This window comes from Bacillus sp. Root920 (genome assembly GCF_001429445.1).
Classification (GTDB): domain Bacteria; phylum Bacillota; class Bacilli; order Bacillales; family Bacillaceae; genus Bacillus; species Bacillus safensis.
The window spans coordinates 1-57,311 of record NZ_LMJV01000008.1; the positions used below are offsets into that span (position 1 = coordinate 1).

The 57,311-nt window shown below is 40.1% G+C and carries 62 protein-coding genes, 3 tRNA genes, 1 rRNA gene, 1 pseudogene, 2 riboswitches and 1 other annotated feature (1 of these 70 running past the window's edge); of the genes and pseudogenes, 44 read left to right on the forward strand and 23 right to left on the reverse strand.

What is annotated here, in order from left to right:
* The 9 genes from rrf to tsaD form a co-directional block, all read left to right on the forward strand.
* A 5S ribosomal RNA gene (gene rrf / locus ASE42_RS13810) occupies positions 1-103 on the forward strand; the annotation flags it as partial.
* 18 nt (positions 104-121) lie between these two features.
* Positions 122-198 (forward strand) — tRNA-Met (locus ASE42_RS13815).
* Between the two features lie 4 nt (positions 199-202).
* Positions 203-279, forward strand: a tRNA-Asp gene (locus tag ASE42_RS13820).
* A gap of 33 nt (positions 280-312) precedes the next feature.
* Positions 313-389 (forward strand) — tRNA-Asp (locus tag ASE42_RS13825).
* A gap of 272 nt (positions 390-661) precedes the next feature.
* The gene (gene thiL, locus ASE42_RS13830; RefSeq protein ID WP_056767473.1) at positions 662-1,639 is read left to right on the forward strand and encodes a thiamine-phosphate kinase; all 978 of its coding nucleotides are present in this window, start codon (positions 662-664) and stop codon (positions 1,637-1,639) included.
* 13 nt (positions 1,640-1,652) lie between these two features.
* Positions 1,653-2,129, forward strand: a complete 477-nt coding sequence (gene tsaE, locus ASE42_RS13835) for a tRNA (adenosine(37)-N6)-threonylcarbamoyltransferase complex ATPase subunit type 1 TsaE (RefSeq protein WP_025092762.1) — start codon at positions 1,653-1,655, stop codon at positions 2,127-2,129.
* A complete protein-coding gene (gene tsaB / locus ASE42_RS13840) occupies positions 2,110-2,799 on the forward strand; it encodes a tRNA (adenosine(37)-N6)-threonylcarbamoyltransferase complex dimerization subunit type 1 TsaB (RefSeq protein ID WP_025092761.1) in 690 nt (229 codons plus the stop codon). Before tsaE ends, tsaB begins: the two co-directional genes overlap by 20 nt.
* Before the next feature lie 25 nt (positions 2,800-2,824).
* Positions 2,825-3,253: a ribosomal protein S18-alanine N-acetyltransferase gene (gene rimI / locus ASE42_RS13845; RefSeq protein ID WP_024424460.1), complete on the forward strand. Its 429-nt coding sequence runs from the start codon at positions 2,825-2,827 to the stop codon at positions 3,251-3,253.
* Positions 3,246-4,274 carry a tRNA (adenosine(37)-N6)-threonylcarbamoyltransferase complex transferase subunit TsaD gene (gene tsaD / locus ASE42_RS13850; protein WP_024426735.1) on the forward strand — a complete coding sequence of 343 codons (1,029 nt, stop codon included), beginning with the start codon at positions 3,246-3,248 and terminating at the stop codon, positions 4,272-4,274. Before rimI ends, tsaD begins: the two co-directional genes overlap by 8 nt.
* Before the next feature lie 269 nt (positions 4,275-4,543).
* Here tsaD and ASE42_RS13855 read toward each other — a convergent pair whose 3' ends face one another.
* The gene (locus ASE42_RS13855) at positions 4,544-6,466 is read right to left on the reverse strand and encodes an ABC-F family ATP-binding cassette domain-containing protein (RefSeq protein ID WP_056767476.1); all 1,923 of its coding nucleotides are present in this window, start codon (positions 6,464-6,466) and stop codon (positions 4,544-4,546) included.
* Positions 6,467-6,604: 138 nt separating this feature from the next.
* Here ASE42_RS13855 and moaC point away from each other — a divergent pair, with 138 nt between their 5' ends.
* The 4 genes from moaC to tatC are packed head-to-tail and all read left to right on the forward strand — an operon-like array spanning position 6,605 to position 8,737.
* On the forward strand, positions 6,605-7,096 hold the full coding sequence (gene moaC / locus ASE42_RS13860) for a cyclic pyranopterin monophosphate synthase MoaC (RefSeq protein ID WP_024424463.1): 492 nt from the start codon (positions 6,605-6,607) through the stop codon (positions 7,094-7,096).
* Positions 7,097-7,111: 15 nt separating this feature from the next.
* A complete protein-coding gene (locus tag ASE42_RS13865; protein WP_008355687.1) occupies positions 7,112-7,765 on the forward strand; it encodes a redox-sensing transcriptional repressor Rex in 654 nt (217 codons plus the stop codon).
* Positions 7,766-7,792: 27 nt separating this feature from the next.
* A complete protein-coding gene (locus tag ASE42_RS13870) occupies positions 7,793-7,972 on the forward strand; it encodes a twin-arginine translocase TatA/TatE family subunit (RefSeq protein ID WP_008355689.1) in 180 nt (59 codons plus the stop codon).
* Positions 7,973-7,978: 6 nt separating this feature from the next.
* Positions 7,979-8,737 (forward strand): twin-arginine translocase subunit TatC, encoded by a 759-nt coding sequence (tatC, locus tag ASE42_RS13875; RefSeq protein ID WP_073204051.1) that lies wholly within the window; start codon positions 7,979-7,981, stop codon positions 8,735-8,737.
* A gap of 38 nt (positions 8,738-8,775) precedes the next feature.
* On the opposite strand, the gene ASE42_RS13880 is transcribed toward tatC, so the two are convergent.
* From ASE42_RS13880 to ASE42_RS13890, 3 genes are read right to left on the reverse strand one after another with little or no spacing between them, the layout of a single operon-like run.
* Complete coding sequence (locus ASE42_RS13880) at positions 8,776-9,402, reverse strand: NUDIX hydrolase (protein ID WP_056767479.1); 627 nt, start codon at positions 9,400-9,402, stop codon at positions 8,776-8,778.
* Positions 9,403-9,458: 56 nt separating this feature from the next.
* On the reverse strand, positions 9,459-9,653 hold the full coding sequence (locus tag ASE42_RS13885; RefSeq protein ID WP_003213897.1) for a YdiK family protein: 195 nt from the start codon (positions 9,651-9,653) through the stop codon (positions 9,459-9,461).
* On the reverse strand, positions 9,650-10,384 hold the full coding sequence (locus tag ASE42_RS13890; RefSeq protein WP_024424466.1) for a CPBP family intramembrane glutamic endopeptidase: 735 nt from the start codon (positions 10,382-10,384) through the stop codon (positions 9,650-9,652). The genes ASE42_RS13885 and ASE42_RS13890 overlap by 4 nt, the downstream gene beginning before the upstream one ends.
* 230 nt (positions 10,385-10,614) lie before the next feature.
* Between ASE42_RS13890 and groES the strand changes: the two genes are divergently transcribed.
* Positions 10,615-10,899 carry a co-chaperone GroES gene (gene groES / locus ASE42_RS13895; RefSeq protein WP_024426730.1) on the forward strand — a complete coding sequence of 95 codons (285 nt, stop codon included), beginning with the start codon at positions 10,615-10,617 and terminating at the stop codon, positions 10,897-10,899.
* A 55-nt stretch (positions 10,900-10,954) separates the two neighbouring features.
* Entirely contained in the window at positions 10,955-12,589 is a 1,635-nt protein-coding gene (groL, locus tag ASE42_RS13900) for a chaperonin GroEL (protein WP_024424467.1), read from the forward strand.
* Positions 12,590-13,071: 482 nt separating this feature from the next.
* Here groL and ASE42_RS13905 read toward each other — a convergent pair whose 3' ends face one another.
* The gene (locus tag ASE42_RS13905) at positions 13,072-13,584 is read right to left on the reverse strand and encodes a DUF3231 family protein (RefSeq protein ID WP_025092756.1); all 513 of its coding nucleotides are present in this window, start codon (positions 13,582-13,584) and stop codon (positions 13,072-13,074) included.
* A 408-nt stretch (positions 13,585-13,992) separates the two neighbouring features.
* Between ASE42_RS13905 and ASE42_RS13910 the strand changes: the two genes are divergently transcribed.
* The 3 genes from ASE42_RS13910 to ASE42_RS13920 are packed head-to-tail and all read left to right on the forward strand — an operon-like array spanning position 13,993 to position 15,611.
* Entirely contained in the window at positions 13,993-14,445 is a 453-nt protein-coding gene (locus ASE42_RS13910; protein ID WP_025092755.1) for a MarR family winged helix-turn-helix transcriptional regulator, read from the forward strand.
* 21 nt (positions 14,446-14,466) lie between these two features.
* Complete coding sequence (locus tag ASE42_RS13915; protein ID WP_056767482.1) at positions 14,467-14,985, forward strand: GNAT family N-acetyltransferase; 519 nt, start codon at positions 14,467-14,469, stop codon at positions 14,983-14,985.
* 20 nt (positions 14,986-15,005) lie between these two features.
* On the forward strand, positions 15,006-15,611 hold the full coding sequence (locus ASE42_RS13920) for an FMN-binding negative transcriptional regulator (RefSeq protein ID WP_034622183.1): 606 nt from the start codon (positions 15,006-15,008) through the stop codon (positions 15,609-15,611).
* Between the two features lie 130 nt (positions 15,612-15,741).
* Here the strand turns inward: ASE42_RS13920 and ASE42_RS13925 are convergent, their stop codons facing one another.
* Positions 15,742-16,278 (reverse strand): lipoprotein, encoded by a 537-nt coding sequence (locus ASE42_RS13925; protein ID WP_024426726.1) that lies wholly within the window; start codon positions 16,276-16,278, stop codon positions 15,742-15,744.
* Positions 16,279-16,523: 245 nt separating this feature from the next.
* On the opposite strand from ASE42_RS13925, the gene ASE42_RS13930 reads away from it, so the two are divergent.
* Complete coding sequence (locus tag ASE42_RS13930) at positions 16,524-16,958, forward strand: hypothetical protein (protein WP_034622185.1); 435 nt, start codon at positions 16,524-16,526, stop codon at positions 16,956-16,958.
* 30 nt (positions 16,959-16,988) lie between these two features.
* On the opposite strand, the gene ASE42_RS13935 is transcribed toward ASE42_RS13930, so the two are convergent.
* The 3 genes from ASE42_RS13935 to ASE42_RS13945 all read right to left on the reverse strand — a co-directional run bounded on the left by ASE42_RS13935 (position 16,989) and on the right by ASE42_RS13945 (position 18,743).
* A complete protein-coding gene (locus tag ASE42_RS13935) occupies positions 16,989-17,339 on the reverse strand; it encodes a DUF4064 domain-containing protein (protein ID WP_024424475.1) in 351 nt (116 codons plus the stop codon).
* Between the two features lie 138 nt (positions 17,340-17,477).
* On the reverse strand, positions 17,478-17,945 hold the full coding sequence (locus tag ASE42_RS13940) for a hypothetical protein (protein WP_034622188.1): 468 nt from the start codon (positions 17,943-17,945) through the stop codon (positions 17,478-17,480).
* 123 nt (positions 17,946-18,068) lie between these two features.
* Entirely contained in the window at positions 18,069-18,743 is a 675-nt protein-coding gene (locus ASE42_RS13945) for a hypothetical protein (protein ID WP_034622189.1), read from the reverse strand.
* A gap of 209 nt (positions 18,744-18,952) precedes the next feature.
* Between ASE42_RS13945 and ASE42_RS13950 the strand changes: the two genes are divergently transcribed.
* A complete protein-coding gene (locus tag ASE42_RS13950) occupies positions 18,953-19,321 on the forward strand; it encodes an RlpA-like double-psi beta-barrel domain-containing protein (RefSeq protein ID WP_024424478.1) in 369 nt (122 codons plus the stop codon).
* Between the two features lie 73 nt (positions 19,322-19,394).
* Positions 19,395-20,444: a hypothetical protein gene (locus tag ASE42_RS13955; RefSeq protein WP_034622191.1), complete on the forward strand. Its 1,050-nt coding sequence runs from the start codon at positions 19,395-19,397 to the stop codon at positions 20,442-20,444.
* A gap of 213 nt (positions 20,445-20,657) precedes the next feature.
* Here ASE42_RS13955 and ASE42_RS13960 read toward each other — a convergent pair whose 3' ends face one another.
* The 3 genes from ASE42_RS13960 to gabP form a co-directional block, all read right to left on the reverse strand.
* On the reverse strand, positions 20,658-21,029 hold the full coding sequence (locus tag ASE42_RS13960; protein ID WP_056767484.1) for a carboxymuconolactone decarboxylase family protein: 372 nt from the start codon (positions 21,027-21,029) through the stop codon (positions 20,658-20,660).
* Between the two features lie 274 nt (positions 21,030-21,303).
* Positions 21,304-22,836: a multicopper oxidase family protein gene (locus ASE42_RS13965; RefSeq protein ID WP_024426720.1), complete on the reverse strand. Its 1,533-nt coding sequence runs from the start codon at positions 22,834-22,836 to the stop codon at positions 21,304-21,306.
* A gap of 97 nt (positions 22,837-22,933) precedes the next feature.
* Positions 22,934-24,322 carry a GABA permease gene (gabP, locus tag ASE42_RS13970; RefSeq protein WP_024424482.1) on the reverse strand — a complete coding sequence of 463 codons (1,389 nt, stop codon included), beginning with the start codon at positions 24,320-24,322 and terminating at the stop codon, positions 22,934-22,936.
* Between the two features lie 483 nt (positions 24,323-24,805).
* Here gabP and ASE42_RS13975 point away from each other — a divergent pair, with 483 nt between their 5' ends.
* The 5 genes from ASE42_RS13975 (at position 24,806) to guaA (ending at position 31,899) form a co-directional block, all read left to right on the forward strand.
* A complete protein-coding gene (locus ASE42_RS13975; protein ID WP_024426719.1) occupies positions 24,806-25,705 on the forward strand; it encodes a cation diffusion facilitator family transporter in 900 nt (299 codons plus the stop codon).
* A 102-nt stretch (positions 25,706-25,807) separates the two neighbouring features.
* Positions 25,808-26,770, forward strand: a complete 963-nt coding sequence (locus ASE42_RS13980) for an AAA family ATPase (protein WP_024424484.1) — start codon at positions 25,808-25,810, stop codon at positions 26,768-26,770.
* A 101-nt stretch (positions 26,771-26,871) separates the two neighbouring features.
* Positions 26,872-27,957: a DUF58 domain-containing protein gene (locus ASE42_RS13985; protein WP_235566801.1), complete on the forward strand. Its 1,086-nt coding sequence runs from the start codon at positions 26,872-26,874 to the stop codon at positions 27,955-27,957.
* A 9-nt stretch (positions 27,958-27,966) separates the two neighbouring features.
* Positions 27,967-30,171, forward strand: coding sequence for a DUF4129 domain-containing transglutaminase family protein (locus ASE42_RS13990; RefSeq protein WP_056767490.1), 2,205 nt, complete (start codon positions 27,967-27,969; stop codon positions 30,169-30,171).
* Between the two features lie 186 nt (positions 30,172-30,357).
* Positions 30,358-31,899 (forward strand): glutamine-hydrolyzing GMP synthase, encoded by a 1,542-nt coding sequence (guaA, locus tag ASE42_RS13995; RefSeq protein WP_024424487.1) that lies wholly within the window; start codon positions 30,358-30,360, stop codon positions 31,897-31,899.
* A 79-nt stretch (positions 31,900-31,978) separates the two neighbouring features.
* Here the strand turns inward: guaA and ASE42_RS14000 are convergent, their stop codons facing one another.
* The 4 genes from ASE42_RS14000 to ASE42_RS14015 all read right to left on the reverse strand — a co-directional run bounded on the left by ASE42_RS14000 (position 31,979) and on the right by ASE42_RS14015 (position 36,479).
* The gene (locus tag ASE42_RS14000; protein ID WP_056767494.1) at positions 31,979-32,314 is read right to left on the reverse strand and encodes a YbaK/EbsC family protein; all 336 of its coding nucleotides are present in this window, start codon (positions 32,312-32,314) and stop codon (positions 31,979-31,981) included.
* A gap of 18 nt (positions 32,315-32,332) precedes the next feature.
* Positions 32,333-33,388, reverse strand: a complete 1,056-nt coding sequence (locus ASE42_RS14005; protein ID WP_056767497.1) for a helix-turn-helix domain-containing protein — start codon at positions 33,386-33,388, stop codon at positions 32,333-32,335.
* Positions 33,389-35,050: a 2-isopropylmalate synthase gene (locus ASE42_RS14010; RefSeq protein WP_056767500.1), complete on the reverse strand. Its 1,662-nt coding sequence runs from the start codon at positions 35,048-35,050 to the stop codon at positions 33,389-33,391. It abuts the gene before it with no gap.
* Between the two features lie 57 nt (positions 35,051-35,107).
* Positions 35,108-35,372: a binding site (T-box leader), on the reverse strand.
* A 219-nt stretch (positions 35,373-35,591) separates the two neighbouring features.
* Positions 35,592-36,479, reverse strand: coding sequence for a helix-turn-helix domain-containing protein (locus tag ASE42_RS14015; protein ID WP_056767503.1), 888 nt, complete (start codon positions 36,477-36,479; stop codon positions 35,592-35,594).
* A gap of 104 nt (positions 36,480-36,583) precedes the next feature.
* On the opposite strand from ASE42_RS14015, the pseudogene ASE42_RS19265 reads away from it, so the two are divergent.
* A pseudogene (locus ASE42_RS19265) lies at positions 36,584-36,775 on the forward strand (GMP synthase (glutamine-hydrolyzing)); the annotation flags it as partial.
* Between the two features lie 809 nt (positions 36,776-37,584).
* On the opposite strand, the gene ASE42_RS14020 reads toward ASE42_RS19265, so the two are convergent.
* The 5 genes from ASE42_RS14020 to ASE42_RS14040 all read right to left on the reverse strand — a co-directional run bounded on the left by ASE42_RS14020 (position 37,585) and on the right by ASE42_RS14040 (position 41,408).
* Positions 37,585-37,794 carry a hypothetical protein gene (locus tag ASE42_RS14020; RefSeq protein WP_024424492.1) on the reverse strand — a complete coding sequence of 70 codons (210 nt, stop codon included), beginning with the start codon at positions 37,792-37,794 and terminating at the stop codon, positions 37,585-37,587.
* Positions 37,795-37,866: 72 nt separating this feature from the next.
* Positions 37,867-38,337, reverse strand: coding sequence for a hypothetical protein (locus ASE42_RS14025; protein ID WP_024424493.1), 471 nt, complete (start codon positions 38,335-38,337; stop codon positions 37,867-37,869).
* Positions 38,313-39,161 (reverse strand): SAR2788 family putative toxin, encoded by an 849-nt coding sequence (locus ASE42_RS14030; protein ID WP_024424494.1) that lies wholly within the window; start codon positions 39,159-39,161, stop codon positions 38,313-38,315. Before ASE42_RS14030 ends, ASE42_RS14025 begins: the two co-directional genes overlap by 25 nt.
* Before the next feature lies 1 nt (position 39,162).
* On the reverse strand, positions 39,163-40,092 hold the full coding sequence (locus tag ASE42_RS14035) for a S8 family peptidase (protein ID WP_024424495.1): 930 nt from the start codon (positions 40,090-40,092) through the stop codon (positions 39,163-39,165).
* Between the two features lie 749 nt (positions 40,093-40,841).
* Entirely contained in the window at positions 40,842-41,408 is a 567-nt protein-coding gene (locus tag ASE42_RS14040) for a GNAT family N-acetyltransferase (protein ID WP_029707591.1), read from the reverse strand.
* 141 nt (positions 41,409-41,549) lie between these two features.
* Between ASE42_RS14040 and ASE42_RS14045 the strand changes: the two genes are divergently transcribed.
* A complete protein-coding gene (locus ASE42_RS14045) occupies positions 41,550-42,119 on the forward strand; it encodes a hypothetical protein (protein WP_024426710.1) in 570 nt (189 codons plus the stop codon).
* 45 nt (positions 42,120-42,164) lie between these two features.
* Here ASE42_RS14045 and ASE42_RS19270 read toward each other — a convergent pair whose 3' ends face one another.
* Positions 42,165-42,338, reverse strand: coding sequence for a hypothetical protein (locus tag ASE42_RS19270; protein WP_041116052.1), 174 nt, complete (start codon positions 42,336-42,338; stop codon positions 42,165-42,167).
* Between the two features lie 179 nt (positions 42,339-42,517).
* On the opposite strand from ASE42_RS19270, the gene ASE42_RS14055 reads away from it, so the two are divergent.
* Positions 42,518-43,063 carry a sigma-70 family RNA polymerase sigma factor gene (locus tag ASE42_RS14055; protein ID WP_056767506.1) on the forward strand — a complete coding sequence of 182 codons (546 nt, stop codon included), beginning with the start codon at positions 42,518-42,520 and terminating at the stop codon, positions 43,061-43,063.
* A complete protein-coding gene (locus tag ASE42_RS14060; RefSeq protein ID WP_056767509.1) occupies positions 43,032-44,480 on the forward strand; it encodes a DUF4179 domain-containing protein in 1,449 nt (482 codons plus the stop codon). Before ASE42_RS14055 ends, ASE42_RS14060 begins: the two co-directional genes overlap by 32 nt.
* A gap of 18 nt (positions 44,481-44,498) precedes the next feature.
* Here ASE42_RS14060 and ASE42_RS14065 read toward each other — a convergent pair whose 3' ends face one another.
* Positions 44,499-45,686, reverse strand: a complete 1,188-nt coding sequence (locus ASE42_RS14065) for an MFS transporter (RefSeq protein ID WP_056767512.1) — start codon at positions 45,684-45,686, stop codon at positions 44,499-44,501.
* A 100-nt stretch (positions 45,687-45,786) separates the two neighbouring features.
* Between ASE42_RS14065 and ASE42_RS14070 the strand changes: the two genes are divergently transcribed.
* The 14 genes from ASE42_RS14070 to purL form a co-directional block, all read left to right on the forward strand.
* On the forward strand, positions 45,787-46,659 hold the full coding sequence (locus tag ASE42_RS14070; protein WP_056767514.1) for a LysR family transcriptional regulator: 873 nt from the start codon (positions 45,787-45,789) through the stop codon (positions 46,657-46,659).
* 139 nt (positions 46,660-46,798) lie between these two features.
* Positions 46,799-46,900: riboswitch (purine riboswitch) on the forward strand.
* A 144-nt stretch (positions 46,901-47,044) separates the two neighbouring features.
* Positions 47,045-48,370 carry an NCS2 family permease gene (locus ASE42_RS14075; protein ID WP_056767517.1) on the forward strand — a complete coding sequence of 442 codons (1,326 nt, stop codon included), beginning with the start codon at positions 47,045-47,047 and terminating at the stop codon, positions 48,368-48,370.
* A gap of 208 nt (positions 48,371-48,578) precedes the next feature.
* A complete protein-coding gene (locus ASE42_RS19105) occupies positions 48,579-48,740 on the forward strand; it encodes a hypothetical protein (RefSeq protein ID WP_166644707.1) in 162 nt (53 codons plus the stop codon).
* A gap of 11 nt (positions 48,741-48,751) precedes the next feature.
* Complete coding sequence (locus ASE42_RS14080) at positions 48,752-48,931, forward strand: YezD family protein (protein WP_024424503.1); 180 nt, start codon at positions 48,752-48,754, stop codon at positions 48,929-48,931.
* 222 nt (positions 48,932-49,153) lie between these two features.
* Positions 49,154-49,945 carry a hypothetical protein gene (locus tag ASE42_RS14085; protein ID WP_056767520.1) on the forward strand — a complete coding sequence of 264 codons (792 nt, stop codon included), beginning with the start codon at positions 49,154-49,156 and terminating at the stop codon, positions 49,943-49,945.
* A gap of 204 nt (positions 49,946-50,149) precedes the next feature.
* Positions 50,150-50,704, forward strand: a complete 555-nt coding sequence (locus ASE42_RS14090) for a DUF2179 domain-containing protein (RefSeq protein ID WP_024424505.1) — start codon at positions 50,150-50,152, stop codon at positions 50,702-50,704.
* Positions 50,701-50,901 (forward strand): NETI motif-containing protein, encoded by a 201-nt coding sequence (locus tag ASE42_RS14095; RefSeq protein WP_012009137.1) that lies wholly within the window; start codon positions 50,701-50,703, stop codon positions 50,899-50,901. Before ASE42_RS14090 ends, ASE42_RS14095 begins: the two co-directional genes overlap by 4 nt.
* Positions 50,902-50,980: 79 nt before the next feature.
* Positions 50,981-51,082: riboswitch (purine riboswitch) on the forward strand.
* Between the two features lie 169 nt (positions 51,083-51,251).
* Positions 51,252-51,740 (forward strand): 5-(carboxyamino)imidazole ribonucleotide mutase, encoded by a 489-nt coding sequence (gene purE, locus ASE42_RS14100; RefSeq protein WP_024424506.1) that lies wholly within the window; start codon positions 51,252-51,254, stop codon positions 51,738-51,740.
* A complete protein-coding gene (purK, locus tag ASE42_RS14105; protein WP_056767523.1) occupies positions 51,733-52,875 on the forward strand; it encodes a 5-(carboxyamino)imidazole ribonucleotide synthase in 1,143 nt (380 codons plus the stop codon). Before purE ends, purK begins: the two co-directional genes overlap by 8 nt.
* Positions 52,872-54,167, forward strand: a complete 1,296-nt coding sequence (gene purB, locus ASE42_RS14110; protein ID WP_008355754.1) for an adenylosuccinate lyase — start codon at positions 52,872-52,874, stop codon at positions 54,165-54,167. The genes purK and purB overlap by 4 nt, the downstream gene beginning before the upstream one ends.
* Before the next feature lie 72 nt (positions 54,168-54,239).
* On the forward strand, positions 54,240-54,962 hold the full coding sequence (gene purC, locus ASE42_RS14115; RefSeq protein WP_056767528.1) for a phosphoribosylaminoimidazolesuccinocarboxamide synthase: 723 nt from the start codon (positions 54,240-54,242) through the stop codon (positions 54,960-54,962).
* Complete coding sequence (purS, locus tag ASE42_RS14120; RefSeq protein WP_003214349.1) at positions 54,955-55,209, forward strand: phosphoribosylformylglycinamidine synthase subunit PurS; 255 nt, start codon at positions 54,955-54,957, stop codon at positions 55,207-55,209. The genes purC and purS overlap by 8 nt, the downstream gene beginning before the upstream one ends.
* Positions 55,206-55,889: a phosphoribosylformylglycinamidine synthase subunit PurQ gene (purQ, locus tag ASE42_RS14125; protein WP_024424510.1), complete on the forward strand. Its 684-nt coding sequence runs from the start codon at positions 55,206-55,208 to the stop codon at positions 55,887-55,889. The genes purS and purQ overlap by 4 nt, the downstream gene beginning before the upstream one ends.
* On the forward strand, positions 55,873-57,311 hold the 5' portion of the coding sequence (gene purL / locus ASE42_RS14130) for a phosphoribosylformylglycinamidine synthase subunit PurL (RefSeq protein WP_025092621.1). The gene runs 793 nt beyond the window's last position; only the first 1,439 of its 2,232 coding nucleotides appear in the window; its start codon is at positions 55,873-55,875; its stop codon lies beyond the right edge, outside the window. Before purQ ends, purL begins: the two co-directional genes overlap by 17 nt.

Sequence of the window (57,311 nt, forward strand, 5' to 3'; positions counted from 1 at the left end):
GCGAAGAGGTCACACCCGTTCCCATACCGAACACGGAAGTTAAGCTCTTCAGCGCCGATGGTAGTTGGGGGTTTCCCCCTGTGAGAGTAGGACGCCGCCAAGCTTGTTATCTTTATATCATCGCGGGGTGGAGCAGTTCGGTAGCTCGTCGGGCTCATAACCCGAAGGTCGCAGGTTCAAATCCTGCCCCCGCAACCAAAATGGTCCGGTAGTTCAGTTGGTTAGAATGCCTGCCTGTCACGCAGGAGGTCGCGGGTTCGAGTCCCGTCCGGACCGCCATTTTTCAAAAGAATACNCCCCCGCAACCAAAATGGTCCGGTAGTTCAGTTGGTTAGAATGCCTGCCTGTCACGCAGGAGGTCGCGGGTTCGAGTCCCGTCCGGACCGCCATTTTTATGACTTGTAAACGAAAACGTATAGTTTCGTTTTTTTTATGTCTTTTTCTTTCTAGAAGTACCCAAGATGCAATGAAATGATGTGTGTTTGGCTACAATATAAGAAAGAAAAGATAGATTATTTCAACTCAGCCTGGTTTTTTCACACCAGGCTTTCTTTATATCATTTTTAGTTGGAACTGAGACTTATATTCGCTACACTAATACTAACTGTGTTTGACCTCATGTCTACTTAACCAATTGATTGCAAGAAGGGGCTGTCTTTTTATGGATGAATTTGATCTTATTCGCCGAATCACACCAAAAGATACATATCAGCGCTCTTTGATCATGGGCATCGGTGATGATGCAAGTGTTTATCAACCTCATTCACATTGTGAAGAGGTCGTTTGTGTTGATACAATGGTGGAGCATGTTCATTTTCGTTTTGACTTTTCAACACCATTTGAAGTTGGCTTTAAAGCACTGGCAGTCAATGTTAGTGACATCGCTGCAATGGGAGGGACCCCAAAATATTATCTTGTTTCAATTGCGATCCCGCCTCATGGTGATGAGACAATTGTTACGGAGCTTTACGAGGGAATGAAAGCGTTGGCTGACTCTTATCATATGGATTTGATTGGTGGAGATACAGTGGCCACCCGCAGTGACTTTGTCATTACCGTGACGGTCATTGGTGAGGTTTCAAAGGGAAAAGCTTGTTATCGTCACAGTGCTCAGACTGGAGACATTGTCTTTGTCACAGGTGAACTTGGTTCATCAGCTGCTGGGTTATCAATCTTAATGAACGAAGCAGCCCCTTCTAAGGCGGTCGATGCTGATTTTTTTCTTCAGCGTCATAAAATGCCTCAGCCTCATATTGCTGCTGGACACATTTGTTCAAGTTTCCCGCGTGTTACCTTGAATGATGTGAGTGATGGATTAGCGAGTGAGTTGAATGAGATAGCCGAAGCGAGCTGTGTGATGGTCGAGATAGAAGCTGATAAGCTTCCAATTCATCCAGATTTACAGGTGCTGCGCAAAGACTGGCTTGAATGGGTGTTGTTTGGGGGAGAAGATTTTGTTTTAACTGGTACGATACCAGAATGTGATTGGGAAAGCTTTGAATCGCAATGTCAAAAAGAAGGCATTCAGATCACACGTATTGGACAAGTCAAAGATGATCAAGCAGCCAGTGTTATGTTAAAAGACAATGATCAACAAACAATGTTAATGAAAAAAGGATATAATCATTTTAAGAAATGAGGTGACATCAACGGTGAAATTAACATGGACGACAAAAGGTGCGGATGAGACGAAACGAATTGCCGCTGCATTGGCCAAACTCGTGATACCAGGCGATGTATTGACATTAGAAGGAGATTTAGGTGCAGGTAAAACCACTTTTTCAAAAGGTTTTGCGGAAGGCTTAGGAATTACCCGTATCGTCAACAGCCCCACCTTTACAATTATTAAAGAATATACCGATGGCAGACTGCCACTTTATCATATGGACGTGTACCGCATGGAAGATGCAGAAGAAGAGATCGGCCTCGAAGAATATTTTGAGGGTGAAGGTGTATGCTTGGTTGAATGGGCACATCTTATTGAACCTCAATTGCCTTCTTCCTATTTAAAAATTGAAATGCTGAGAACAGAACGTGAAGAAGAACGGCATCTCACGTTTGATGCAAAAGGGGAGCGTTATGAGACCCTTTGTAAGGAGATGAAAAAATTTGACCATACTGGCCATTGATACATCAAACCATACACTAGGAATTGCTCTTGTAAGAGACTTCACTGTGATTGGGGAGAGCATTACGTATTTAAAAAAGAACCATTCCGTCCGAGCGATGCCTACTGTTGAAGCATTGATGAAAGAATGTGGTGTATCACCAAGCGAATTAAGCAAAATCGTTGTAGCAAAAGGACCTGGTTCTTACACTGGCGTCAGAATCGGTGTTACCATCGCAAAAACACTTGCGTGGACGCTGTCTATCCCGATATCAGCTGTTTCGAGTTTAGAAACACTTGCGGCAAATGGCCAATATTTTGATGGGTATATCTCACCTCTATTTGATGCGAGAAGAGGACAAGTTTATACCGGACTATATATGTTTGAAAAGGGTAAGATCAAAGAGGTAGAACCAGATCAAAATATCTTGCTCACGGATTGGCTTCATGAACTGAAGCAGACAGGAAAGCCTGTTCTATTTCTTGGACAAGATGTGCATCTTCATGAAGAGAGCATTCGCTCCATTTTAGGAGAAACGGCTGTACTGGCAGAGGGGACATTTCATAACCCAAGACCTTCAGTGCTTGCATTTTTAGGCGCAGATCGTCCTGCTGAAGATGTCCATCAGCTTGTTCCTAACTATATTCGTTTGGCAGAAGCGGAAGTGAAATGGCTTGAAGGACAAAAATAATCTTCACATAGCAGAGATACGACAAATGACAGTAGCGGATATTCCAGAGGTGTATACGATTGAAGTGCATTCGTTTACAGCGCCTTGGAAAAAGGAATCGTTTGTCTATGAGATTCTTCATAACCAATACAGCCATTATTTCCTCATTGAAGAAGATAAGCAGCCTGTTGGGTATTGCGGGGTCTGGATTGTCATGGACGATGCACAAATTACGAACATTGCGATTCTCCCTGAGCATAGAGGAAAAGGCTACGGGGAAGCATTGCTTCGATATGTCATGGAATTTTGCAAAGAAAAAAAGACAGATCATCTTTCTTTAGAGGTGCGGGTTTCAAATACACCAGCACAATCCCTCTATGAAAAGCTCGGTTTCAGACCAGCTTCTATTCGAAAGAATTATTATACGGATAATGGAGAAGATGCATTAGTCATGTGGGTGAATATAAATGAGTGAACAAACAGATCGATTCATATTAGGTATAGAAACAAGCTGCGATGAAACAGCTGCGTCCATTGTCAAAAATGGAAAGGAAATCGTGGCGAATGTGGTCGCCTCGCAAATAGACAGTCATAAACGATTTGGCGGAGTTGTACCCGAAATTGCTTCAAGGCATCACGTGGAGCAAGTCACCATCGTATTAGAAGAAGTGATGGCACAGGCGGGTATGAGCTTTAAGGATTTAGATGCGATTGCTGTCACAGAAGGACCTGGCCTCGTGGGTGCTTTGCTGATTGGTGTCAATGCAGCAAAGGCACTGAGCTTTGCCCATCAAATTCCTCTTGTTGGTGTTCATCATATTGCAGGGCATATTTATGCAAACCAGCTTGTTGATGAATTGGAGTTCCCATGTTTAGCTCTTGTTGTCTCCGGCGGACATACTGAGCTTGTTTTAATGAAGGAGCATGGATCTTTTGAGGTCATCGGAGAAACTTTAGATGATGCAGCTGGAGAAGCGTACGATAAAGTGGCCCGGACGATGGGTCTCCCGTACCCAGGCGGACCTCATATTGATCGGTTAGCACATGAAGGAGAGCCGACAATTAAGCTTCCTCGTGCATGGCTTGAAGAAGGGTCTTATCACTTTAGCTTCAGTGGTTTAAAATCAGCTGTGATCAACACGTTACACAATGCGTCACAAAAGGGAGAAACGATTGCCCCAGAGAATTTGGCCGCAAGTTTTCAAGCAAGCGTCATTGAGGTGCTTGTTGGGAAAACATTGAAAGCGGCTGAAGCCTATGGCGTGAAGCAGGTCGTTCTAGCTGGAGGAGTCGCTGCCAATAAAGGACTAAGAAAAGCTTTAACCTCAGCATTTACGAAGCTGCCAGAAGTGAAAGTCATTATTCCGCCATTATCTCTTTGCACAGACAATGCAGCCATGATCGCTGCCGCTGGAACCATTGCGTTTGAAAAAGGAATCAGAGGCGATATGGCGATGAATGGCCAGCCAGGGCTACCGCTAGTCTCATATGAATGAAAACTCCTGTGGATGACAGGGGTTTTTATTTTTTATGAAAGCGATTTATTCACATGTAAACGTTATATATCCACAATTGTTAGAAAATTTTGTTTTAAAATGAAGAGGATGTGTATAAATATGATCTTTTTTGTGGATATGTGATTAAAACTCTGTGGATAAAGTGGATAAGTCTAATGTATTTAAGAATAATCAAGAAGTTATTGTGGGTATCATTGTGGATAATAAATTTTCTTTGAAAGAAAAAAGAGTACCTTTTAGGGCACTCTTTAAGCTTCTGAAAGCTCTTCCCACTCCGCAAAAAGTGATTCCAGCTCTTGATTGAGCGTATCATTTTCTGTTTGAATGGATTGGACCTTCTCGTGATCTTGAAAAATATTAGGATCACATAGCAGCTGTTCATTTTCACCGAGCTTGTCTTCGACGACAGCAATGCGTTCTTCAATTTCTTCGATTCTGCGCTGCTTTTGTCTTTCTTTCTTTTTCAGTTCTTTTTCTTCCGCATAAGAAAGCTTTGCCTTTTCTGCTGGCTGTGCAGCTTGTTTTTTAAGCGGCTCATTTTCTTGAAGTGCTTCCAGCTCTAATTGTTCATTTTTCTTTTCAAGATAGTAGTCATAATCACCGAGATATTCTCTTGTTTCTGTAGGCGACAGCTCAAATACTTTCGTAGCAAGACGATTGATAAAATAACGATCATGCGAGACAAATAAGATGGTTCCTGGATAATCGATTAGTGCATTCTCTAAAATTTCCTTACTATCTAAGTCCAGATGGTTTGTCGGCTCATCAAGAATAAGAAAATTGGCTTTTTGGAGCATCAGCTTTGCCAGTGCAAGGCGTGCTTTTTCTCCACCGCTTAATGCATGGACAGGCTTTAAAACGTCATCACCGGAAAAAAGGAAGTTTCCTAAACATGTCCGAATTTCTTTTTCATTCATATGAGGATAGTCATCCCAAAGCTCATTGAGCACTTTTTTCGAGGATGTCAGTTTGGCCTGCTCTTGGTCATAGTAGCCGATCGTGACATGAGATCCAAAAGTGATGTCGCCTTTTACTGGTGTTAATGTGTTCGTTAACGTTTTTAAAAGGGTTGATTTCCCGATCCCGTTAGGACCAATGAGTGCCACACTATCCTCGCGTTTAATCTGAAAAGAAAGAGAGGATAGGAGCGGTGTTTTTTCATCATAACGAATATCGAGATCATGTACCTTCAGCACATCATTGCCGCTTTGTCTCGTAATATCAAAATGAAAGTTTGCGGATTTTTCGTCACCTAAAGGCTTATCTAAACGATCCATCCGTTCGAGCTGCTTGCGTCTGCTTTGAGCGCGCTTTGTGGTTGAAGCTCTTGCTAGGTTGCGATCCACGAAATCCTGAAGCTTTGAGATCTCTTCTTGCTGCTTTTCGTATAGTTTCATATCCCGCTCGAGCTGCTCTGCTTTCAGCTCAAGATACTTACTATAGTTCCCTGCAAACTTTTTCATCGAAGTTCTTGAGACTTCATAGACGTGGTTTACGACTTTGTCTAAGAAATAGCGGTCATGGGACACGATGAGAATGGCACCTGTATAATTTTGCAAATACTGCTCCAGCCATGATAAGGTATCAATATCTAAATGGTTGGTCGGCTCATCCAGAATTAAGAGTTCTGGTTTCATTAATAAGAGCTTTCCAAGCGCTAGACGGGTTTTCTGACCGCCGCTTAAGGATTGGACGGTTGTCTCATCTTCAAAATGACTAAAGCCGAGTCCATGTAGAATGGAGCGGACATCTGCTTCATATTGATAGCCGCCTTGATCTTTAAATTCCTGCTGCAGCCTGTCATAGGTTTTCATCAAGACATCCAGCTCAGAACCTGTGGAAGAAGCCATTTTCTCCTCAATGGTTCTCATCTCTTGTTCCATCACTTTTAAATGATCAAAAACCGATAATAATTCGTCCTTTAACGTACGTGTAGACGTCACATCGGTATGCTGTGCTAAATAGCCGATCGATAGGTCTTTTGGTTTGATGATCTCACCTTGCTCGTAAGACATTTGACCGGCAATGATTTTCAAAAGCGTGGATTTGCCTGCGCCGTTACGACCTACAATGGCAATGCGATCCCTTGCTTTGACTTCCAATTTTATATTCGTTAAAACGGTATCAGCGCCAAACGATTTGGACAGCTGATTCACTTGTAGAATCATCATGTAACTTCACCTCTGCTATAATATGTTAAGTGTAGCTTATCAGCAGTAAACCGGCAAATGTTACATACAATCGCCATATTCAAATGAAAGACAGATAGGAAAAAATAGTGTATCATTTGAGTGAGGGAGCGTTGAAAGATGAGTCAATTTAGCCACTTTAACGAACAGGGAAGAGCAAAGATGGTCGACATTAGTGACAAATCGTCTACAGTGAGAACCGCCGTTGCTGTTTCAAGTGTTCGTATGATAAAAGAAGTGTTTCATAAAATAGAGCAACGTGAAATTGGAAAAGGGGATGTGCTGTCTGTTGCACAGGTTGCTGGCATCATGGCAGCAAAGCAAACATCTACCATCATTCCAATGTGTCATCCGCTTGCACTAAAAGGCGTGGATATCTCCTTTCATTGGGAGGAAGACGGAAATGCGCACATCCTGAACATACAAGTGCAGGTAAAAACAAAAGGAAGTACGGGTGTGGAGATGGAAGCGCTCACTTCTGCTTCAGTATGTGCACTGACCGTTTACGACATGTGCAAAGCGATTGATAAAGGCATGATCATCGGTCCTACCTATCTAATTGAAAAGACAGGCGGGAAAAACGGTGATTTTCACAGAGCATCTGATATTTAAGTTGGAGGACCTTATATGAATATAGATCAGTCAAAAATTCCACAAGCGACAGCCAAACGTTTGCCGCTATACTACCGTTTTTTAAAAAATCTGCATGCATCAGGAAAACAAAGGGTGTCATCAGCAGAGCTTAGTGATGCAGTCAAAGTGGATTCTGCTACCATTCGCCGAGATTTTTCGTACTTTGGTGCACTTGGGAAGAAAGGGTACGGCTATAATGTCGATTATCTCTTGACCTTCTTCAGAAAGACCCTTGACCAAGATGAAATGACCAATGTCATGCTCATCGGTGTCGGGAATTTAGGGACTGCCTTTTTACACTATAATTTCATAAAAAATAATAATACAAAAATTTCAATGGCTTTTGACGTCAATGAGAGTAAAATAGGAAGTGAGATAGGCGGCGTGCCTGTCTATGATTTGGATAAGCTTGAAGAGCATGTTCAAGAGGTAGGAGATATCCCTGTTGCGATTTTGACAGTACCTGCCGTAGCAGCTCAATCCATTACAGATCGTTTGATTGCCCTTGGCATCAAAGGAATCCTTAACTTTACGCCGGCTCGATTGAATGTGCCGGAACACATTCGAATTCATCATATAGATTTGGCGGTTGAACTTCAGTCTCTTGTGTATTTCTTAAAGCATTACTCTGTTACGCAGGAGGACTGACGAAAAGGGGTAAAGGGGGTGGAGCAAATGGGTCCGATCGGTCCTGGGAGTTTGATTCTGATTGCGATTGTAGCGCTCATTATTTTTGGGCCGAAAAAGCTTCCTGAATTAGGAAGAGCAGCAGGAGATACATTACGTGAATTCAAAAATGCCACAAAAGGCTTAGCTGATGATCAGGAAGAAAAAAAGAAAAAAGAAGATCAGTAGAATAGGATGAGCTTCATGAATGTCAAAGATATGCCGCTTATGGAGCATATTGTGGAACTGCGAAAACGTTTAGTGATCATTGCGATGTTTTTTGTCGCCTTTATGGTGGCTGGTTTTTTTCTCGCTAAGCCGGTCATTGTGTATTTACAAAATACCGATGAAGCGGCAACACTTACGCTGAACGCATTTAAGCTTACAGATCCACTGTACGTGTTTATGCAGTTCGCATTTGTCATTGCTTTGGTTTTGACGTGTCCCGTTATTTTATATCAGCTGTGGGCGTTTGTGAGTCCAGGCTTATATGAGAAAGAAAGAAAGGTGACACTTGCTTACATTCCGATTGCACTGCTTTTATTTTTGAGCGGTGTGGCTTTCTCTTATTTTATTTTGTTTCCGTTTGTCGTCGACTTTATGATGCGAATGTCGAATGATTTAAATGTAGAGCAAGTCATTGGGATTCATGAGTATTTTACATTTCTGATGCAGTTAACACTTCCATTTGGCTTTTTGTTTCAGATGCCCGTCGTGTTGATGTTTCTCACAAGACTTGGCATCATCACACCGATGTTTTTATCAAAAATACGGAAGTATGCCTATTTTGTCCTCCTTGTCATTGCCGCACTCATTACACCGCCAGAGCTTGTTTCTCACCTCATGGTCACCTTGCCAATGCTCGTTTTATATGAAGTGAGCATTATCATTTCAAGAGTGACCTACCGCAAAATGCAGCAAACAGAGGAGAAAGAAAGTCATTATGTCTCATAAAAAAGCATCATGATCCAATGAGGATCACGATGCTTTTTCTATTGTGAAAGAAATTGATTGATCGCATGAAAGAGGTGCTCATAATAGGCGTGCTCATGCTGGACAAAATCATGAACACCCACTTCGATGCTTTCTTCACGTCGTTCTTCGTTTGCATCAACTTGAAAGCCCTCGATTCGAATTCTTTCACAAGTTCCTGTCAACAGCTGCTGTGCATCAAGCAGCTTGGCTCTGTACAGACCAGCGACTTCTTCTTTCTGTAGATAAACTTCCATGTACTTTTCTTGATACATATAAAGGTACACATGGCAGAACTCACGGTCGATAAACGGAGGCATATGGATTTCATCCTGTATGACACCTGCAAAGGTGAGGTCCTCAAAATGGATGGAAAGACCAAGCTCTTCTTCTACCTCTCTTAAGCCACCAGAAGGCTGTTCATCTGCGAGAAGATGGCCCGCTGCGGTGATATCAAACAGAGAAGGAAAATCCTTTTTTGCGGGACTTCTTAGCTGAAAATAGAGATATACGGTGCCATGCTCTTTTTTAAGAAGCCAGAAATGAAATGTTTCATGCCAAAGACCTTGGGCGTGGACATCTGAACGAGCGGCAGCTCCAATCGTTTCATGTTGATCATTGAAGATGCGAAGTTTTTCATGTTCCATAAAGATACATCCTCCATAAAAAAACCATTTTCCAACCGCGGAAAATGGTTTTTGATTTATTTTTGCTGCTGTTTTTTGAGTTTGACAGAGAAGGCAAACATTTTAAGCGCGATATTGATATTATAGGCCGCAAACACCATCAGCAAAATGCTGTAAAATGACCACATGTCACCTGGGTTTTGAATGGCCATATAGGTGAAAGCGACACCTACGGCAAAATAAATGATGCCCCATACGACTGGGTTTCTCATGAGAAAAAGCCTCCAATAATCATTTGCATGGTTTGAGATTGTTCTTCAATCATTTTTTTCACTGGCTCAATCTGCACAAGAACAACAAGTGAATTCATCAGCATATGAGCGCCGATTGGAACAATGATTCGTTTTGTTTTCGCATATAAAAAGGCAAAGGTAAAGCCCATTGCGGTATAGAGCAAGATATGGGGAAAATCATAGTGTACAGCAGCGAAAACCACTGAACTGGCAAGTGCTCCAATGAAGAAATTCGTTTTTTCATAAATCACACCAAAGATGATTTTACGGAAAATGATTTCCTCTAAGATTGGACCAATCAGGGCGATGACGATCACAAGCCAAGGAACGGCATCCATAATGGATAAAATGGTTTGCGTATTTTCTGACTCACGGCCAATGCCGAATGCATATTGTTCAATCGCCCCCGCAATCGATTGTGCAAAGAGAGAAAGAAAGAAACCGCCAATGATCCATGCGATAGCAGAACCGATTGAAACTGGCGCTTCATTTCGCAGTGAAGCTTTTGGGACGGTTCGAAGGATGAGCAGAATAATGATCAATCCGATACAAAAACTGATGATTGTCCACGTTCCTGATAATTTTGAAAGCTCTGTTTGAGTCATCGGTGATTGAATGAATCCCAGCCATTTCATAATGAGCACATAAGGAAACGCAGAAACCTGCACCAATATATACGTTAAGATGATGTACCAATATTGTTTTTTCAAGTAACGAAAACCCCTTTACTAAAAGAACTAGATTTATTGTAACACAAGTCTCCTTTTTCGATGAAAAGGAAAGAATCTGAGACCAAAAAAGAATCGTGAAAGCGTAAAAATTTTTAAAGGTTTTCACTTGAAATTGCAGAAGACATTCTTTATTATAATAAATGTGTTAGCACTCGCTGGTGATGAGTGCTAAAAAAGACTACATATAAAAATTGAGGAGGTTGTTTCTTATGTTAAAGCCATTAGGCGATCGCGTAATCATTGAACTCGTTGAATCTGAGGAAAAAACCGCTAGCGGTATTGTTTTACCGGATTCTGCAAAAGAAAAACCGCAAGAAGGTAAAATTGTTGCAGCAGGTTCAGGGCGTGTACTTGAAAGTGGTGAGCGCGTTGCGTTAGAAGTAAGCACAGGCGACCGCATTATCTTCTCAAAATATGCAGGCACTGAAGTGAAATATGAAGGCAAAGAATATTTAATCCTTCGTGAGAGCGACATTTTAGCTGTCATTGGTTAATCACATAAAAAACATTGAGATAAATTTTTAAAAAGACTGAGGAGGTTTCGTAATTATGGCAAAAGATATTAAGTTCAGTGAAGAAGCACGTCGCGCGATGTTACGCGGTGTAGATGCACTTGCAGATGCTGTAAAAGTAACTTTAGGACCTAAAGGACGTAACGTGGTTCTTGAGAAAAAATTCGGTTCTCCACTTATCACAAATGATGGTGTAACGATCGCAAAAGAAATCGAATTAGAAGATGCATTTGAAAACATGGGTGCAAAACTTGTGGCTGAAGTTGCAAGCAAAACAAACGACGTAGCTGGTGACGGTACTACGACTGCAACAGTTCTAGCTCAAGCGATGATCCGTGAAGGTCTGAAAAACGTAACAGCTGGTGCAAACCCTGTTGGCGTTCGTAAAGGGATCGAAGAAGCAGTGAAAGTAGCACTTGAAGGCTTGCACGAGATTTCTAAACCAATCGAAGGCAAAGAATCAATTGCTCAAGTTGCAGCTATTTCTGCAGCAGATGAAGAAGTCGGCAGCCTAATCGCTGAAGCGATGGAACGCGTAGGTAACGACGGAGTTATCACAATTGAAGAATCTAAAGGATTCACAACTGAGCTAGAAGTGGTTGAAGGTATGCAATTTGACCGCGGATATGCTTCACCATACATGGTGACTGATTCTGATAAGATGGAAGCAGTTCTTGAAAATCCTTACATCTTAATCACTGATAAAAAAATCACAAACATTCAAGAAATCCTTCCTGTACTTGAGCAAGTTGTACAACAAGGAAAACCATTATTGCTTATTGCTGAAGATGTAGAAGGCGAAGCACTTGCAACTCTTGTTGTGAACAAACTTCGTGGTACATTCAACGCAGTAGCAGTAAAAGCTCCTGGATTCGGTGATCGTCGTAAAGCAATGCTTGAAGACATCTCTGTTCTAACTGGCGGAGAATTAATCACAGAAGACCTAGGACTTGACCTGAAATCAACTGAAATCGGTCAGCTTGGCCGCGCGTCTAAAGTTGTTGTGACAAAAGAAAACACAACAATCGTAGAGGGCTCAGGAGATTCTGCTCAAATCGCAGCACGTGTGAACCAAATCCGTGCTCAAGTAGAAGAAACAACTTCTGAATTCGATAAAGAAAAATTACAAGAACGTCTTGCAAAACTAGCTGGCGGCGTCGCTGTCATCAAAGTTGGTGCTGCAACTGAAACAGAACTAAAAGAGCGTAAACTACGCATCGAGGATGCACTGAACTCAACTCGTGCAGCAGTTGAAGAAGGTATCGTATCCGGTGGTGGTACAGCACTTGTGAATGTATACAACAAAGTCGCTTCAATCGAAGCAGATGGTGACGTTCAAACAGGTGTAAACATCGTTCTACGTTCTCTTGAAGAGCCAATTCGTCAAATCGCTCACAACGCAGGTCTTGAAGGATCCGTTATCGTTGAGCGCTTGAAAAACGAAGAAATTGGCGTAGGCTTCAACGCAGCAACAAACGAATGGGTAAACATGATCGAAAAAGGAATCGTTGACCCAACAAAAGTAACTCGCTCTGCACTTCAAAACGCAGCTTCTGTAGCAGCAATGCTTCTAACAACTGAAGCAGTCGTTGCTGACAAACCAGAAGAAGGCGGCTCAGGCGGCGGAATGCCGGATATGGGCGGCATGGGTGGAATGGGCGGCATGATGTAATCAGGGTTTCAAAACCTTGTTATATCAACGTCTGAAATTAACTATAGGAGAAGGCCTTTCATCAGTTTGCAAAACTGTTGGAAGGCCTTTTCTTCCATATTAACAGTCATTTGAGCATAGATATTCCTCATAGTATGACTAACCTTGTTGATTAAATAGAAACTTTGAACGGGGGAAAATCCGTCTTGATGCTGCATTTGCAAGGACTATAATAGAGAAAAAACCACTGGTTAGTTGCTATCAATGTTTACACAACCTATAGTAATAGGAGCTTTTAAATCTGAGGAAGATATTTTTAGGTATATTAAAGGAATTGATCTTCTATTGCTGATGATGTTGGCTCAAAGGCAATCGATGGGAATGGCAAAAAATAGTGACTGTAGAGAGAGTGAAGGAGAGTTCAATTTGTAGAAAGTTTAAAGATTAGCAAGAAAAGAGTAAACCCTAAAGCGTCTACTCTTTCATGTTTAATCATCTTATGATTAACAGTCTTCTGCTTTGCTATGATGAAGAGGTGGTGGAATTAACCATCCTTTTTCTTTGTTAAGTCTAAGGACTTTTGCTCCAAGTGCTGCCTTTTGAATATGAAACTGTCCAAACATCATAGCAATGTCTTCTCGAATTGATTGACCCATAATTGTGCTACACGATACTAATCCTGACGCAATGTTAGCCGAAAGACCAGCGGCTATTTCTGGATCTTGAAAACGTGCCCCTACTGGAATATCGTCTATACAAGCTTTAGGTCGTTCAGGAGGTGTTGGAGGTAAGCCAATTCCATTTTCTTTTAATAAAGTTTCAATTTCTTTGATTTCTTGTTGCCCACCCTGAATAGCTTCTTCAATTAATTTTTGTAAGTCTTCGTCACCTGCATGGTTTAAGTGGGTTTGATAACCAGCAATTAAACCTTTAGCTACCATCAAGTAAGACCATGTACCAAACACTTCACCATAGTGCATAGGTTCATCCGTTGGATTTCCACTTAAAATTCCCATTGTCATCCTCCCTAATTGTAAAATATTCATTAAGCGACCTCCCTTTCTTGACGATTGGTCACCTTTTTATAGTTCCTACATTAAACCAATATATTCATCATTTTAATGATGGTTGTTAAAGGTAAAATTCTAATTTTAAACTATGTGGACTCTAACGAATAATGGCTAATAAAACTGGAGAGGTTATGTTATAAAAAGAGGCAGCTTGCATAAAGGGAAATTATCTTCTAGCAACGAATATATCGTTATTTTTGTAAACGGTTACCACTATTATAGGAACGAGGGAAATAAAGAAAATGAAAAGAACACTTTCTAAATGAAGGTGTTTTTTTATTGTGTTTACAACAAAAATAAACTATAATGTTGTTGTGTATTATGTTGTAAATGCAATAAAAGGAGTCGTGATAAATGAGAGAGATTTTACGAGAGATTGGCGTCATCGCTCGGGCGCTTGATTCTATAAGTAATATTGAATTTAGAGAGTACGATTTAACGAAGGGGCAGTATTTGTATCTTGTGCGTATTTGTGAGGAGCCTGGTATCATTCAGGAAAAGCTGGCGGAAATGATTAAAGTGGATCGAACTACGGCGGCTCGGGCTATCAAAAAATTAGAACTGAATGGGTTTATTGAGAAAAAAGATGATCGTGTGAATAAAAAAATCAAAAAGCTGTTTCCAACTGAAAAAGGGGAAGCGGTCTACCCAATGATTAAACGAGAACATGATTATTCGAATCAAGTGGCGCTGGATGGGTTTTCTAAGGAAGAAGCGGAACAGATTTATGAGTATCTTCTCAGGGTGCGAAAGAATATAGAAAAGGACTGGGAAGGTGTGAAAAAAGGGATAAAGAGAGACTACTAATAAATAAGGAGGGACGACTTTATGAGCGTCACTTTCATTCGGTGCAATGAACAACATGTAAAGGAGCTTCAGAAAATTGGAACCGATACATTTATAGAAACCTTTCTGGATCAAAACAAAGTGGAACATATCGAAGCGTACGTGAAGACAGCTTTTCACCTAAACCAGCTGTTAAAGGAATTACAGCACCCTTCTTCACAGTTTTATTTTGTTCAAGTGAATGGGGAAGTAGCTGGTTATTTGAAGATCAATATGGATGATGCCCAAACAGAAGAGATGGGGAGTGAAGCGTTAGAGATTGAAAGAATTTATATCAAGCAGTCCTTTCAAAAGCAAGGATTAGGCAGATATTTAATCGATCAAGCCATTGAAATTGCGAAAAATCATCATAAACAGGATGTTTGGCTTGGGGTGTGGGAGCACAATAAAGCGGCCATCGCTTTCTATCAAAAGCTTGGGTTTGTTCAAACAGGGGTGCACGCTTTTCTCATGGGGGACGAAGAGCAAATGGATTTCATTATGACCAAAACATTGAGCTGATCAAAAAGGAGGAAGGGTACATGCATATCCCATCATTTTTTCGAGTGAAAGATATGGAGAAAATCAAATCATTTATTCAATCTCATTCATTTGCTACAGTTGTGACGACAATGAATGAAAAGCCCATTGCGACACATATTCCAGTGAGTTTTCATCAAGTTGGAGATTCGTATGTGATCTCAGGGCATATGGCGATTGGGAATCCTCAGTGGAAAACGTTTGAAGAGAGCGAGAAGACGCTCGTCATCTTTCAAGGCCCGCATGCCTACATATCTTCTTCATGGTATGAAAAAGAAGCAGTACCAACATGGAATTACCAGGCTGTTCATGTTTATGGAAAGGCGGAACTGCTTGAAAAATCGGAACTGGTTAAGGAATTAACCACAATGCTGGAGACATACGAAAGTCACAGAGAACAGCCGGTGCTATGGGATACGTTGTCTGAGGAACTGTTAGAGAAGCAAATGAAAGGCATTGTAGGCTTTAAGATCATCATTGATGAAGTTCAGGCTGCTTTTAAATTAAGCCAAAATCGCCACGAAAGGGATTATATCCGCATCATTGAACAGCTGGAAGCAGAGGATGAAGTGGAAATGGCTGAGGAGATGAAAAAGAGTTCCATTTAAGAGACTTCTCGAAAGATTAGTTAATAAAAAGAATGAAACGTTACTTATAAACAAAAACACTTTCTTCTAGGAAAGTGTTTTTTAGTGGTGATAAAAAAAGCCCTCATCATTCAAGGGCATGAGTGAAAGTTTATTTTACTTTTACTGTGAAAGTCACGTCTTTACTATTCATGTAATCGTCAGTTGTGACATTTCCAAATTTCAGCTTTAATTCTTTGATGTTTTTGATGTTGATCTCTTTGCCTTCAGGAGCTAAGAATTGAATAACACCATCTTGTTTAACGCCACCTTCAACTTCGCCACCAATATCACCGTCAGTCATAAACATATTCGCATCTAATTGCATGCTTCCAGCTACAACTTTACCTTGATCTGGATAGAAGTTTAGAACTTTATCTGTCGTATTTTCGATATTCATTCCAACATTGATTCTATCCTTCATAATTTTAATTTCGCCAAGGTTTACTTTCATTCCTTGAGCAGTTGTTTTGTGTTTGCTCGCATTTATTTTCTTTGAACCATCGTCTTTTTTGTTTTTTGATTGTGTTTTTGTGCTTGTAGACTCTTTTTCTTTAGATGCACCTGTAGACACATCTTCTGTTGAGCCGCAAGCAGCCAGTGTAAATGTTAGCCCTAAAGCTAAAAATAAAGCATAGAATTTCTTCAAAATGAAAATCCCCTTTTGTTTAATTTATATAAGCGCCATGTGCTTATACATTGACCACGACTATTATAATAGGACAAAAGTACTTTCAAATCAACAAAAAATGATAAAAATAGAAAATAATTGTTTTGGAGTGTTTTTTTATAAACCAGTTAGCTTAAAATTACATAAAATCCACTTCTTGTGACTTAAAACGAACTTGAATTTCCTTATAATAGAATTATTATAAGGGATTGGGAGTGATTGAGATGGAAGGTTCGTCAATCAAGACGGTTAATAGAGAGGATCAACATGAATTCTTGTTTCTGAATATATCTTCAAATACAGTTGGAGCTCTTTCAAAGGAATCTGCTGAGAGGATTCTAAGTGATAGGGATACCGATGAAATACACCAATTGATGTATGTTCCTATTGAAAATCATGAAGACCTCAAATGGCTGATTCATTCTTTGCATAAAGCCATCATGGATGAAAAAGATGTACGTGTCGTTCTTGAATTGGCTGATCTACTCTATTTCTTTGTTGTCCCTGCTTACAAAGAAGAATTGATGAGCCAAGAAGATTTGTCACACATGGTGAATGATATATTATTTATGTTGGATCTTTGGACAGATGAAAACATAATAGAGTTAGTTGATGCGATTCAATATGAATTACAAAGAGTAGAGAGAAAAGGCTTGTAGAGCAATCTCTACAAGCTTTATTCTCTATTCTTATGCAGTTGTGTTATTGACGACAGGCTCTTTTCTAAACACGCCCATGCAGCCTGCAATGATGATTAATACAGCTGGAAGGATGAAGAACATAGAAATAGAAATAATGCCGCCTACAGCAGATACTAATAATAAAATTCCACCAAGCTTTGCTTTTTTCTTTACGATGACAGATGCGACAATGGCAAGAATAGAGAAAAGCATTGCTGCCCAGCCTAATCCTGTAATTTCACTCGTACCTGAATCGCTAAATGCTGCATCGATTCCTCCGAAAGCAAGAGCAAACATTGCACCGAAAAATCCAAAAATACCTCCAATTAAACCTAAAACAAATTCTGTTGTTCTTTTCATCATACTTTCCTCCAATATGTAAATAAGAATTATTGGTACTTAAGAACCAACACAATCTTACTAATCGGCATTCTTTTCATAAAGTTAATAGTTTTGTTAAAAAAAACAAGAAAATCCATAAAGGATTTTCTTGTCCAATTATTGGGCTCTTTCCCAAGTGATTTTTGTTTCATTTGTTGTTTTCTTTCCTTTTGCGAGCACTTTGCCGTTTTTTTGTTTCACGGTGATGTTTAGGTCATAAAAGGAATAGAGGGCGCCGAGGCTGTCATTTTCCGGTTTATGAAGATTGTTTTCTTTTTCAGTGGATGCTCCAATGGCCAGCGTTTTTGCAAAGTTTAAACCGATGACTTCAGCGTAATCACTATTGGTATCAGAGGAAGCCGTTACGTTTAAAGAAATGACTTTTTTCTTTTGATCCACGGTGATGTCAGTGTCTTTGATGAGCTTAGACTGCTCCATTACTTCTTTTGTTTCTTTTTGAATGCGCTCATTAATCGTAGGAAGTGCCTTAGATTCTGGTTTTTGTTCTTTTGTCGTATTTGAGCAAGCTGCTAGAATGGAGAGACTTGCAACTAGACTCATGAAAACAAGTAGACTTTTTTTCACGTTCGTTCTCCTTTTTTCTTCGAATGATGTATGTTTATGTTACCACGAATCCTTGTTTTGATTAAAAGAGAAGTGTTGATAAGCTGTGAACAATAAAAAGCACCCAAGGAGGGTGCTTTTTTCTTATTGTGCTGAAAGGCTTGTACTTAATGGGATAGAAGAAATGACGGTGAATTTAGGAGCTGCGGCACCGGATTCTAAATTTTTACGTAAAAGTGACGATTTGATTGACCCGTCCCAATTTTTATAGACACTTCCTGATGTATTTGCACGAAGCTGTACATTCGAAAAGCTTGCTTGTGAATAGCTGTTTGCTCCATTATCCTGTACGCCATGTACCATTTTGACAACATCAAGGTTTTTCAGACGGCTAGGGTTGTAAACAGGCTGCTTATAGCGCAGTTTCCCATTGACATATAGTGACACCGTACCATCACCATTGTTGATGAGCTTTAAGTTGACACGTGCGCCATCTTTAATACTTGTATCGTATTCGCTGTTCCAGTATTTACTGCCGCCTTGTGAGCCGCTGCCTAGAAAAACCTTGTAGCCAGAAGCCGTTTTTGAAATACCGCTCTCTACAACGGCAGAGCCGAGACCGAGATACCAATCAGCATAACCGTTTTTAATGGTGGCTGTTTTCGGAAGGACAATATCAGCAGAGATACCTGACCATTTGGCTTCATCTGTTTGCGTCACAATGGCGCCGTGACGAGGACTAGCCGCTGAGGCAGGAAGACTTGAAAACATCAAAACGAAGGCCAAACTTACAATCAAAACGGTGAAACACTTTTTCATGAAAATTCCCCCTTAAATTTGATTCACTTTTATTATATAAAATGAAGGAGGGGGACAGCTTACAATGTTCTGACTGTTTTTGGTAGTATTTATGAACTTAATCGGTCATAAAGTGGTCAACTTGTATTTGAATTGTAATGTGTCTGTAAAATAACTGGGTTCATCTTCATGTATAATGAGTGCAGAAACCAAAAACGGAGGATTTCTTAATGAATAAAAAGCTTATCACGACAATCGTAACAGTAGCTAGTTTATTTTTAGCATTCAGTTTCTCACATGGAGCAAGTGCAAAAAAAGTAAGCGGCAATATTACTTGGTATAATGGTGTCGGCAAAAAAGGCGCAGATGGAAAAAAACTCGGTCATTGGGATGCAGCAACTAAAATGGGCTTTGACGTACCGAAAAAAGGTACAAAACTAAGAGTGACAACAAAAGCGAAACCACATAAAGTGATTACAGTATATAAATATGATGTAGGCAGAATGCCAAATGCTGTACTAGACGTAAGTCCAAAAGCATTCAAAGCACTTGGGTATAAAACAAGTAAAGGTGTCGTAAAAGGGCATTACACTTATTAATACATAGGCATGCAAAGAAGCGGGAAAAGTTCATTTTCTGGCTTCTTTTCTTGTAGAGAGGGTCTGAAAGGCAATGAAAAAATCAACATGGTGGATCATCACAGTCATTGGCGTCGCAGTGATTGCAGCAGTTATTTTCTTCATGATGAAGCCTGAGCAAGAGGCGAAACATACAGGAAAAGTCAAAACAAATCAAGATGCAAAAGACGAATTGCTCGTTTCATTTACAGATCAAAAGTTAAACAATACTTATTACTTGCATGATCGGGCGCTTCATACGGAGAAACTGACAGCATATCCTTCGATTGCTTATGATTCTACGAAACAAGTTTTATATTACACGTATACGGATGAAGACACGCAAAAGGTGAGTATTCGGGAATTAAATGTGAAATCTGACGAAGAAAAAACACTGTTTACGAGTGACGATTCTATCGACAGTATGAGGCTGTCTGGTGACGGAAAGAAGTTATTTCTAAGGTATAACAAGGATTCTGGAGAGCAATTTTATGTCGCATCTTTTGATTTGAAAACACACAAAATGAAAGAGCTGTATCCGGAAAAAAGCAAGGATGATACGGTGAGTTCTTTTGCATATGATCCGACTTCGAATGATTTGGCGATCCAGCATTATTCTTTAAAAGAAGATTATCAAAAAACCGATGAAGCAAATGAAAAGGGCAGAGATCCTGAACCAACAACCATGAAAATCACCCTTCAAACAGGTAAGAAGGGGAAACGCATTGCACGTATCTCACAAACGATCAATGATATTTCATTTTCTCCAGATCATAAGAAATTGATTTATACAGAAGTAAAGGTTCGTAAAGAAAAAGAAATATCCTCGATTAAGTTGCTTGATGTAGAAACAGGAAAAACAACGACACTCGTTAAAAACAGCCAGAATGTCCATATTTTAAGTGCTGCACAGCCGCAATTTTCTACGGACGGGTCGTCTGTTTATTTCTTAGGTGTTGCAAAAAACGCAGAAGAATTAAAGGATGACACCGGACGAAAGGCGAAGGTAAGAACGATTTTTGAATACAATATGAAGAAGAAAACGGTGGAAGCCGCTTGGGAGAAGGATGGCGGAATTGTTAACAATTTCACTGTCAATCGATAAAGGAAACGTTCAGTTATTTATATAACTGGACGTTTTTTTATTTTGTCACTTGAATGCTGGAGAAATGGTGGATTTATAGATGGAAAATCAGTTTTTAAGCAGTGATACGAGGGCTATTTTCATATATTGCTTATGTGACAGAAGAAAAGAAAAAGAGTAATATGAGTGAACATAAAAAAACGAGAGGACTGATGACATCTCGTTTTCTCTGTTTTATTTGTTTTCATCTAATAAGTTTTGAAAGATAAACAGGGCATTAATGGAGTGAGGGAAGCCAGCAACCTTTGTACAGTGTTTAATAATCTCCATAATCTCTATAACAGAAAGTCCGATATGTAATGCTTGTTCAAAATGAGTCTTTAACTCTTCATCACAATTGCCTTTTGTGATGAGGGAAGATAATGTGCTGATGGCCTTTTGTTTTTCATCTAATATGAAGTGATTGAATTCTTTTTGTTCACTGAGTTCAATGGTTAGTTGTTCAATGTTTGACCGAATGCTCTCGTTTTCATAAATTGAAAGCTTCTCTCTGTTACCTGCCGCTGTTTCTTGTTTGACCTGGCAAGTCTCTTTTTCTTCATTCAAATTGAACTCCTCCGTTTTTTATCGCAATTTTCCATTTGTTCGTTCATTATGGCTTATGTGCCTTTTGATAGATGTAATGGGTATATAGTAGTATTATCGGTTGCTGCGTCAACTTTTTAAGTATGGAACGCTCTTCAAAGGAATGATTCATGCGATTTATTTTTCCATGTTGAAATGGATCATAAAAGGGCTAATGACTGGATGTCCGTTAGCCCCTTTGTAATCAGCTGTTTCATACAAGTTATACGCATTTGGCGGAAGAGTGGTTTCATTTTTACTGAATGATATCCATCGGCCTCATCATGTCATAATCTTCATGTTCTAAAATATGACAATGCCACACATACCGGCCGCTGTATGGAACAAAACGAGCAACGATCCGAATGACTTCACCTGCATGCGCCTGAATGGTGTCCTTGTAGCCTTGTTCATGTAAAGGAGGCGCTTCGTTTGGTCCTGTATACACGATTTCTCCTGTCGATTGATAGACTTCTGTATCAAATGGTCTTCTGTCTAAAACCCTAAATTGAACAAGATGCAAATGAATAGGGTGTGTACCCCTGGTTGGATTGACGATAGACCATACCTCTAGACTGCCAAGACGAGGATTTTCAGTGACAGGATCATTCCAAAAATGGTTATCGAGCAATAGGATAGGGCGGCCGTATTTATCCTGTGTGCCGGTAAGTGTGAGTTTACGCTCTCTATCAGCTCGACTTGGCCGAAGCGGTGGCAGCGGTTTGAAAATCGGACGTAATGTCTTAGGTACTCTCCCTTTTAGTGGACGTGTGACTTTGAATTGCATAATGTTCGCATCTGTTTCAGGGTTCACATCCTGTCCGCAGCCGGCTGTATTTTTGAGAGTGATCGTTTTGTTTTCGTAAGCTGAAAAGTCGATGATGACATCGAAACGTTCAGCAGGCGCGATGCTAAAGGATTGATGGCGAACGGGTCTTGGCAAAAAGCCCCCATCGGAACCGATTTGCAAGATTGTAGCGTCGTTATCTAGATGCAGCTCGTAAGTTCTAGTATTGGACGCATTTAAAATACGAAAACGGTATTTTCGCGGCTCTACTTCTAAATACGGCCATACTTTTCCATTGACTAAAATTGTTTCTCCACAAAAAAAGGGCACGATGGATGGGTCTGGTATGTCACTGTCCTCTGGTGTGTCGTTTGGTCTGCTAGGATAAAACAGTGAACCATCTTCCTGAAACGTCCGGTCCATAATCATTAAAGGAATGTCGTAGTCATCTTTCGGCAGCTCTAAAGACTTTTCAAATGCATCTGAGATCAAATAAAACCCAGCTAAACCGGCATACACATTTAGTCGTGTCAATGCCATGGCATGATCGTGATACCACAATGTGCAGGCTTGCTGATGATTTGGGTAGACGTAAGTCTCCCTTTCAAAAAAAGGACCGGTTGCTTCAAAGTCCCGTGAAAACCAGGCCTCTGGGTAGCCGTCACTGCTTGCTGGTGTGACGCCGCCATGCAGATGAACGACTGTTTTCACCTCTGGTTCATCGTGATGACCGGAGTGGATGGTGTGATCGACAGGCAGAAAATGTTTCAATGGCAATTTGTTCATCCATTTCACTTTGACCTTTTCATTTCGATTAGCTTTAATGGTTGGTCCAGGCAAGCTGCCATTATAGGTCCATAGCTTGGTTGGGGGCAGGTCTCTATGAACTTTTAAGAATACCTCCTCCATAGCAATTTCATAATACGTTTGTCTTGGGTTCTTTTTGACGGGCTCCGCGACTTCTGGAATTGGAAGCTCGTCAACAAATTTTTCTAGGTTCATGTTGACTAATCCTCACTTAAATTCAATTTGATACAGTATAAGTGCGGACATCCAAATAGGTGAATAAAATAAAAAAACCCGCTTTTCAGCGGGAGAATTAAGGGTGTTTATTTTCAAGCGCCGCATTTGCAGGCACTTTTTTATTCGGTTTAAAGATGAAATAAGCAGCCAGTACGCCAAAGGTAATGATACTCGTCAAAATGAGCTGTGGCCGCATGGATTCGATAAACAGCATCGATGCCAAGATGGCGCAAATGACCAAAATGGTAAAGTACGTGAGGTATGGGAACAGCCACATTTTGATTTTGAGCTGTTCTGGATTTTCTTTTTCGATTTTGCGTCGCATTCTTAATTGTGAAACGGCAATGACCAAGTAAACAAGAAGGGCAATGGCACCAGATGCGTTGACTAAGAACAAAAAGATGGTTTCAGGATAAAAGTAGTTCATCATGACGGCAATGTAGGAAAAGAAGGTACCTGCGACTGTAGCCGCTACAGGAACACCACGTTTGCTGATTTTCATAAAGCGTTTTGGCGCTTCGCCTCTTTCTGCTAATGAATAAAGCATTCTGGACGTTGTGTACAAGCCGGAGTTTAAACAAGATAGAACAGCTGTTAAGACAATGACGTTCATGACTTGAGCGGCTGATGGAACACCAATGTATTCTAATACCGCAACGAACGGGCTTGTTAAAATACTTGCGGAATTCCAAGGAAGCAAGGTGACAACGACAGCAATTGATCCGACATAGAATACGATAATACGCCATACAACAGAGCGGGTGGCTGTCGTCACAGATTTGACTGGGTCTGCTGATTCACCGGCCGCTATGGCCACAATCTCCGTTCCCATGAAGGAAAAGATGACGACGACGATTCCGAGTAACACAGAGCTGAATCCATTTGGAAGAAAACCGCCGTTCCCTGTTAGATTGGCAAGACCTGAAGTATGATGACCGCCAAAACCAAAGATAAATGCAAAACCAATGAGTAGAAAGAGAATGATGCTGACGACTTTAATTAATGAAAACCAATATTCAAATTCGCCAAAAGATTTAACAGAAAAGATATTTGTTAATGTTAAGAGGATTGTGAGGATAAGGCTTGTGAGCCAAACAGGTGCATCTCCATACCAATATTGAATAATGGCAGCACCGGCAATGGCTTCGATGGCGATGACGATCACCCAGAAGAACCAGTAAAGCCAGCCGATTGTAAACCCGGCCCATGGACCGATGGCATCGCTCGCATATTGTGAGAAAGAACCGCTTGTCGGATAGGCACATGCCATTTCTCCAAGCATTCTCATAATAAAGATCACCAGAAGTCCGGCAAAAGAATAGGAAAGAATGGATCCAGGCCCTGCAGAATGAATGACAGCGCCACTACCAACAAATAGCCCTGCCCCAATGACCCCAGCAATGGAAATCATCGAAATATGTCTTGTTTTAAGGTTTTTTTGAAGACCGTTTGTCATGTTGGACATTTCTTTACCTCCAAACATTTCTCATGAATAGAGAATTTGTTTTTAGAATATTTTAAATTTTATCATACTGAATTGTCATTCAGCATTGGACAGGTTATCAAACTGACATTTCAAACCTCTTAACATGATGTTAAAAAGTAGAAAGGATTTGAGAGATTATGTTCCCTCTTTTCCCTCTGTTTATTTTTAAAAAGAGCATAAAAAAAGAAGGAGGGAAGTTGTGTCTCAAAATAAAATTATTCTGATAATTTACCAGAGAAGAGTGATTTGACGATATGTCCATTTCGAAGAGAATTGGAAAAAGGTTGATGGGAGTAGGTCTTGAGGTCATTTGACCTTGTAAAAATAAGTTTACTTAGGTCAACACATTTCTATTTATCCTATTTTGCTGACATAAGCGAATCATGTTGCTGTAGACCCACACGGGCTTTGCTTTGTAAGATAAATAATAGAAAAGTGATGTGTGAGGAGGCGCGGTTCAACATGGAGCGCTATAACGAATTAAGACAAGGTGAAACAGGTGCTTGGGTCAGCATCATTGCCTATGTGATCTTATCTGCGGTCAAACTCATTATTGGGTATGTGTTTCATTCAGAGGCTCTTTCAGCAGATGGATTGAATAACACGACGGATATTATTGCATCCCTTGCTGTGTTGATTGGGCTGCGTATTTCTCAAAAGCCGCCTGATGAAGATCATCCGTATGGTCATTTTAGAGCGGAAAATATTGCGTCTCTTGTAGCTTCCTTTATCATGATGCTTGTTGGACTTCAGGTTTTGCTGAGTGCAGGCCAGTCGTTCTTCTCATCTGAGCATCAAACGCCGGATATGATCGCGGCTTGGACAGCAGCAGGAAGTGCTGTTGTGATGTACGGTGTGTATATTTATAACCGCAATCTGTCCAAACGAATTAATAGCCAGGCTCTCCATGCGGCAGCTGCTGATAATAAATCAGATGCGTATGTGAGTATTGGAACATTTGTAGGAATTATGGCCTCTCAATTTCAGCTGGCATGGATTGATACGCTAGCAGCCTTTGTCATTGGCTTAATTATTTGTAAAACTGCGTGGGAGATTTTCAGAGATGCCTCTCATTCGTTAACAGACGGTTTTCATATCAAAGATATGTCTAAATATAAAGAGACCATTGAAGCAACACCAGGAGTAGGCGATTTAAAGGATATAAAAGCGCGTTATCTTGGAAGTACAGTCCATGTGGATGTAGTGGTTGAGGTCGAACCTAACTTGAACATAGCAGAAAGCCATGATATTGCAGATGAAATTGAACGAAGAATGAAGCAGGAGCATGATATTTTACACTCTCATGTTCATATGGAGCCAGCAAGTAAGTCAAAAGAAGAGAAGAAGTCTTTCCCATCGTGAGAAGGCTTCTTTTTTATACGTGCTGATGTTATATGCAAATGCACGTTGTATGGTAAAGTTAGACTATATGAAATTTGACAGAAACGTGATAGGAGGATCAGGATGGCATTTGATGAACCGATGCATTCAGATTTACAAAAAATCGTAGATAACATCAATAAAGTCATGGTTGGGAAAAAAGACATTGCGATATTAAGCCTTGTTGCGATTTTGGCGAAGGGGCATGTGCTGCTCGAGGATGTGCCTGGTGTAGGGAAGACGATGATGGTTCGTGCTTTGGCAAAATCCATTGGCTGTGAGTTTAAGAGAATCCAATTCACTCCTGACCTTTTGCCTTCAGATGTAACAGGCGTGTCGATTTACAATAAAAAGACGAATGAATTTGAATTTAGGCAAGGACCGATCATGGGGCAGATTATTTTAGCTGATGAGATCAACCGGACCTCTCCTAAAACACAATCAGCATTGCTTGAAGCGATGGAGGAAGGCAGTGTCACAGTGGACGGAGAAACGATGCCGCTTGCGGATCCTTTTTTCGTCATGGCGACACAAAACCCAGTGGAATATGAAGGGACGTATCCGCTGCCAGAAGCGCAAATGGACCGGTTTTTATTCAAACTGCAGATGGGATATCCGACCATGCTCGAGGAGCTGGAGGTGCTCAACTTGCAGGAGAAGCAATCCCCGATTGATACGCTCCAAGCTGTCATGACAAAGGAACATATCCATGCGTTGCAGCAGGCTGTTCAGACCATTCATGTGGATGCATCCATTAAAGAATATATTGTTGAAATTGCTCAAGCGACGCGTAAACACCCATCTGTTTATCTAGGTGTGAGTCCAAGGGGATCGATCGCCTTGATGAAAGCGGCACAGGCGTATGCACTTTTGAATCAGCGCGATTATGTGATTCCTGATGATGTACAGTATTTGGCGACTTATACATTACCGCATCGTATGATTTTGACATCAGAAGCGACATATGAAGGGAAGAAGGCGGAGACACTGCTGCGGCAAATGCTTGAGCAAATTGGCGTGCCAGTTCAAAAGTCGATGACTCAATGAAGTCACGTCATCGTGTAGCAATTTCATTATGGTTAAGGGTGATGATGCTCATCATTCTCACTGCGGCAGCCTTTTGTTATGCCATGTTTCAGGGAGGGTTTGTGAGTTGGTTCCTTTTTTATGCATTTTTACCATATGCTTTGTATGCATTGCTGTTTGCACTTATTCCGCTTCGCGCGACAGCCAAGAGGACAATACAACAAACAAGCTTAAAGGCGGGGGATGTGCTGTCCGTTGACCTTGAAATCAAGCGGACACATCCATTTCCGTACGTTTACGTCATGATAGAGGATGCTCCGCCAGATACCTTTCACTTACAGGAACAGATTGAAATGAAGCAAATGCTTTTTCCTTGGTTTCGGAAAACTTGGCGATTTTCCTATCAATTGAATGATGTCATGCGGGGAGAGCATCATTTGACAGCGGTTAGAATCAAAACGGGTGATATGTTTGGGTTTGTTGAAAAAGAAATCATCATTCCGTTAGAGAAAAAGCTGCTTGTCTACCCAAAAGTGCTGGATATCCCTGTAGAGCCTGCTGAGTCAGTGAGTGAAAATGGAGGCAAAGCGGTTCACTCGTGGTTCAATGAACCGGCCCATGTGACAACAGGCGTACGGGAATATCAGCAAGGAGACCGTTTTGCTTGGGTGGACTGGAAGACGACGGCCAGAAGAGGCCAGCTGATGACGAAGGAATTTGAACAGAATCAAGCAAAGGACCTTGTTGTGTTTGCTGATTTTACTGATCAAGCTGTTTTTGAAACAGTCGTCTCTATTGCGGCATCTGTTCTTCAAACGGCTGTGAAAAAAGGAGTGCCGTCAGGTCTTGTCCCTCTAGGAGATCAGCATGCCTTTCGAGTCGATCAAGGAGAACTTCATTTACAGGACATGCTTTATTATTTAACAAGGGTGCAGCATCAGCCTTCCCGCGCACTAGAATATAAACCGTTAGCAGCGAGTGAGTACCAGCATTCAGGAAAATATGTCGTCACGGGTCAGCTGCAGGAGGAGCTTGCGGCAAGTCTCTTTGGAAATCGAAACAGAAAGAACATCACCGTGCTTTTAGTGAAGAAAGCCGTTGACCATTTCACGACAAAAGAAAAACAGCTTGTAGACCGGCTCAAGGCCTCTGGAATACGCATCACCCTTTTATTTGAAGACCGGCTGCACGAAAGAACTGTGAGGTGACAAACATTTATGCTGCATTCACATCTGCGGCAAAGCCGTTTTGAATTGTTCATCTATTATGCTGTAGCTTTTCTGCTGCTATGGGAGTGGCTTCGTCCGCTTCAAGATTTTACAGAGACGAGCCATACGTCTTATTTCATCATTTTTATCGGGCTTACGTGTTTGTTTACGTTCTTTCGTCTGAAGTGGTATGTGACGTTTCCTATTTGTGCTGGACTGATTTTGCTCGCCTTATATTTGATCTTTTATCAATCAGCGCCAGGCTATCCGGCTGCTTTGTTTGCTGATATCAAGGATAATATCACGTTAATGAGTATGGGCATGTGGAGTGATATGTACCCGTCTTTCCGCACATTGTTGTTTTATATTTTGCTGTGGCTGCTTGTCTACTTGCTACATTATTGGGTGGTCTATCAGCAGCGTATCTTTTTCTTTTTACTGATGACGATTGTGTATGTCACGATTCTTGATACGTTTACGCCATATGATGCGACCTTTGCGATCGTTCGTATTATGGTATTTGGCTTTTGTCTGCTTGGATTGCTGTATTTTGATCGACTGCGTTCAGCTGAGGGCGTTCGGGTGTCACAGAAAGCACGTCTAAAGTGGTTTTTGCCTATGCTGGCGCTTGTCCTTCTATCAGCGTCACTGGGTGCTTCTTTGCCAAAGTCTGATCCGAAATGGCCCGATCCTGTTCCGTTTTTTAAGGCGGTCACGAATCAAGATGGGACAGCCGGGCAGAATAAAGTGGGATATAGTGCAGATGATTCGGCGCTAGGCGGACCGTTTAGTGAGGACCGCACACCTGTTTTTAAATGGAGCGGAAAGGAGCCATCTTACTTTCGTGTAGAAACAAAAAGTATTTACACAGGAAAGGGCTGGGAGGATGCTTCAAATGATACGAAGCCTACTCGGCTAAAGGACGACACTGTGCCGAATCGGTGGTTTACTGAGCGAGTGAAAACAGAGGAGCATGAAACAAGAATTGATATAGAATCGGATTATCGATTTAATCATGCTGTTTATCCTATTGGAACGATCATGCTGACGCCAATGGAAAACATTCCGCTGCAAATCATGGGCAAAACGGAGAAAATTGTCCCGTCTATGCAAAACCCACCCAAAAATTTAGGGAACTATCAAGTCAGCTTTTTATCTCCTACATTTATCCTGGAGGATTTGCAGAGAATCAAAGTACCGACAAAGAAGCAGGTGAATCAGCAGGTTGGCCGTGAATATTTGCAGCTTCCATCTTCACTTCCAGAGCGTGTGAAAACTTTGGCAAACAGCTTAACGGAAACGAAAGATAATATGTATGATAAAGCGAAAGCCATCGAGGATTATTTAGGATCTGCGAAGTTTTCATATGAAACGCAGAATGTCGCTGTGCCTGGTCGTAATGAAGATTATGTGGATCAATTTTTATTTGATACGATGATCGGCTATTGTGATAATTTTTCAACCTCTATGATTGTGATGCTTCGTTCGATCGGAATTCCGGCGAGATGGGTGAAAGGGTATACGTCTGGCCAGTTATATGAAACACAAATGGATGGAAACAATGTGTATGAAGTGACCAATAACAATGCGCATTCATGGGTAGAGGTTTATTTTCCAAACAGAGGCTGGGTCACCTTTGAACCGACAAAAGGATTTACAAACCCAGAGACATTTACGAATGAAGCTGTTTCAAGCGATCAAACGGATGATCAAAAGGAAGAAGAAGATCAGTCTAGTTCTGATGCAAGTGAAGAAAAGCAGCAAGACCAGCCGAAGCAGCAGGAGACAGATCAGCCTGCACAACCAAAGGAACAAACAGCGCAGGCAAAGCCAAATATGGTGCATGTTGGTTGGGTTATAGGTTATGTGGCAGGAGCTATTGTCCTGCTTGGTTTCATCAGCTGGATGCTTTATCGATTCAGAACAAGATGGCTGCCATTCTTTATTGTAAGAAAGGTGAAACGTCTGCCAGAGGATGAAGCATTCTTCTATGCGTATGCTGCTCTATTAAAGCAGCTAGGGCGCAGAGGAATCGAGAAAAAGCCAGGTATGACGCTAAGAGAATTCGCTTCGTTGATTGATGAGAAGAATGGAGATCATCATATGTCAGAGCTGACGCAGGTTTATGAACGTGCGCTCTACCGGCGAGAGGATGCCTCGGCGCTTTGGCAGCAATCGGCAAAGTTATGGGAAAATTTAATAAACAGGAGATAGTCTTGACCGCGTACCTTCCTGTTGTTAGAATAGGTGAATATTAAAACCTTCTAAAATACATGAAATTGAAGCGTTCGGATGTGAGTCTGGGCGCTTCAAAAGCGTGATTCACACTGAGAGCAGGTTTTCTCCTCTCATTTTTTCTGTGCGTTTATAAAAAACTATATTGGACATAGAGGTGACACCATGACAAATTTAGTAAATGAAATGATTTTGGTTCTCGATTTCGGCAGTCAGTACAATCAGCTGATCACACGCCGTATTCGTGAATTTGGTGTGTACAGTGAGCTTCATCCGCACACTTTAACTGCTGAAGAAATTAAAGAAATGGCACCTAAAGGAATCATCCTTTCTGGTGGACCAAACAGTGTTTATGATGAAGGATCTTTCCGCTGTGATGAAAAGATCTTTGATCTGGACATTCCGGTTCTAGGCATTTGCTACGGCATGCAGCTCATGACTCACTATTTAGGCGGGAAAGTAGAAGCGGCCAGCCAGCGTGAATATGGAAAAGCAGATATCCATATTAACGGAACACCTGCTTTATTCAAAGACCTTCCAACTGATCAAGTCGTTTGGATGAGCCATGGTGACCTCGTTGTTGAAGTACCAGAAGGCTTTACAGTCGATGCAACAAGTGCACATTGTCCAAACTCAGCCATGAGCTTAGCTGAGAAGAATTTCTATGGCGTTCAATTCCATCCAGAGGTTCGTCACTCTGAGTACGGAAATGACCTATTGAAAAACTTTGTCTTCGGCGTGTGTGATTGTGATGGCAAATGGTCAATGGAGAACTTCATTGAAATCGAAATGCAGAAAATCCGTGAAACAGTAGGCGACAAGCAAGTATTGTGCGCACTAAGCGGCGGTGTGGATTCATCTGTTGTGGCGGTATTGATCCACAAAGCCATCGGCGATCAGCTGACATGTATTTTCGTTGACCACGGTCTGCTTCGCAAAGGCGAAGCAGAAGGGGTTATGAAAACATTTAGCGAAGGTTTCAACATGAACGTGATTAAAGTAGATGCGAAAGATCGTTTCTTAAACAAGCTAAAAGGTGTGTCTGATCCTGAGCAAAAACGTAAAATCATCGGTAATGAATTCATTTATGTATTCGATGATGAAGCGGACAAGCTAAAAGGAATCGACTACTTAGCACAAGGAACACTTTACACAGACATCATTGAGAGCGGAACAGCAACGGCACAAACAATCAAATCTCACCACAACGTAGGCGGTCTTCCAGAAGACATGCAGTTCGAATTGATTGAGCCACTCAATACGCTATTCAAGGATGAAGTTCGTGCCTTAGGTTCAGAGCTTGGCATTCCTGATGACATTGTCTGGAGACAGCCATTCCCAGGTCCAGGACTAGGTATCCGTGTACTAGGTGAAATTTCTGAAGAAAAACTAGAAATCGTCCGTGAATCGGATGCGATTCTACGCGAAGAAATTGCCAATTTCGGCCTTGAGCGCGACATCTGGCAATACTTCACGGTTCTCCCAGACATCCGCAGCGTAGGTGTTATGGGTGACGCAAGAACATACGACTACACAATCGGTATCCGTGCTGTTACATCTATTGATGGGATGACGAGTGATTGGGCAAGAATCCCTTGGGACGTGCTAGAAAAGATCTCAACTCGTATCGTCAATGAAGTGAAGCATATTAACCGCGTTGTGTATGATATTACGAGTAAGCCGCCTGCTACGATTGAATGGGAATAAATGTAAAAGAGCTAGAAACCTTTGTGTATCAAGGGTTTCTAACTCTTTTTTATTTTTAACTGCACTTTTCCCTTCCGTTTTAATGTGTTAATGAATCATTCCATCCCTTACACACATCAATCCATTGTGAATAACCGGAGTGTTTTTCTAATTGTTTTATTGTGAGTTCAATAGCACTGTTACTGCTTCCGCAGGCTGGATAGAATTTTTTGTTATCAACTTTTGCATCGCCAGAGGTCACAATTAAAATAGCTTGTCCCTTTACTAGAAAGGATAGTGTTTTTGCGATTCTTTCAGGTTCGCTGCCCAATGCAGAAGCAGCCAAGTCTACGGTGGCACTAGACACTGAAAATTCTTGAATTCGAGTATCCATATCATATTGTTTAAAATAATCTTTTACTTGTTTGATGGACATTATCATTTCTCCTCTTTATTATCTATTATTTAATCGATATTGATGTGGTGTTAGGTGATACTTTCTCTTAAATAAACGAATGAAATGCTCTACATTTTGATAACCTACGGCTGCCGCAATATGATCTACTTGTGAATTGCTGCCAGTGAGCATTTCGCAGGCTTTTTCCAATCTTATTTCTTGTCGAATCTCACGAAATGATTTGCCAAGCTTACGAGCTATATATTTTGACAGATAAGATTGTGAAAGGTTAAATTTCTCTGCCATCTCCTGGATGGTGATATGCTCACAACATTGCTGAATATATTGGAGCATTTCAATAATACGTATATCACGATATTGTTTGACCTGATTTACGTTCATATGACTTGGTTTGAATCTTAATAAGAGACACAATAATATCTCAAACAAATTATTCATAATCAACTGGTAACTAGGAAACCGATTATAATTTTCTGTAAATAGTTGAAGAGAGCAGTCTAGCAAATGTTTATCCAAGTGACTATGGAAAATAAGAATATTTTTATTTTCTTTTATATACAATGCATTCAAAAAGAATTCTGAAATGACATTGTTTCCTTTTAACATTTTAAAAAACACTTTTTGAAAAGTACTCTTACGGATCATGATTTGCATGGCGATTGTATTCTCCATTACAATTGGCTTGTGTATGGTGTCAGGAGGAATAAAGGCAATATCTCCTGATTTCAAAGTCATTTTTTTATCTTCCACTTCTACATACATCTCATTTTCCAGAACATAGATCATTTCAAAGAAATCATGGATAGCCGACAATTGAGGCATAAAACGGCTATACTTTCTCACTTCGATATCTTTCTCCTGACCTAACCACATGGTATCTTCCTTTTCAAATTCGTTCTGCCCTTTTTGCAAAAATTCTTCTATATATATTTGCTTATGCATTAAATTGTGTTTATCATAATCCTTCAAAAATAATTGCAATGATTGATTGTCATGCTTTTTCTGTTGGTATTGTTGATAAAAGATTTCTTGCTCGTTATATTCTCTTAAATATTGCATCACTTCATGTTTTTCAAGTTTATCTTTTTCCATCTACATCCAAACCTCTAGTTTATTTACTGCAACCACCAGGGCTTTCACTGTTGCTTCTATAATATCTTTATCAATTCCAGCACCCCAATGCATGTTTCCTTGATATGAAATTCCAATCTGTGCACAGGCTTTTGCTTGGGAATCCTTGCCCAAAGAATTCTGTTCATAGACTTCCAAAACATATTCGAGATGAAAATATGCTTTTAATGCATTACTGATGGCATCTAAACTTCCAGTGCCAGTTCCTTGTATTTCAATTTGTTGATCATCTCTCAGCAAAGTTAAGGTAACTTCCTGCTTCTCTCCTTTATGAAATTGATAATCAAGCAGCTGGAAATGAGGGTGATAATCAACATACTGTTCTTTAAAAACATGATATATTTCTTCGACAGACAATTCCCTACTTGTCTGATCAGATACTTTCTTCGCTTCATAACCCATGGCTTCATTCATTTTATATGGAAGTTGAATGCCATAATTTGTTTCTAGTATATAGCCTATGCCGCCTTTTCCAGACTGGCTGTTGATTCGAATCACATCTGTTTGATAATTCCTTCCCAAGTCAACTGGATCTACTGGGATATAAGGAACGTCCCATTTATCAACATTATTTTCCTTTCTATATTTCATACCTTTAGATATAGCATCTTGATGTGACCCAGAGAATGCGGTGAAAACCATCTCGCCAGAATATGGCTGTCTCTCAGGAACAGTGATTCTTGTTAGTTTTTCATATTTTTTACGAATCGCTTCTAGGTTATTGAAATTCAATTTTGGATCATAACCTTGTGAATACATATTCATCGCCAAGGTAATCAAGTCAACGTTCCCTGTACGTTCACCGATACCAAATAATGTACCTTCGACTCTTTCTGCGCCAGCTAGAACACCAAATTCTGCATCACTCACCCCAGAGCCGCGGTCATTATGAGGATGAACAGATAATGTCACACTGTCTCGGTAAGACAGATTTTTGTGTATATACTCAATCTGACTTGCAAAGATATGAGGCATTGAATATTCAACTGTTGTCGGAATATTGATGATGGCTTTATGAGTTGGTGTCGGTTTCCAAATATCTAAAACACTATTACAAATATCTAACGCATAATCAACTTCTGTTCCTGGAAAGCTTTCTGGACTATATTGAAAATAAATATCACTATTTGTTTTTTCGGCAAGTTCTTTTACTAAAATAGCTCCATCAATGGCAATTTGTTTAATTTCATCTTTTGTTTTCTTAAATACTTGTCTGCGCTGCGCTTCTGAAGTCGAATTATATAAATGAACAATCGCTTTCGGTACTCCCTTAATGGCTTCGAAGGTTCGGCGGATAATATGCTCTCTCGCTTGTGTGATCACCATAATTGTGACATCGTCTGGAATCATATGATGATCAATCAGTGTCCGTAACAGCCTAAACTCCGTATCAGAAGCAGCTGGAAATGCGATCTCAATTTCTTTAAAACCTATCTCTACTAATAACTGAAACATTTCCAATTTTTCTTCTAAGTTCATAGGAATAGGTAATGCTTGATTACCATCCCGCAAGTCCACACTGCACCATATCGGAGCACTTTCTAATGTTTCTTTCTTCACCCAATCATAAGTAAGCTTCGGTGGCAAAAAGTATTTCTTTTCGTATTTTTTGTGGTTAAACATCATCGATTCCTCCTAGAAAATAGAATATAAAAAAAGCCTTTCATCCCCAAGATTTAACTTGGAGACGAAAGACTTCTTCTTACGCGGTACCACCCCTGTTTCATGATAAACAAACATTATCATGCCCTTATTCGGATATAGATTGTTTGATCTTATATCCTTCCCATATAACGGTGGGGTGCCGACCTTAACTACATCAATACTTTTCATTTCACTAAGGCTACTCTAAGGTGAGTTCCCTGCTTTTTTGTTATTGCTTCTCATCAGCCAGCAACTTTCTGAAAACATTTCGGCAAGTACTATTCCTTATCATCGCATTCTCATTTTTCTGATTTTTTCTATTATACCAAGTCTACAAAAAAGAGATAGGGATAGGGATATCTTTTTTAATTGATTTTTTTTGTTCTATGGGTGCTTATCTTTAATCCTCTTCACCAAATAAAATTCCGAGGCCACAAATAAAGGTGAGTGAATTCATAGCGAACAATAAAATCGCACCAATTTTTTTCATGGCAATGAACCTCCTCTTAAATTCAGTCTGCTAGCTTTCAAAATTTAAATTCACTGGTTCATCCTCTAAATGATCCACAGTATTTTGTTCTGTCACGGGGACACTTTCATCTACAATTTTAAAACTAAGTTCGTCCATCCAAATGTGACCTTGACCATGTAGTAATATGCCAAACGCAATGACTTCACTTTTGACTGGAACATCCAATACTATACTAAAATGATTCCAGCCGTTTGTTCCTGTAATGGGGCGGTTCATCATGTTGTCAAACGCAAGAACTTCACCTGAAGAATGGTCAATCCTCATCCATAAACCAGCTGAACCTTTCACATCTTCGCTTTTGACAAAAGCAGAAAATTGAAGGCGTTCTCCACGGTAACGATCAGACTTAATTTGCTGCATCAATGTCGCGAAACCTCGAGCTTTTTCATCTTTTGATTTTAAATAAGCGGAGTTAGTACCACTGTGAACAATTCTGTTATCCAAACCTGTTTCATAGTCAGATGGGGTGTCCCCCGTCATAATCCAGCCAGTAGGTGTGTTCTGATGATCAGCCATAATTGTTTCCTCCTCATTAATCACATTCCTTAATAATCTCCGATAACGTGCGGGTGACATGTCATATATTTTCTTAAAGGCTCTAGTGAAGGATTCCTGTGAACCAAAACGATACTGCAATGCGATGTCAATCGCCCGTTGGTCCGTATGAATTAAATCCTTCGCCGCTTGGGTCATTCGACGTTCCCGTATATAGTCAACAACTGACTTCTTAATCACTTTTTTGAACATACGGTGAAAGTGAAACCTAGAATAACCAGCGTGTTTCGCTAGAGTTTGAAGCGGTAAATCATCTTTCAGATGTTGTTCAATATAATTTAATGTTTCTTGAATCGTTTTCTCATGTTCTTGATAGGACAACCGAGCACCTCCTTGCCTTACGAGTTTAGTATAGCGGAAATGCTTTTTAGGAAACTTGACTTTTTGTGCTATGTTGCAATTTTAGAATGGACCTTATAGTCCTAGGTTCAGGACTGGGTATCCGTGTACTGGGTGGAGTTTCTGAAGAAAATCTAGAAATCATCCGGGAATAAGATTTAATTCTACTCGAAGAAATTTCCATCTTAGGCTTTGAGTGAGACATCTGACAATATTTTGAGGTTCTCCCAGACATCCACAACAAAGGTGCCATGGATGACGCCAGAATATACGACTAAACAATTGGTATCGGTGCTATCACTTTGATTAATTACAGTTTCAGCAGAACTGCAAAAAATATTTAATTAGATAAATGTAGGTTGAGGGATATTGAAGGAAAATCAGATGTGAAGGGGATACAATGAATGAACAACTTAAAATTATTATTGATCTCATAATTAAAGCAGATAATACAATTGAAAAGAATATCATATTCGAAAAATTTTTTAATAAATCAGATCATATAAAAATATTCAAATATTAATGAAAGTTTTAAAAATAGGGAAATTAACGGTTATAAAATATTTCTCCTGACTATACAAAAATGTGGATTCTTGATAGTAATTATATTGGAGGGGATTACCGAAAATAAAAGTTGGTAAAGTTGTACATTTTGATTTGAATATTTTGACGTATTTAAACAGGTTATTAAATGATTATAGACAAAATATTCAGAAGAATGAATTTCTCGATTATCTAAATTTTTTTAAAAATAATCAATTCAATTATAATATTACTACTGCATTAATGGAACGCTCAATGTCCGATATAAGTGGTGTTGATAAGAATATTTGGAGGGTACTCTAAAAAAACTGTTGAGCCCATTTTAAATACAGTTTGGGATATTTACCATGTAAGATTAATAGAACAATCTTTTTTTATAGATAATAGTAATAAGGAAGAGATATTTTTATCATAATTTCAGTTCAAGAGATGATGCTTTTAATGAGTTATCTAAAATAAATCAAATAAAGGTTTTTGTAATTAATGATGGAAGACCGCTTGCAATTCGAGATATAGGTATAAAAGATATTTGTAACGACGAATTTTACAATGAGCTTTCATTCTTCATTTTTATTGCTATTTTTGGGCATTCTTCTCTGTTTTGATTTATTAGCCATATCGATCCTACAAATATAGACATCCCAAACATCTTTAAAATAAAACTTGTCAAAAATGTATATCCTTCGATTTCAATACCTAGCATAATTGTGGCTATTATGATTCCTATAAAACCAGCTAAGAAATATAAAATCAAAAATACACCTCCTCTAAAAACATCCTACTAAAACATTGAAAAGAACCCCTAACCAGGAGTTCCTTTCTCTATTCAATATTTTCTTAATGGGATATTTCCAATAAAGTTTTTTAGTGAAATTTTATAATGTTGTTCAATGTCACGTCCAAGGTTTTCATGTAATACCTTCATTTGTTCAATTATATAATTAAGATCGAATACATTATATAACTGTTGAGTTTCCCAAATAGTGGTGAGTCGAGCCTTATTATCAAATGGTATTACTGAAATAATGGGGTCGTCTTCCTCATACTCCATTGTGTAATATCTATACTCTGTAACTTTGTTTTTTTTCTTTATCTTTTTAATCCAGTCGTGCAAAGATGCATAAAATTCTAATAAGGCGATATTTTCTTCAAAATATACTTCGCCATTTATAACTATTTTAAACTCTCCCTCTACTCTTAGAGCTGTTGATGGATCTTTCTTCATGTTCTTTGGAATATCTTTCTCATCAGATGTGAACATATAATCAAATTCTACTTGATTGGATAAGCTGTCCATATTTTACCATCCCAACCTATAACTATTTTTATTTTTGTCTCACCTTTTGTTCCGATTTTCTTTTTCAGATTTGCAGTGATGACAAAGGATAGTTTTTTATTATTGTTTATAGTAAACGAAACATTTTTAGATTGTAAAGCTTCTTTTATCCATTTATTTACTGTGCTCTTGCTTTTGGTATCAAATTTTCTGTATCTACCTTTTGCATTACTAAGATGTTTGTTGCTAACAGAAAACTTAGAAACTTTTTTTATACCTTGTTTAATTACCTGTTTTTTAAAAGTTTTTATTATTAGCTTCTTTCCGTATTTTTTAATAGCATATTGAATACCAAACCTAGAAACAATTCCAACTATTATTGCTGGAACAATTGATGACTGAGCTTCTATGGTGCTAACTTTATACTCTTTTCCTGTTTCATCATCCACAAAGGTTGCTGTAAAATCATTTCCTTCAATCTCTTCAATTAACACGTTGAATTTGTTAGTTTCTTTTTCCCCATTTTCTAACTCTGTAATACCATCAACTGTGATTTCACCTGTCTCATGATTAATTTTCATGTCAGTTTGGACATTCATACTCTCAGCTTCAAGCTGAGTAGATATATTAACTTCATCTAGGCTTTCCTTAACTTCCATTAACATATCTTGTTCTAGCTCTATCCCCAATTCTTTTTCAACATTCACTTCATATTCTTTACTAGCATTCTCTTCTATTCTTAAAGCATCAGAATCAATTTCGCCTGATTTTGCACTTGCAAATTCAGGAACAACTCCACACAAAAACAATGTTAACACAAGAATTTTTATTAAAACCTTTTTCAATCTAATTCTCTCCCTTGTTACAAATAATCATCCCATTGCCATACTCTCTGTCATAACCTAGCTTTCCAAGATCAACTGTATTTTTCTTGAGTGTTTGATGAACATTCTCTTTAGATTTGTATTTTTTAGAATACAAACAGCCTATAGCACCTGTTGCAAACGCAGTTGCAAAGGATGTACCTTTTACCTTTGTATATCCTCCGTGTATATCAGTTGTTTTAATATTTACTCCAGGCGCAGAAAAGTCAATTTTTCCTTTTGCTGAAATTGGATCAATTTTTAGTTTTTCGTTAAGTGAGGATATCGATAAGACGCCTTCATATTTTGCAGGGTATTCAACAGTTAGACCTAATGTATTTCCAGAAGCAGCTGTAATTGTTATATTGTTATCTAAAGCAATTTTTATAACATTTCGTAATTCATCGTAGTCTTTTCCAAATCCGAAACTTATATTAATTATGTCTACCTTTTGCTCAATACACCATTTAATCCCTTTGACAACATCTTCAACTTTTCCTTTGCCATTTTTATTTAGTACCTTGACATCATAAATAATGGGATTCTGTGAAATACCTTTTATTTCTTCACCAGTTGCAGCGATTATTCCGGCAATTGCTGTACCATGACCATAATCATCTTCGATAGATTTTTTTGGTTTAATAGCATTGTACTCATAAAAAGTTAAATCTTTAAACTCTTTATGTGACTTATTAATACCGCTATCAAGGATAGCAATTTTGACATAATTCTTATGATTATTAGGTTTTTCATGACCTATAACTTTATATCCCCATAGCAGGTCTTTTTCCTTCTCTGTCTTGTATGATTTACTATTATCCTCAGAAACATCGCCAGATAGTCCCCAACATAATACAATTGCAAGAATCACTAGGCACGAAACAAATAGTAATAAGGCTTTTGACTTTTTCATTCAAGCTTCCTTCTCACATGCAGTATTTAGAATTAATACAGAATATACCTCCCTTCCCTTTTTATGAAATACAAGAATATATTAACCTATATTTATTTTGATGTAAATGTTATTTAAGGTAATATATTCTTATATATTTAAAATTTCCCATGCGTGTACTACTGTAAATATGCCAGTTCTTCTTCTTGACTCGTTTACTTAATAATTATCTATGATTTTTTTGATTAAAAATGTTTTGCCACTGCCAACTATGACCTGATAACACAATGAGTTTATTCATTACTTGTTGTAACCTCACTCCAACTCCACATGTCCAACGTTCTCCAAAATTGAAAGCGAAACAAGTAAACGTAAAAATAATGTCACTAAAATAGATTTTGAAAATGAAAAATCTAAATTAATCAGTGAAATTGCAAATGGACAAAAGCTCTTTTTTTGGAATATGAATTATTCCAACTAAAACAGATTAAAGAATAGGCTATTTTTATTTGAATCTTGTACTTAGAAAAGAAAAGTAAGTGAAATAGTGTAATTACTTAAGTGTGGATCTGCATTTTGTTCAAAAATTTTTACTATTACTGATACTATAATTATAGAAAGGGTGTTGAATATTGCTGGAATTGTAAGTAAATTAGAAGGGTTACCATGCAAAGAAACTCTAGTCATAAACTTGACTAGAGGTTTCTTACTGGGTAATTGTGCAATTTTAATTCATTCACTTTAACGCTTCTGTTTAAAAATCATTCAGTTTATTTGAAATCCCTCTTCAAAATCGAATAAATAAACACATCATCAAACCCATTCTGACCAAGATCATACTCCCTTAATAAACCCTCTCGAACAAAATCAACATTCTCCAATAATTGAACAGAGGACGTATTTGCTGGATCAATAATCGCTTCAATCCGATTCAGATACATTTCCTGAAACCCATATCGTAACACCGCAGCAATTGCTTCGCTCATGATGCCTTTTCTCCAATGATCGTGGTGTAATTCATAGCCGATTTCCGTGCGGCAGTGCTGTTTTTCTAGATTGAGAAAGCCGCAGCTGCCGATGATCGCAGGATCATCTTTTAGAGAAATGCCCCAGCGGATGCCTGTTTGTTCTTTGAAGATGTCGTGATACCACTTGATTTCTCCTTTTGTGTCTTCAATCGTTTCATGAGCATCAATGCCCATGTAGCGGCACACGGTTTCATTGGATAAGTAGATGTGCATATCCTCAGCGTCTTCGATTGTTGCTTGTTTTAAGATTAGTCTTTCGGTATGTATGGTTGGAAATGATTGCGGGAATATCAGTTTATGTCTATACATATTTTTCTCCTCGTGCAATTTTATTTAAATTATACCTGTACTGGTCGATTTTGTGTAATGCTTTGGTATAATATGTGAGAATGTGATTGCGGGGATAATTCACAAACAGAATTCGATTAAAAGCAAAAGAGGATAATTGAAATGGGTATTTTTCTAATTATGATCGTCATCGTGATGATCATCGTATCTTTAGCGATCTATTTGTTTAAAAAGGGAATCATCCATTCTAAAGTGTTAGTGATTGTAGGTTCTGTTTTAGGAGGAACCGCACTATTTGTTTGGGTGGCTATGTTTTTTAATTTTCACTCTGTATCTTTAACAAATGAATCGCTAGGTCATTTTAAGATTGGTGAAAAATTTGAGAGAGATCATACTTTTGTGGAGAATACTCAATTCTCCCATCCTAAACAGAGGGTCTATATGGAAAAAGAAAATCAAGATTTTGTAGTATCAGTTGATCAACATCATCGAGTTACATCTATTTACAATCAGTCAAAACAGAAAAAACTCAAAACATCTAAGGGAATCACTATTGGAGACGATTATTCATCTGTGCTACAAACATATGGAGATCAATTCAAGAAGCTCTGGTTTGTCGAAGGGTATAGCAAAGGTATACAATATCAAGATCAATCAAACGGTATCATTCTGGAGTTCTTTTTCAATGACAATAAACTAGCACTCATTGAACTTCGTAGTAAGCGGAAATAAAAAAGTAGAAAGTAAAAACAAGCATTTCAATTGAAATGCTTGTTTTTATGTTTCTTTTCCATAACATGTCTTACAATAAAAAACCCCTTCATTCCTGAGCCAAGCCTTTACCTCTGTCATTCCTCGTCTCTTTGGATAGACCAGCTTGACGTACACTTCTTCGTTTCCTTCTATCTTTTTCTGACAGCTAGCACACGTGGGTTCTTCAAATAGAAACAATCGACTTACTCCTTTTTGTACATATTTCTTCCATTATATCAAATGTTCGACATGTTCTTTGCGGCCCGTTATTCACTTTTTCTATTTTTGTCCGACATATGCTAAGGAAAAGAAATTTCCATTTGTTGAAACCGTTTGAGAGAAACCTTGCTCTAACAGGTGTAGGAGGTGTGGATGAGATGAAGCAAGTGCGTCTAATTAAAAAAGCACAAAAAGGGAATGTCCCGGCATTTGAGAAATTAATGCTGATGTATCAGGAGCGTTTATATAAAACGGCTTTTCTCTACACAAGAAATAAAGAGGATTCGTTAGATGCTGTTCAAGAGACGGTATTTAAAGCGTTTAAGCATCTATCTGGTTTGAAAGAACCGGCTTATTTTTCTAGCTGGCTGACGAGAATTTTGATTCATACAATTTTTGCGATGAAGAAAAAACAGCAAGATGTTGTTCCGTTTGAACAGCAACACGAAAGCGTGGAGCGTCATGATTTTTTGGAAGACAAGCTCGATTTAAAAAATGCACTTGAAGTGTTAGATGAGCAATACCAGGTGGTCATTCAGTTGTTTTATTTTCAAGATTATTCGATTTCGATGATGTCTGAACAGATGGGTGTGCCTGAAGGAACGGTCAAAACTCATTTGTATCGAGCAAGAAAGTTATTAAAGCAAACATTGGAGAAGGAGGAGAGTGTCGATGGAACGACAAGAAATGAAAAAGCTTTATGATGAGATTGATGTACCAACGGTGGAAGTGACCTCTGCGATTCGCCAAGCTATTGGGGATGTGAAAGCGGAACAGAAAAGACATTGGTTTAAATGGAACTGGAGAACGCCAATATACTCTGCCATTGTTCTCATCGTCCTTTACTTTTCATCAGGTTTCCTTTTTCCTTCTCTTAATACAGCAATGGCACGTGTACCGATTATTGGGCAGTTTTATATGATGTTTCACGATAAAGTTGGAATGGCTCTTTTTCAGAGTGATTTGGTGAAGCATGTCAATGAGGGGGCTGAATCAAGAGGGGTGACTGTGAAAGTAAACAGTGTGTACTATGATGCCGGGCGGCTTGTTTATACGTTTACTGTCGATCATTTGAATACAAAGGAAGGTTCTGTACCATTCATCGTCAGCAACTTAGATGATATAAATGAAAATTTCCAACCGAGTTACGACAATCAGGAATTGAAAAAATTAAAGGATGGCCGATATGTTGGACAAATGGAAGTCTATACAAATGGACAGACAATTAAGCAAGGTCAAAAAGCCCCACTCGTCATTTCAAAAATTGGAGATATTGTAGGGAATTGGCGTTTTGAATTACCTGTAGTGAAGCAAAAAACAACTTTATTAGCTGGACAAAAAGACGTGTCTATTTTAAATGGACGTTATCAAATAAGAAATGTAAAGGTAGAAAACGGAGTGAATGGCTCGGCTATTCAATATGCCATTGATTACAATGGTTTTGCCAAAGATGATAGAGTTAGTATATTTGGAATGAAGGATAATTTAGGGAATGAGTACGAGTTAGAATTAGGAACAAGGTTAGGAAGAAATCCACTTTCTCCTAAAAAAAATAGAGTCGATCATTTAACCATTTTGAATCAGCCGATCAATCCAAAGGCGACTGAATTGACATTTTACACAGATGTGAGATACGAACGAGAATACAGCCACATCATTCCTCTCAAGACAAAGCTGCCTGTTCAGTTCAAAACAAAACACCATGGCATCGGAATCAAAATCATTAAGATAGAGCAAAAAGACCGTTCTGTGATTGTTGATTATCAATTTACTGGAGTAGATCAAAAAGAATTAGATCAGGATGTGATGGAGAATATAGGTGAATTCATTGGATTAGGCGATGTTGAAAAGATGAAATCATGGCCCGATCCACAAGCAGACTATGAAAGCGGATATTACTTGAAGGGGAACCATGCGAAGGTGACGAATTTAAAGACAGCTTCCATGCAATCCACCTTTGAATTTGATGATAAGAATTTAGAGACTTTATCATTAAACCATTTTTCTTTTAAAGAATATGGGCTTTATCTTGATTTGACTGAACTGAACATGTTGGCACCACAGAAAGCGATAAAGGTAACCATTCCAGTCAAAAAAGAAACTTCAAAAGCTAGTCGATAAATAAGAGAGCGAACATGATTATACATGTTCGCTTTTTGTCTGTTGTACCACCAGTCGATGACGATTAAACGAATACCGAATCAACATCAACGCCACAAAACTAGCTAATCCGCCAATCCAGCTTAAGTTCGTGACATTTGTATACTGTATAATCACACCGCCCATTGACGATCCAAGCATCATGCCGATGTTCATAATCGCTGTATTAAAGCTTAGCACGGTTTCTGATGCTTGTGGTTTAAGGGAGATCAGATAAAATTGCTTCGCTGGTGTTGTTGTCCATGTGGCGATGCCCCAAATGGCGAGTGTGATCAAGACGCTAATTGTAGAGAATTGCGTAAAGAATAAGGCAAAGAGAGCGAACATCTGGATCATGATGCTGATCGAGATGGTTCGGTTTGGTCCCCATTGATCAACGGCGAAGCCGCCAAAGCGTGAGCCAATAAAAGCAGAAATGCCTAAGACGAGCAAGGCCATGCTTGTCATTTCAATTGAAAAGCCGGCGGTCTGTCGTAATAAAGGAGAGATATAAGCAAAGACCATCGTGTAGCCTAAGATCCAAAAGACCGTCGTGGCTAAGCCGCTGATCACTCTTCGGTCTTGAAGAATGTGTAATTGCTGCTTTAAAGGTAGATGTGAATGTCCCTCTATGCGTGGCAGCAATTGATAAAGAAGCAAGAAGAGACAAGCAGTACCTAGTGCAATGATGAGAAAAATATAGTGCCAATCCACATGACCTGATAGAAATGTCCCAATCGGCACACCAAGTACGAGTGAAACGGTGAATCCAGTGATGACAGTTGCCATTGCACTTCCCTTTTTTTCTGGCGGGGCGATCTGCGCTGCATAATTCGTGGCGACGACAATATATAAACCGCCGCTCATGGCCATGATGACCCGAGAGAGCAGAAGCAGCACAAAATGATGACTGAAAAAGGCGAGCATATTGCCTAAAATAAACACAAAAATAGCTGATAACAAAACCTTTTTTCGGTTCAGCTTCGACGTTGCCATGACTAAAAAGAGAGCGCCTACTGCATAAAAAAGAGAATAGACGGTGATGAGCTGTCCGGCAGCAGGAATGGAGATGTGTAAATCAACAGCAATGATATCTAGAATGCCTGACACGACGAATTCTGACGTGCCTGTAACAAATGAACCGACAGCTAAAAGAATGATCAATAGCTGATGAGATGTGTTTTTCATTTTGAACCCTTCCTTCATGTTGATACGTTGTCTTTAGTTTAAATTCCGTGCTAACATAAGTAAAATTGATGTTTTTCATGAAGGAGATGAGTAAATACTCATGAGCTTTGTTCGCTTTGATATTATCGCAAAAGTTGTGGAGCTTGGCAGTTTTACAGCAGCAGCTGAAGCATTAAATATGACGCAGTCAGCTGTGAGTCATGCAGTGGCGAATTTAGAGTCAGAGTGGGGTGTGTCTTTATTCATTCGTGACCGAAAAAAGGGCATTATGCTGACGGACATTGGTCAAACGCTTCTCCCGCATATTAGAGAAGTGTTAAATAGAGTGGAGAAAATCCAGCAAGAAATTGCGTTAACGAAAAATATTGAAACAGGCCTGATTCGTATCGGCACATTTGCCAGTGCCTCTGCTTGTTTATTGCCTAAACTGCTTGTGAGCTATCAGAAAAAACATCCGAAAATCGAATTTAAATTCTATGAGGGAACGTATGAAGAAATATTGGAGTGGCTGGATTCAGGCATCATTGATGTTGGATTTGTTGTGAAAGGCCATGCGGATGAAGCCTTTGATTTACTGCCGCTTATGAAAGATGAGATGGTCGTCGCCTATCACCCAAATCATCGATATGAACAGCAGCCCATTGTAGATATAACAGATTTGGCAGATGAACCATTTATTATGCCGACTGGCATGTATCAATCACATGTAGAGGACATTTTTTCAGAGGCGCAAATGAAGCCAGCTGTTTTATTTGAAGTTCATGATTGTACGACCATTGCCCGTATGGTCGGGGAAGGACTTGGCGTCACAATAGGTCCGGAGTTGTTTTTAAAAACGCAGCAGCTTGTGCATATTCGCCAGCTGAATGTCTCTCATCATCGTGAGGTTGCGCTCGCCTGTCCGTCGCTCTCTCAAGCTTCGCCGGCAGTGAAAGAGTTTTTCCATGTAGCCGAAGCGGTTTTTGCAAAATAGAAGGATTTGGGGAAGGGTGTATAAAGAACTAGATGTGAATTTCCAAATTCGTGTAATAAGACGAATGAAGCGGACATTTCTTTGAAAAATGTTCGCTTTTCGTATTGTGTTTTAAAAATGAAGTTGGTACAATAGACACAGAAATCAAATAGATAGAAGTCGTATAATCGCGGGGATATGGCCCGCAAGTTTCTACCAAGCTACCGTAAATGGCTTGACTACGTCAATTCACACTCGTTTGATATAAATCATGCATTGTTCTTGTTTTATGTCACAGTCTGAATTCACATATGTAGTCAAGCGTCCCAAAATTGTTGGGGCGTTTTTTATTTGACTAGTGAATGGGGCAGGCTAAAGCAAAAGGACATGAAGGGAGTCAGTTGGCTTGAAACAGTTTTTTCAGTTTGATGAATTAGGTACGAATTACCGCAGAGAGATCATCGGTGGTTTAACCACATTTTTGTCGATGGCTTACATTCTGTTTGTTAATCCGATCACACTTGCATTAGTGTCTGTGCCGGATTTTCCAGATAAATTACGAATTGATCAGGGGGCAGTCTTTACAGCGACGGCGTTAGCTTCTGCTGCAGGGTGTATTCTGATGGGATTGATCGCCAGGTATCCGATTGCGATTGCACCCGGTATGGGTCTGAATGCGTTCTTCGCCTTTTCGGTTGTACTTGGCATGGGCATCAAATGGGAAGCTGCACTTTCAGGTGTGTTCGTTTCAGGTTTGATTTTCGTTGCTCTTTCTTTAACAGGTTTCCGTGAAAAAATCATCAATGCCATTCCGGCTGAGCTGAAGCTGGCAGTTGGTGCAGGTATTGGTTTGTTCATTACGTTTGTTGGTCTTCAAGGCTCTGGCATTATCGCCAATAATGATAATACACTCGTTTCGATTGGAAATATTCATAGTGGTCCGGTTCTGTTAACGGTGTTTGGTATCGTAGTGACTGTTATATTAATGGTTCTTCGTGTGAATTCAGGTGTCTTCATTGGGATGCTTGTGACTGCTATTGCCGGGATGATTTTTGGTCTTATACCAGTACCGTCTCAAATTGTGGGAAGTATTCCAAGCTTGTCTCCAACCTTTGGTCAAGCCTTGATTCACTTACCAGAAATATTCTCCATTCAAATGCTTATTGTGATTTTAACGTTCCTTTTCGTTGGATTCTTTGATACAGCTGGTACGCTTGTGGCTGTGGCAACACAGGCTGGTTTAATGAAAAATAATGAGCTGCCACGTGCAGGAAGAGCACTCTTGGCGGATTCTTCTTCAATCGTTGTAGGTTCTATTCTTGGTACATCTACAACAACGTCTTATGTTGAATCTAGCTCAGGTGTTGCTGCTGGTGCGCGTTCTGGTTTTGCAGCTGTCGTCACAGGGATTTTCTTCTTGCTGGCGATGTTCTTCTCACCGCTTTTATCCATTGTTACACCTAATGTGACAGCACCTGCTTTGATTATTGTTGGTGCACTGATGGTTGCTCCGCTGGCGAAGATTGCATGGGATCGTTTTGAAATTGCGGTACCAGCTTTCTTAACGATGATTATGATGCCACTGACTTACAGTATTGCAACAGGTATTGCGGTTGGCTTTATTTTCTACCCGATTACGATGATCTTTAAAGGGAAAGCCAAAGAAGTGCATCCAATCATGTACGGATTGTTTGTCATCTTTATTCTATATTTCGCTTTCTTAAATCATTAATTGAACATCTGAAACAGCAGCTCATGGAAGCTGCTGTTTTTTTGTTAAAAAAATCAAAACATAGTTGACTTATAGGAATTATGTGTTTATGATAAAAAGACATAATTCGCTGATTGGATCACCAAAGGCGCTTTGATTTCCTTTTTTAATAGAAGGTTTCAGGGTGCCTTTTTTTCTTGCAGACATTCAAAAGGGGAGGAGATGTCTTTTGTCACGCTGGCTTCGACAGGTGATTGAACGAAAAAAGCAGGTGCTGATTCAAAAGCTCCTTTTATGGGGGCATGAAGAAAAGCAGGAAGCACTCATGCATTATACAATTCATGAGCTGGAAAATGAGGTTCTCTATTTAAAAGAGCGAAAACAAAAATAGGGGGATGAGCGATGGATGAACAAAAGCTGAATTATATTTTATCTGCCTTAAAAGGGATCGACTATGGATCAGTGGTCATCACCATTCATAATGGACATATTACACAGGTTGATACGACCAAGAAGACTCGGTTCCCCGCTCATCAGGAGAATCTCCGGGTCCAGCAAGGAAAGCGGAGTCAATATCGTTGACCATGAATTTCAACATTGATAAAAAGCTGATGGAGGCCGTCAGCTTTTTTGTTTTGTCTTATTTTCTCTCCATTTTAAAACCTCTGCTGCCTTTTATCCGTCTATTCGTATGAACGTCAAGGAATCTTGACTGAATAGAGAGACTCCGCTACTTTAAGAGGAGTCATCCGAACAGTTCATGCACTTTTAGCACTGTAAGGATTGGATAGGAGTTGATATGAGATGTTAGAGAAAGATCAAGATCAGGGGACATCTGAAAAGAAAAACGAAGAGTCATCAATAGATCAAGAAACAAGGCAATCCCGCCTCAGCCGCAGCGCTGCAAAACGTGGAAGATCCTCAAAAACAGCGGATGATGAGCGTTCAGCTATCCAGCGTATACTGCAAGGTGTAGGAGGCGCGTTTAAGCGTTATGGTTCATATGGACTGGCGATGTTAAAATCACCGAGTCAGGCCATCAATCAAGCAGAAACATTGCGTATGAAGTACGCCTGGATCTCGATTGTGTTATTCAGCGTGTTTTTTGCTTTAGGCAACTATGTTCAATTAAAGGCGTCAAAGACCCGTTTATTAGGCTTTGGCATTCATTATTCTTTTGGCGACGCCTTTTTGAGAGTGGCAGTCTTTACACTCATTTTGTTGACATTGATGATGCTTACCGTCTGGCTGCTCGGAAAGTACATGCTAAAAGGAAACATATCACTGAAAGAAGTGATCATGAAGTTTGGTGCTGCGCTTGTGCCGGTGTTGGTTTTATCCATCCTTTGGCTTGTATTTGCCATGCTGAATATTCCATATGTGACCGTCATATTATCCGTGATGATGTTTGTCGGCCTCCAGTTGATTGCGGTCGTGCTCTTTCGCTCGATTCAATCGGAGCATGATGCCGTACGTGGAGATTTGATGTATGCAGGCTGGATCTTTTTATTGGTTGAGCTTGTCATCATTGCGCTGCTCTGGGGCATAGTCGGGGAGTATTTGATTCCATCACTTGTTCCTGTTCGATTCGGATAAAACACACTGAAAACCTCCTTTTTTGAAAAAGGGGGTTTTCATGTTGAGAAGAGAAAAAAACGGGTAAACTCTTGGTAACAAAGACCACCCTTGTTGTCGAAAGATATATGTGTTTTTATCGCGTAAATTTGATTGTATCAAGGTATGTTCTCTAGTAGAATATGGGGTGCTTTATTTGATTTTTTAGTGCAGGGGGTTCGAATCGTGCTTCAACAACTTTTATCCAATGCGTTCACCATGGTTTTAATCATTTTAGTGATTAATATTGTCTATGTTTCTTTTTCCACCATGCGTTTGATTTTAACAATGAAAGGCAGAAGGTACGCAGCTGCTTTTGCGGGTACGATCGAAATGCTCATTTATGTCATTGGGTTAAGTATCGTTTTAGATAACTTAGATCAAATACAAAATGTTATTGCGTATGCGCTAGGTTATGGGATGGGGATCATTGTCGGGATGAAAATTGAAGAGAAGCTGGCACTTGGCTACACAACTGTTAACGTGATCACAAAAGAATTGGATGTCGATCTCCCAAGACAATTGAGAGAAAAAGGATATGGTGTCACCAGCTGGGTAGCAGGCGGTCTTGAAGGAGACCGGACAGCATTGCAAATTTTAACACCGAGAAAATATGAACTGCAGTTATATGAAACGATTAAGACGCTGGATTCAAAGGCATTTATCATTTCATATGAGCCCAAATCGATTCACGGCGGCTTCTGGGTGAAGGCTGTGAAGAAAAGGAGAATTAAAGAATGACCGCAAAACCAAAGAAGAAAAAATTCTATGTGGAAGACAACATGACGATTGATCAAGTGTTGTCCCAGATGGCAGCGGAAGGCTACTCGCCTGTCCGTCGAATGGAGGAACCGATTTTTCAAGAAAAGAAGGAAAATGGGTCGATTCAGATCATTCCGATTGGGAAAAAAATCGTATTTGAAGGAAAAATAGTCTAAATCCGAACATTAAAACGACGACTTCATAGATTGTTCGATAAATCCGTTGACATCATGAACATCCGTTGTTAAGATAAACATGAAATCAAAACACGAGCCTCATATAATCTTGGGAATATGGCCCATAAGTTTCTACCCAGTTACCGTAAATGACTGGACTATGCAGGATAGTGAACAAAACTGACATGGCGTTTCAAAAGCGAACAGCGCTTACCATGGCCCGGTTTGTGTTGCTTCCTAACAATGCAATGCAAATCGGGCCTTTTTGTTCGGCGTTTGACAAGCTGTTTAGGTTTGGGAAGCGTGTCAAACGATACAAAATCGAATAACAGCTTAAAGGTGGGGACAAAATGAAGCCGCTTGTAGGTGTCATCATGGGAAGTACATCTGATTGGGAAACAATGAAAAATGCGTGCGACATCTTAGAGGAATTAAACATTCCGTATGAAAAACAGGTAGTATCCGCACACCGGACACCTGACTTGATGTTTGAATATGCGACTGAAGCAAGAGGTAAAGGACTAAAGGTCATCATTGCCGGTGCTGGAGGCGCAGCACATTTACCGGGGATGGTCGCAGCAAAAACGACACTGCCGGTCATTGGTGTGCCTGTACAATCAAAGGCACTAAACGGGCTGGATTCCTTATTATCCATCGTTCAAATGCCAGGCGGTGTACCAGTTGCTACAGTAGCCATTGGCAAAGCCGGTGCAACAAATGCAGGCCTTCTTGCCGCACAAATGATTTCAGCATTTGATGAAAAGGTCGCAGCTCGCCTTGAAGAAAGAAGAGAACAGACAAAACAGACTGTACTAGAAAGCAGTGATCAGCTTGGCTAAGCAGACCATTTTTCCAAACGCAACCATCGGGATCATTGGCGGCGGACAGCTTGGCAGATACATGGCTGTCAGCGCAAAGCAAATGGGGTACCGGGCAGCAGTTCTAGACCCAGTTGCACAATCTCCTTGCGGACAGGTTGCCGATAAAGAAATCACAGCCGCATATAGTGACCTTGAAGCGATTCGAAAGCTGGCAGACATCAGCGATGTGGTGACTTATGAGTTTGAAAATATTGATTATGATGCACTCAATCAGCTGAAGGAAGAAGCCTATTTACCACAAGGAAGCGACCTTCTCCTTTTAACTCAAAATCGTGAGACCGAGAAAAAAGGAATTGTAGACGCAGGTTGTGAAGTAGCGCCTTACCGCATCATTCATGATGAAAAAGAGCTGGAAGACGCAGTGGACGTGCTCGGTTTGCCAGCCGTGCTGAAAACATGCAGAGGCGGCTACGACGGAAAAGGACAGTATGTCATTAAAGAAAAAGGACAGCTTCAGGAAGCAGCTGCACTGCTCACACATGGAACTTGTATTTTAGAAAGCTGGGTTCCATTCCAAATGGAGCTATCAGTGATCGTCACTCGTTCTGTTCATGGAGAGATTGCAGTATTCCCAGTCGCTGAGAACATTCATAAGCATAATATTTTGTTCCAAAGCATTGTGCCTGCAAGGGTAGAGAGCCGCATTCAGGAGAAGGCGAAAGAACTGGCAACAACACTGGCTGAAAAGCTGGGGCTGGTTGGTACTCTTGCTGTAGAACTGTTCCTGACAAATGACGGAAAGCTGCTCGTCAATGAACTGGCACCACGCCCGCATAATTCTGGTCATTATACACTCGATTTATGTGAGACAAGTCAGTTTGAACAGCACGTCCGCGCTATATGTGGTTTGCCGCTTGGCGGTACAGCCCTTTTATCAGAGGGAATGATGGTGAATTTATTAGGCGATGAAGTGGACATTCCAAAAGAGCATCCTGAGCTTCTCAAAGAAGCGAAGCTTTATCTATATGGAAAGCATGAAGTAAAAGCCGGCCGCAAAATGGGGCATATGACGTTTATGAAACAGCTCGATGATGAGTGGATGACAAACATCACAAAGATATGGACTGAAAGAGATGGAGGAAACGGGAAATGATCGAACGTTACGCACGACCAGAAATGTCAGCAATCTGGACAGAAGAAAACAAATTTAATGCATGGCTTGAAGTAGAAATTCTCGCTTGTGAAGCTTGGGCAGAGCTTGGCGTCATTCCGAAAGAAGACGTTGTGACAATGCGCAAAAATGCAAGCTTTGATATTGGACGTATTTTAGAGATTGAACAAGACACGCGCCACGACGTGGTTGCCTTTACGCGTGCTGTCTCTGAATCTCTAGGAGAAGAAAGAAAGTGGGTTCATTACGGATTAACATCGACAGACGTAGTGGATACGGCGCTTTCATATCTATTAAAACAGGCGAACGATATCTTGCTCAAGGACATTGAGAGATTTGTTGACATACTAAAAGAAAAAGCAAAAGAGCACAAATATACCGTCATGATGGGCCGTACACACGGTGTACACGCTGAACCGACAACATTTGGCCTGAAGCTTGCTCTTTGGTACGAAGAAATGAAGCGTAACCTAGAACGTTTTAAACAAGCAAAAGCTGGCATTGAATATGGCAAAATCTCTGGAGCTGTTGGCACATATGCGAACATCGACCCGTTTGTTGAGCAATATGTATGTGAGAAGCTTGGCATCAAAGCTGCACCAATTTCAACCCAAACCTTGCAGCGTGACCGCCATGCAGATTACATGGCTACTCTTGCTTTAGTCGCAACGAGCATTGAGAAATTTGCTGTTGAAATTCGTGGTCTTCAAAAGAGTGAAACACGTGAAGTAGAAGAGTTCTTTGCCAAAGGACAAAAAGGGTCATCAGCGATGCCGCATAAGCGTAACCCAATCGGCTCTGAAAATATGACGGGAATTGCCCGCGTGATCCGTGGATATATGCTGACAGCTTATGAAAATGTACCGCTTTGGCATGAGCGTGATATTTCTCATTCATCTGCTGAGCGCATCATTTTACCAGATGCAACGATTGCACTGAACTATATGCTCAACCGTTTCTCAAACATCGTGAAAAACTTAACGGTTTTCCCTGAAAATATGAAACGCAACATGGACCGCACACTTGGCTTAATTTACTCACAGCGCGTTCTTCTTGCATTAATCGATACAGGCATGGCACGTGAAGAGGCATATGACACAGTTCAGCCAAAGGCAATGGAAGCGTGGGAGAAACAAGTGCCGTTCCGTTCATTAGTAGAAGCAGAAGAAAAAATCACGTCACGCTTAACACCGGAACAAATCGCTGACTGCTTCGATTACAACTATCATTTGAAAAATGTCGATATGATTTTCGAACGTCTAGGTCTTGCGTAAGAAATGGGCCGCCTGCTCGCCAGGCACCCAATCCTGAAAATTGCCAACATTCAAATTAGGAGGCCAACCTGAATGACTGTGAAACAAGAACTTCTCTACGAAGGCAAAGCGAAAAGAATCTATCAGACCGATGACGAGCATATTTTATATGTCGAATATAAAGACTCAGCTACAGCATTTAACGGCGAAAAGAAAGCCGAAATCGAAGGCAAAGGCAGATTGAACAATGAAATTTCGAGCTTAATCTTTCAAATGCTGCATGAGAAAGGAATCAACAATCACTTTGTGAAACGCCTTTCTGAAACAGAGCAGCTCATTCAAAAGGTGCAGATTGTTCCGCTTGAAGTGGTTGTACGAAATGTAGTGGCAGGCAGTATGTCAAAACGCCTCGGCATTCCAGAGGGAACAAAACTGGACACACCTTTGATTGAGTTTTACTACAAAGATGATGCGCTCGGCGATCCGCTCATTACAGAAGATCATATCCGCATTTTAGATGCAGCGACACCAGAGCAGGTCGAGGAAATGAAACAGATCACAAGACAAGTGAATGAAGAGTTAAAACAAATCTTCTCAGACTGCCATGTGAATTTAATTGATTTCAAGCTTGAATTCGGAATAGATCACGAGAATCGTATTTTGCTAGCTGATGAGATTTCACCTGATACGTGCAGGCTTTGGGACAAAGATACAAACGAAAGGCTTGATAAAGACGTGTTCAGACGAAACCTGGGCGGCTTAACGAATGCATACGAAGAAATTTTCAAAAGACTTGGAGGCCATAAACATGTATAAAGTGAAAATTTTTGTCAGCTTAAAAGAGAGCGTTCTTGATCCACAAGGAAGTGCCGTGCAGCACGCTTTGCACAGCATGTCTTATCAGGAAGTAAAGGATGTCCGTATCGGAAAATACATGGAGCTTGTCATTGAAAAATCAGATCGTGATTTAGACACAGTCGTCAAAGAAATGTGCGAAAAATTACTTGCCAACACGGTGATTGAAGATTACCGCTATGAGGTGGAGGAGGTTGTCGCACAGTGAAGTTTGCAGTGATCGTCTTGCCTGGCTCTAACTGTGATATCGACATGTACCATGCGATTCAAGATGAGTTAGGTGAACAAGTTGAATATGTATGGCACGACGAAACGAGTCTTGACGGATTTGACGGTGTACTCGTACCAGGCGGTTTCTCTTATGGGGATTACTTAAGATGTGGTGCGATCGCCCGCTTCTCAAACATCATGCCGGCGGTGAAAAAAGCAGCTGAGGAAGGAAAACCTGTTCTTGGTGTTTGTAACGGGTTCCAAATTCTTCAGGAGCTTGGCATTCTTCCGGGTGCGATGAGACGAAATAAAGACTTGAAGTTTATCTGTCGCCCAGTTGAACTCATTGTAGAAAACAACGAAACGCAATTTACAAGCGGTTATCAAAAAGGCGAATCCATTACGATTCCTGTAGCGCACGGTGAAGGCAACTTCTACTGTGATGAAGACACTTTAGCGAAGCTCATTGAACGCGGCCAAATCGCTTTCACCTATGGAGACGATATTAACGGCAGTGTGAATCGTATTGCAGGTGTAACGAATGAAGAGGGCAATGTACTCGGCATGATGCCGCACCCTGAGCGCGCGGTTGATTCATTACTAGGCAGCGCAGACGGACTTAAATTGTTTCAATCTATCGTGAAAAATTGGAGGGACACTCATGTCACTACTGCTTGAACCAAGTCACAAGCAAATTAAAGAAGAGAAATTGTATCAGCAAATGGGATTGAGTGATGAAGAATTCGCTTTAATCGAATCCATTATTGGCAGGCTGCCAAACTACACAGAAACGGGCATTTTTTCTGTCATGTGGTCAGAGCATTGCAGTTATAAAAACTCAAAGCCTGTTTTAAGCAAATTCCCGACAAAAGGAGAGCACGTCCTTCAAGGTCCTGGGGAAGGCGCTGGAATCGTTGATATTGGAGACAACCAAGCGGTTGTATTTAAAATCGAATCACATAACCATCCATCTGCGATTGAACCGTATCAAGGAGCGGCGACAGGTGTCGGCGGAATTATCCGTGATGTATTCTCCATGGGTGCGCGTCCAATTGCTGTATTAAACTCTCTTCGTTTTGGTGAACTGACTTCACCGCGCGTGAAGTACTTGTTTGAAGAAGTAGTGGCAGGGATCGCAGGCTATGGAAACTGTATCGGAATTCCAACAGTCGGCGGAGAGGTTCATTTCGATCAAAGCTATGAAGGCAACCCGCTCGTAAATGCAATGTGTGTTGGATTAATCAACCATGAAGACATCAAAAAAGGGCAGGCAAAAGGTGTCGGCAACACGGTCATGTACGTTGGTGCCAAAACGGGACGTGACGGAATTCACGGTGCAACATTTGCATCTGAGGAATTTTCTGATGAATCAGAAGAAAAACGCTCAGCAGTTCAAGTCGGTGATCCATTCATGGAAAAACTGCTGCTTGAAGCGTGCCTTGAAGTCATCAAAAACGATGCACTCGTTGGAATTCAGGATATGGGAGCGGCTGGCTTAACAAGCTCAAGTGCGGAAATGGCGAGTAAAGCAGGTTCTGGTATCGAGATGAATCTAGACCTTATCCCGCAGCGTGAAACAGGCATGTCAGCATACGAAATGATGCTGTCTGAATCTCAAGAGAGAATGCTTCTGGTCATTGAAAAAGGCCGTGAACAAGAAATCATTGATATTTTTGAAAAATACGATCTTGAAGCGGTATCAGTCGGACATGTGACAGACGATAAAATGCTTCGTTTACTTCATCAAGGTGAAGTAGTATGTGAGCTTCCTGTTGATGCCCTTGCAGAAGAAGCGCCGGTTTATCACAAGCCGTCAAGTGAGCCTGCATACTATCGTGAGTTTTTAGAAACAAAAGTTGAAGCACCTGCTATCACAGATGCAGCCGAAACGTTAAAGCAGCTTCTCCAGCAGCCGACAATTGCAAGTAAAGAATGGGTTTATGACCAATATGACTACATGGTTCGGACAAATACAGTCGTTGCACCAGGCTCTGATGCGGGCGTTTTAAGAATCCGTGGAACGAAAAAAGCCCTTGCGATGACAACCGATTGTAACGCACGTTATCTCTACCTTGATCCAGAGGTCGGCGGGAAAATCGC

Bases quoted from the DNA above. Each gene is read 5' to 3' on its own strand.
- thiL (WP_056767473.1), top strand. From the start codon at position 662: ATGGATGAATTTGATCTTATTCGCCGAATCACACCAAAAGATACATAT.
- ASE42_RS13955 (WP_034622191.1), top strand. From the start codon at position 19,395: ATGAAAAAATCAACATGGTGGATCATCACAGTCATTGGCGTCGCAGTG.
- ASE42_RS14065 (WP_056767512.1), bottom strand. From the start codon at position 45,686: ATGAAAAACACATCTCATCAGCTATTGATCATTCTTTTAGCTGTCGGT.
- ASE42_RS14060 (WP_056767509.1), top strand. From the start codon at position 43,032: ATGGAACGACAAGAAATGAAAAAGCTTTATGATGAGATTGATGTACCA.
- gabP (WP_024424482.1), bottom strand. From the start codon at position 24,322: ATGTCCAACATGACAAACGGTCTTCAAAAAAACCTTAAAACAAGACAT.
- ASE42_RS14005 (WP_056767497.1), bottom strand. From the start codon at position 33,388: ATGGAAAAAGATAAACTTGAAAAACATGAAGTGATGCAATATTTAAGA.
- ASE42_RS13930 (WP_034622185.1), top strand. From the start codon at position 16,524: ATGGAAGGTTCGTCAATCAAGACGGTTAATAGAGAGGATCAACATGAA.
- ASE42_RS13935 (WP_024424475.1), bottom strand. From the start codon at position 17,339: ATGAAAAGAACAACAGAATTTGTTTTAGGTTTAATTGGAGGTATTTTT.
- ASE42_RS14035 (WP_024424495.1), bottom strand. From the start codon at position 40,092: ATGAAAAAGTCAAAAGCCTTATTACTATTTGTTTCGTGCCTAGTGATT.
- ASE42_RS13885 (WP_003213897.1), bottom strand. From the start codon at position 9,653: ATGAGAAACCCAGTCGTATGGGGCATCATTTATTTTGCCGTAGGTGTC.
- ASE42_RS13965 (WP_024426720.1), bottom strand. From the start codon at position 22,836: ATGAACCTAGAAAAATTTGTTGACGAGCTTCCAATTCCAGAAGTCGCG.
- ASE42_RS13950 (WP_024424478.1), top strand. From the start codon at position 18,953: ATGAATAAAAAGCTTATCACGACAATCGTAACAGTAGCTAGTTTATTT.
- purB (WP_008355754.1), top strand. From the start codon at position 52,872: ATGATCGAACGTTACGCACGACCAGAAATGTCAGCAATCTGGACAGAA.
- moaC (WP_024424463.1), top strand. From the start codon at position 6,605: ATGAGTCAATTTAGCCACTTTAACGAACAGGGAAGAGCAAAGATGGTC.
- tsaD (WP_024426735.1), top strand. From the start codon at position 3,246: ATGAGTGAACAAACAGATCGATTCATATTAGGTATAGAAACAAGCTGC.
- groL (WP_024424467.1), top strand. From the start codon at position 10,955: ATGGCAAAAGATATTAAGTTCAGTGAAGAAGCACGTCGCGCGATGTTA.
- ASE42_RS14080 (WP_024424503.1), top strand. From the start codon at position 48,752: ATGGATGAACAAAAGCTGAATTATATTTTATCTGCCTTAAAAGGGATC.
- ASE42_RS14045 (WP_024426710.1), top strand. From the start codon at position 41,550: ATGGGTATTTTTCTAATTATGATCGTCATCGTGATGATCATCGTATCT.
- ASE42_RS13920 (WP_034622183.1), top strand. From the start codon at position 15,006: ATGCATATCCCATCATTTTTTCGAGTGAAAGATATGGAGAAAATCAAA.
- purS (WP_003214349.1), top strand. From the start codon at position 54,955: ATGTATAAAGTGAAAATTTTTGTCAGCTTAAAAGAGAGCGTTCTTGAT.
- ASE42_RS14040 (WP_029707591.1), bottom strand. From the start codon at position 41,408: ATGTATAGACATAAACTGATATTCCCGCAATCATTTCCAACCATACAT.
- ASE42_RS13865 (WP_008355687.1), top strand. From the start codon at position 7,112: ATGAATATAGATCAGTCAAAAATTCCACAAGCGACAGCCAAACGTTTG.
- ASE42_RS14095 (WP_012009137.1), top strand. From the start codon at position 50,701: ATGACCGCAAAACCAAAGAAGAAAAAATTCTATGTGGAAGACAACATG.
- ASE42_RS13870 (WP_008355689.1), top strand. From the start codon at position 7,793: ATGGGTCCGATCGGTCCTGGGAGTTTGATTCTGATTGCGATTGTAGCG.
- ASE42_RS13905 (WP_025092756.1), bottom strand. From the start codon at position 13,584: ATGGGAATTTTAAGTGGAAATCCAACGGATGAACCTATGCACTATGGT.
- purC (WP_056767528.1), top strand. From the start codon at position 54,240: ATGACTGTGAAACAAGAACTTCTCTACGAAGGCAAAGCGAAAAGAATC.
- rimI (WP_024424460.1), top strand. From the start codon at position 2,825: ATGACAGTAGCGGATATTCCAGAGGTGTATACGATTGAAGTGCATTCG.
- guaA (WP_024424487.1), top strand. From the start codon at position 30,358: ATGACAAATTTAGTAAATGAAATGATTTTGGTTCTCGATTTCGGCAGT.
- ASE42_RS13975 (WP_024426719.1), top strand. From the start codon at position 24,806: ATGGAGCGCTATAACGAATTAAGACAAGGTGAAACAGGTGCTTGGGTC.
- ASE42_RS13910 (WP_025092755.1), top strand. From the start codon at position 13,993: ATGAGAGAGATTTTACGAGAGATTGGCGTCATCGCTCGGGCGCTTGAT.
- ASE42_RS14010 (WP_056767500.1), bottom strand. From the start codon at position 35,050: ATGTTTAACCACAAAAAATACGAAAAGAAATACTTTTTGCCACCGAAG.
- ASE42_RS14085 (WP_056767520.1), top strand. From the start codon at position 49,154: ATGTTAGAGAAAGATCAAGATCAGGGGACATCTGAAAAGAAAAACGAA.
- ASE42_RS14025 (WP_024424493.1), bottom strand. From the start codon at position 38,337: ATGGACAGCTTATCCAATCAAGTAGAATTTGATTATATGTTCACATCT.
- ASE42_RS13945 (WP_034622189.1), bottom strand. From the start codon at position 18,743: ATGAAAAAGTGTTTCACCGTTTTGATTGTAAGTTTGGCCTTCGTTTTG.
- ASE42_RS14000 (WP_056767494.1), bottom strand. From the start codon at position 32,314: ATGTCCATCAAACAAGTAAAAGATTATTTTAAACAATATGATATGGAT.
- purE (WP_024424506.1), top strand. From the start codon at position 51,252: ATGAAGCCGCTTGTAGGTGTCATCATGGGAAGTACATCTGATTGGGAA.
- tatC (WP_073204051.1), top strand. From the start codon at position 7,979: ATGAGCTTCATGAATGTCAAAGATATGCCGCTTATGGAGCATATTGTG.
- ASE42_RS13855 (WP_056767476.1), bottom strand. From the start codon at position 6,466: ATGATGATTCTACAAGTGAATCAGCTGTCCAAATCGTTTGGCGCTGAT.
- groES (WP_024426730.1), top strand. From the start codon at position 10,615: ATGTTAAAGCCATTAGGCGATCGCGTAATCATTGAACTCGTTGAATCT.
- ASE42_RS13915 (WP_056767482.1), top strand. From the start codon at position 14,467: ATGAGCGTCACTTTCATTCGGTGCAATGAACAACATGTAAAGGAGCTT.
- ASE42_RS14055 (WP_056767506.1), top strand. From the start codon at position 42,518: ATGAAGCAAGTGCGTCTAATTAAAAAAGCACAAAAAGGGAATGTCCCG.
- ASE42_RS13990 (WP_056767490.1), top strand. From the start codon at position 27,967: ATGCTGCATTCACATCTGCGGCAAAGCCGTTTTGAATTGTTCATCTAT.
- ASE42_RS14070 (WP_056767514.1), top strand. From the start codon at position 45,787: ATGAGCTTTGTTCGCTTTGATATTATCGCAAAAGTTGTGGAGCTTGGC.
- ASE42_RS13880 (WP_056767479.1), bottom strand. From the start codon at position 9,402: ATGGAACATGAAAAACTTCGCATCTTCAATGATCAACATGAAACGATT.
- ASE42_RS13980 (WP_024424484.1), top strand. From the start codon at position 25,808: ATGGCATTTGATGAACCGATGCATTCAGATTTACAAAAAATCGTAGAT.